Raw genomic sequence first — 41,600 nt, forward strand, 5'->3', positions numbered from 1 at the left:
CGAGAGTTGGGCATACAATCATGAGCCGGATAAAGAGATTCTTGCATTATATGACAACGGAAACGCTGTCTTTAAAGATGAAAAATGCAAATATATCAAAGATGATGAGTTTATAACATTGACCGGTAAAGACGGCAATGAACTCAAAATGCATTACGATACCAATGAAGAAGGTATTGTTCTGTATGAAAAAGAAAAATATACGGCTTGCGAGGGAACTGACGCTAACGGAAACAGCATTGATTTTTCAGCGGAGGACAAGCAAGGGGTTGTTGGATATTGGCTCCATGAGAATGGAAATTCATCTTTTGTTTTTTCAAACGATGGAAGATTTATGGAAGATAATAGTTTTGGCGGACAATACGCGGTCGATGAAGCTGCAGGACAGATAAAACTCATGTATGATGCGGATTTTCGTTTTGAGGATGCTTTTCTTTATTACACTGTAAACGGAGATAATCTCATTATCGAATATCCTTGGCCAATGGTCCATACAACGGAGAAGTGATGGGAATCAAAAGCAGAGATGCTTGCGATAGAACAGGTGACAATGTCACCAAAACAAACTTTATAATGGGAGGTATGATATGGAAATGAAGCGTTTAGTTTCAACCGTGTTGGCGGGTGTAATGGCTTTTTCACTTGTTGCATGTGGAGAATCCGCATCTACAGCACCGGCTACAGATTCAGGTGATGCAGCACCTGCCGCTGAGGCAGAAGCAGAAGCAGAAGCACCTGCTGAAGCAGAGGCAGAGGCACCTGCCGCTGAGAGTGCAGCATCAGGAGAGCCTATTACTCTTAAGATGTGGTGTATCGCTACAGAGAGTGATTCAAACCGTCATGCATATGAAGCAGCTATTGCTGATATGCAGGCTAAGTACCCTGAGATTACATTAGAATGGGAGGCATTTGAGAACCAGTCTTACAAGACAAAGATTAAGGCAGCTGTTTCAGCTAACGAAATGCCTGATATCTTCTTTACATGGTCATGTGCATTCCTTGGTGATTTCGTAGAAGCAGGAAAGGTATATTGCCTTGATGCAGCTTATGAAAATTACAAGAGCGAGCTTCCTGAGGTTATGCTCGGAAACACAACATATGATGGAAAGCACTATGGTGTTCCGTTAACAATGAACATCGTTGGTCTCTTCGCTAACATGGATCTCTTAAAAGAGGCTGGATATGAGGAAATCCCCGGAACATATGAAGAGTTCATTAAGTGCTGTGATGCACTTAAGGCTAAGGGAATCATTCCTTTCGGATGTGCAGGAAAAGAGACATGGTGCGTAACTGAGTATCTTGAGTCTGTTATCGAGAAGAGCGCAGGCGCAGATGCACTTAACGACATTTTCCTTGGAAGAGAAACATGGGACAATGCAGATGTTGGTGCTGCTGTTGATACATTCCAGAAGCTTGTTAAAGACGGATACTTTGATCCTTCAGGAATCGGCCTTACAAACGATGAAGTTAAGAACAACTTCATGGCTGGTAAATATGCATTCTACATGAACGGAACATGGAACTGTGCAGACTTCGCAAACAATGCAGAGTTCTTCCCTAAGGTAAAGGTTAGCGAGTTCCCTGTAATTAACGCTGATAAGGCTAAGCTTGGTCAGTTGATCGGTGGACCTTCAGATACACTTGCTGTTGCAGCATCTTCACCTAACGCTGAGAGAGCAGCTGATTATACTTTCGAGCTTGGTAAGCTTATTTGCCACTATGGATATCTTGATGGATGCGGACTTCCTGCATGGACACCTTATGGTGACACAAGCTCTGTAAATGAGCTCACACAGGCAGTTGCTGAGATCTGCTCAAATGCAGATACATACGTTCTCTTCGGAGATACAGCTATGGATGCTGATTCAGCTAATACATATCTTTCATATGTAGATCAGGTTTATGGATGCCAGGTTGATGGTGAGGCATTCATCAAAGGATTAGCAAAAGATATTCGATAACATAAAACAAAAGATTTAGCTTAGGCTACTTACGATCCTTCCTGTGCTTCCCATGGGGAAGACGGAAGGATCGTATTATTTTAGAAGGTTATAATAATGTCTGATAATAATTATATTGTAAGTAAAGAAATATTAAGGGAAAGAAGAAACAAGAACATAAAAAAGCATTTGACCATATTCGTATTCCTTCTTCCCGGATTAGCACTTTTTATAAGCATTCTTATTGCTCCTATAGCAGTATCACTCTATAGAAGTACATTTGATTGGAATGGTTTTTCTGAAGGAACATTTATTGGAATTGCCAATTACGTAGAGCTGTTTACCAATGGTTCGATCAAATTTATAACGTCATTGAAAAACGCAATGATCATAGCTATCTTCTCAGTGTTTATACAGTTGCCTATTTCGTTGGCGCTGGCACTTCTTTTGGGAAGAAAGCCAAAGGGCGAAAAGGTATTCTTATCAATATTCTTTATGCCTGTGTTGATCTCAACCGTTGTTATCGGTCAGCTCTGGTTGAAAATATATAATCCCGACTACGGTCTTTTAAACAGATTTCTTGATTTTGTTCATCTTAGTCAGTATAAGCATGTATGGGTGGGCGAAATCGGAACAGCGCTTGGAAGTATCGTTGTACCTACTATTTGGCAGTACATCGGCTACCATATGCTTTTAATGTACGCCGGAGTTAAAGGTGTATCAGTAGACTTAAGAGAAGCAGCTATGCTTGACGGCGCAACAAAGTGGCAGGTTGATAAGTACATTGTTATTCCGATCATTAAGCCGATTTTAAAAGTAAGCGTAATTTTCGCGGTAACAGGTTCACTTAAAACTTACGACCTTGTACGTATTTTGACTGAAGGCGGACCCTTCCAGTCAACAGAAGTACCCAGTACCTTGCTTGAGAACATGCTTTTCTTGAGAAACAGGTATGGTATGGGTAGTACAATCACGGTTATGTTGATAGCACTTTGCTTTGCGTTTGCATTATTGATAAGCGCTGCATTTAAGGAAAAGGATAAATAAAAATGAAGTTTAAAAAATCGTTAGCATATATTCTTCTTGGAATATGGGCACTTGTAAACTTATTCCCTATTTACTTCATGTTTACATTTTCTCTTAAATCCAATGATGAAATTTTCGGAAAAAACATTATAGGTATCCCTAAGGACTGGTTGTGGTCGAATTACGTTTCAGCCCTTAAGACGGGAAATATGGCACTGTATTTTGCAAACAGTTTACTGGTTACAACTTTGGCAATTGCCATTTCTTTAATGGCAGCATTGATGGCCACTTACGCGATTACTCGTATTCCTTCGAGGCTTAATAAGTATACCAACGCATTCTTTATGCTCGGACTTACTATTCCACTTCAGGCTTCAATCGTACCGGTATATGTTGTTTTATCTAAGCTTCATTGGCTCAACAAATATTCAACACTTATCGTGCCATATTCAGCTTTTGCATTGTCAATGGCAATTCTTATATGTACAGGATTTATGGTCGATATTCCTATTGACCTTGATGAAGCTGCAAGAATTGATGGATGTGGATTATTCGGAACGTTTTTTAAGATTATACTTCCGCTTACAAAACCCGCATTTTCAACTGTAGGTATCTATTCATACCTTCAGTGTTGGAATGAGTTCATGTTTGCCAATGTTTTCATTTCCGACTCTAAACACAGAACATTGCCTGTAGGTATTAAAGCCTTGTCAGGTGCATATACAACAGATTGGGGTCCGATTGGTGCGGCTCTTGTAATCGCAACATTCCCGACTTTGATAGTATATGTTTTCTTAAGCAGAAAAATTCAGGATAGCTTTATCGCTGGTGCGGTAAAAGGCTGATAATTTTATACAATTTAGAGCTTGGCGAAAGATAAAAGCCAAGCTCTTTTTCTTTTGCAACAAAAGGTGAAAAATGTTATCTTTAAGAGGTATTATGTGGAGGAAGTTTTGAGGGGCGATATATGAACATAAAGAAAAATCTCTTACAATTCTATGATAACAATAGCAAGAGAACATCCCTGTCATCCAGTCTTAAGCAGGTTATCTTTGGGATTATTTTTATTGCCATTGTTTCCTTTCTGATTTCCACATATTACATTACTGAAAAAGAGAGAAAAGAATATGGAATTCGCGAAGCAGAGAGCGTAATAAAAACACTCTCCAATAATATTTATTCCGAAACCAAGAATTATATAGACCTTTCAAGACTTATCATGACTGAAGGAAGACTAGTAACATTTCTTAGGGCAGACACAGACGATGTAGATATCGGAATGATCAATGACGCCAGATACGGAATTATGAGTATTCTTAATGTAAAAGAGGGCGTGGATTCGGTTATTGTCTTTCGCGAGGATATGAAAAGAGTAGTTACCGATAGATTTTCATATAAATATAACCATCCTCTGATCGAACAAGATATATGGAAAAAAGATATCTACAACGGAAGAGGACGAGCTGTGGTCTCGCTTAACAGTAATAAAATAGCTACAAGAGCGGATAACAAGCCTGTTGTGACTGTTGGAAGAGCTATATACGATATTGACTCTCAGCGTAGACGCGGACTTATGTTAATGAATATATCCGCTTCGGTATATCAAAAGATGCTAAATCAGCTACATTACAGCGATATATGTATAATGGGAATCGATGGTACATACTTGGCAGGAAATAAAGAGCTGGTTCCTTTTTTTGAAACTGGATTTGATTCCGCTCAGATAGTGCATAAGAATGATGTCCTTGATCATGAGCGGATCCTGATATCAGGATGTAATGTAAGCAATCTTCCGATTGTTATTCTCAAAGTTTCTTCGTACGGATCGGAAGGCATTCCATACAAGATTATATACGCATTACTTTTCTTGCTGGTGGTGTTTATATTGATGGCAATATATGTAGCCAGATTTATTCAGAAGAATATTACAGATCCAGTGTTTGAGCTTTCAAGTTCAATGGAAAGAAACAAACGCTCCGGACATCTTAAAAAAATCAACATAGATATGTCTAGTAACGAACTCGACATGTTGAAGACAGATTATAACAGCATGATCGACCATGTAAACGAACTGATTGCTACACTTATAGAAAAAGAGAAAACACTTCAAAAAGCAGAAATGCGAGTGCTCCAAGAGCAGATAAAGCCGCATTTTTTATATAATTCCATAGAAACCATAGGTTTTCTTGCGATGGATGCCGGCGCCGATAGGGTACACGATGCACTTGAAACACTTGGCAGCTTTTACAGAAACTTCCTAAGTAAAGGAGACAGGGAAATTCCCTTGTCCAGAGAAGTATGCATAGTTAAAGATTATATTTCGCTTCAGAAACTTAGATACGGAGATATTATAGAAGATATCTATGACATTTCTGAGGATACCGAGAATTTCATCGTTCCAAAACTGATCCTACAGCCACTTGTAGAAAACAGTATCTATCACGGTATACGCTTAAAAGGCGAACGAGGTATAATAAGAATATCCAGCCGAATTGAAGAAAACGAACTCCACCTGAGCGTTAAAGATACAGGCGTCGGCATGGATGCGGATCAAATAGAAAAGATTCTATCCAGAAAAAAGATAAATCAAAATGAACTCGACGCAGAAAGTTTTGGTTTATGGGGTACAATAGAAAGAATAAGAATCTATTATGATAAAGAAGACGTGGTAAAGATAAACAGCGAAATCGGCGAGTATACGGAAATTGAATTTATCATTCCGTACGCGAGCCATTATGGGGTAAAGTGACATGAACAGAACATACAGGGTGATGATAATTGACGACGAAGAGTCTGCACGTAAACTCATGAGAGCCGGCATCAAATGGGATACTCTTAATATGGAGGTTGTCGGAGAAGCTGCTAGTGGTATAGAAGCTATAAACATTATTGACGATGTAAAGCCGGATATTGCCTTTGTTGATATTTCCATGCCTTTTATGGACGGAATAGAGTTTACCAAAACCGCAACTGACAGATATCCAAATCTGATCATCATAATCATGACCGCTATCAATCAATTTGAATATGCTAGAAAATGCGTAAGCCTTCCTGTTTTTGATTATATGCTTAAACCCATGGTAAGAGCAGAGATTTCAGATGTACTTGAGCGGGCAAAAAAGAAGCTAGATGAATCAAAAGACTCTTGGGAAGATTCTAAGGCAGAAATAGAAACAGAGAGTTCAGACGAAAATAACTCAACCGAACTTATTAAAAAATACGTAGAAGATAACTTTACGGATTCAATGCTTAATCTGACTTTTCTTGCACAATATTTTGGCTTCAGCGCCAGTTATCTATCAAGAAAGTTTAAGCAAGACACCGGAAAAAACTTTGTAGAGTATCTAAACGACTTGCGCATGAAAAAAGCGGTAAAAATAGCAAAATCTAATATCAAAATGTATCAGATAGCCGCAGAAGTTGGGATTCCGGACCCCAATTATTTTAGTAAATGCTTTAAAAAGTATACCGGCATGAGCTATTCTGATTATATTTCAACCAAGTAATTGTTATAATAGATCAATAAAATCGAAAGGTTATTATATAATGAGTGCATTTGAATCAGGCATATACAGAAACATCTTTAAAGAGATTGGAAAGACAGAAGATGAGATTTCTTCACGTCTTAAAGAGATTGTACATACTTTTTTCTATGATGAAGAAGAACGAATATATCATGAAACCAGCGGTGATATGGGGTATCTGACGGATACCGGCAATAATGACGCCAGAACAGAGGGCATGTCTTACGGAATGATGATGTGCGTCCAACTTGATATGCAAGAAGAATTCGATCGGATTTGGAAATGGTCAAAAACCTACATGTTCATGACAGAAGGAGAAAATGAAGGCTATTTTGCTTGGTCCTGTCAAACAGATGGTAAGAAAAATGCCGACGGACCTGCTCCCGACGGAGAAGAATTTTATGCTATGGCACTCTTTTTTGCTTCACACAGATGGGGCGATCGGGACGGAATATTTGAATATAGCAAAGAAGCCAAAGATCTTCTTCATTCATGCATTCACAAAGGAGAAAACGGAAGAGTAGGCACTCCCATGTGGAATAAGGATAACTATCAGATTTTATTCGTTCCGGGAATTGGCTTTACTGATCCATCCTATCATCTTCCGCATTTTTATGATCTTTTTGCTCTTTGGGCATATGAAGAAGATAGAGAATTCTTCAGAAAAGCTGCTGAAGCAAGCAGAAACTTTCTTGTAACAGCGTGTCATCCTGTGACGGGATTAAGCGCCGAATATGCTAATTTTGATGGAAGTCCAATGAATAAGGAATTACCTTGGGGACAATTCGGTGACTTTTTCAGCGACGCCTATAGAACAGCTGCAAATATCGGTTTAGACGCCGAATGGTTTGGAATCGATAAAGGGCAATATTCGATTCCGTTAAAGATGATGAATTTCTTTCAAACCGATCTTGAAGCGGCAAGATGCGCATACAAAGTTGACGGAACGCCTCTAGAAAGACCCGTTCTCCATCCTGTTGGGCTAATAGCAACAATGGCTCAAAGTGCATTGACTATTCCATACAGCGACAATGAAAACAGTGATTTTTCTACTGCAAAAAAATGGGTTGAATGGTTCTGGAATCAGCCTCTTAGAAAAGGCGTTCGCAGATACTACGATAATTGCTTATACTTGTTTGCATTCCTTGCACTATCCGGTAATTATCGCATTTGGAAATAATGTGTTTTAACACATATTATATATAATGTATTTATGATATATAACTGAGTAGGGGTTTTATTATGGCTAATAATGTAAAAAGGATATGTATTAACTGTGGCAGAACATTTACAGCCCGCGAAGGGAGAAAGGTTTTTTGCTCATTTAACTGCAAAAGATTATACGGAAATCACATCAGTTTCAGATGCAGAGATTGCAGAAACGCGACTTGCAGCATAAGAAACAATAATCTGGTCAATGCACCTTATGGATGTGAGAATCTGCTCAATCCAAACAGATAATAGTCTATTCCGGCAAAATAGAAAGAGTAAATAAAATAAAGACATCATGGAATACATTTACGAAACACACTTACATACTATGGAAGGAAGCGCATGTTCAAACACTCCAGCCAAGGACTATATTGACTACATGATAGACCTTGGATACAGCGGTATTATTGTAACAGACCATTTTTTTAATGGAAATTGTGCCGTTCCTAAAGATCTTCCCTGGGAAAAAAGAGTTTCTCTTTATTGCGCTGGCTACAAAAAAGCTTTTGAAGCTGCCAAAGATAAGGACTTAGCGGTCTTTTTTGGCATAGAGTATAATTTTGACGGAGATGAATATCTAATATACGGTGTAGACGAAGACTGGCTTCTATCCAATCCCGATATTATGCAAAGAGACAGATTTGAAGTTTACCAAGCGGTTCACAGCGCCGGTGGAATAATGGTTCAAGCTCACCCATACAGAGAAAGAGGATATCTAAAGGCAATTCATCTTACTCCAGAAGTATGTGATGGAGCTGAAATTTTTAATGCAGGAAACCCTGACTGGCAAGACGCTCTAGGTTACCAATACGCGAATGACCGGAATTTTCTCTTTTCAGCAGGATCGGACATTCATAATTTTACACAAGATGACATGGGAGGTATGAGTTTCCCCTATCCTATACATTCTATAAAGGAGTACGTATCGGCTTTTCTTAAAGGTGACGGAACTCCTGTGTTTAAAAGAAATGTTCACGGTTGCAATTCTTCTTTTAACAGAGTCACTGATGATATTGCTCTTACGGTGCCTTCCAGAACCCCTTCTCTAGAAGTAATATGGCATGAGAAAGCTAACGTATCAGCACAATAATGGAGGCTAATTTCATGGATAACAAGAAATATATCGCACTTACTTTTGATGATGGTCCTTCCGATACAACAACATTACAAGTTCTTGATAAATTAAAGAAATATGGAGTTGTTGCCTCTTTTTTCCTAATAGGAGAAAACATGACTCCTGAGAGAGCGCATATTATCAAAGAAGAAATCGCACACGGATGCGATATTCAGAACCATTCGCTTACGCATTCCGATATGCGGGAATTCAACAAAGAAACAATTCTCGCCGAGATTAAGGAAACTTCTCGAAGAATTGTTGAATACACCGGGAAAGAGCCTACGTTCTTCAGGCCTCCCTATATCTATGTGAACGATCTTATGATGGATACAATTCCATTAATATTCATAAGCGGCTACAATGGTCTTGATTGGGATCCTGAAGTTCCTGCTTCCGAACGCGCACGGCTGATAATAGAAGGCGCCAGAGACGGAGCAGTTATTCTTCTTCATGATCTTGAAGGAAATGACGCCACTGTAGAAGCTCTTGATACAATTATTCCGACCCTGCTTAGGGAAGGATATGAATTTGTTACCATAACAGAACTGTTTGATAGAGCCGGAATCAATTATCAGAATGCAAAAAGAGAAGTCTATTCATATACAGATCAATAAGTCTCTGTTGCTTTTTGTATATGTATAATAGAAGCCGCACATATCATTTCGTAAAACAGAAATTTTGCGAAATGATATGTGCGGTTTGTTTTATTTTTCTACACTATCTATATTTATTGATCAGCTATGAAATTTTATGCTCATTCACAATCAAAAATTGTCTTTCCTTCAAGCATCTCTCCGAATCTAAACTTCCATTCGCTGTGTATGGTAGAATTGTCAAAATTCTCAAGCCCTTCCGGGGATAATTGCAATTCAATCATAACATGCGCTCTGTTTAATCTTTCTGAGCAGGACTGATAAATCCTAACATCCGAAACGCCTTCAATCTTTGTGGATCCTTCAAATAATTCCTTGATTTCCTCCATATGACTTTTCCAGTCAACGCCTTCTATGAATTTTGCGATAATATAATGTTTCATAAACATTGCTCCTTTTAAAATATGATATATCCAGCACATGCACAAACAAGCCGTGTATTCACACGGCTTGTTGAAATAATTAAATCATCATTTAAAAAGACTGGTCACAGTGTTCATTATAGTCTTATTTTCAAGAATAGACTCTAATATACCTCCGAGTTGACTTTTTTCTCCTTTAAGAAGAGCAACTGCAGCTTTTTTAGTATCCGCATCAGCGGCACGGTAAAGCTCAAGCAGCTTCTTCTCCGCCGTAGTAACTTTTACAGAAGATCCCGTAGCTTTCTTTGTAGCTGTTGTAGTCCCGGTCTTTTTTGTTTTATTTGCAGCAATACTCTTTGCTTTCGAAGCGGTTTTTTTCTTGGTTCCGGAAGTACTCTTTTTTGATGTTGTTGTCTTCTTTGTTGTTGCCATGATTACTCTCCTTCTCGTCTAATTAGCGAATATTGATTATCAGAATCTAAGACCAGCTGCATATCGGCAGGCTTAGTTCTGCTTAAACATAACCATACATTTGACATGTCACTAAATTCAACAAACTTCTTTACTTTCTCCATTGAAAATCCACTACTGGCACGTTTTCTGGCTATCAATCTATCATGAAGCTGCTCTCCATCTGCTATGATCGTCATCGTATAATCAGCATATGAAGAGAGGTCTCGCCATCCTTCTATGTCAAGTAACAGATAGTTTCCTTCCAATATAACTATATCAGCATCAACTTTTATCCTATCTTCTATAGGATTATGTGATACTCTGTCATAAACCGGCCATCCACAAATTTCTCCTCTTGCTACTTTCTCAATACTATACTTTAACTTTTTTAAATCAAAAGTAATAGGCGCACCCTTTATCTCAACAAGCGGGACCCTTTCTCCATCTATATATACAGCGTGCGACTGCAAATACTCCTGTCTTTTGTGAAAGCCATCCATTCCAAGTGCTTTAACCGTTTTGCCGGGAATAACGTCCTTTGCCAAAAATTCAAGAAAACTTGCCATTGTACTCTTTCCGGCTCCGGGCGGTGCCGCGATCATTGCGATAGCGCGATTTCCTTTTTTATCATGGATTTCTGCAAGCTTCTTTAAAAATGGAACAAAAATTTTCTCTACGCTCTCATCGCTATATGTTGCCAAAACTTCAAGACCATTTATGAATTCACAATACTCCATACGCAATCTTCCTTTCCGGCAACTGACCGCCTATATCTTAGTATATAGCATTTTTTACTTATTTACATCAATATGAATGTAATCAGATAAGCTGATTCTCTTTTACTCTTAAAACAAAAATAAACGCTTTTCTAAACGGAAAGATTTTTATATAATCATTTTTAACGCATATATATAAAAGGAGTCATACCATGTCACTAGAAAAATATATTAATCCAAATTTTACCCTATTCCAGAAATTATTGTTCCTAATCATGACTATAGTTGGAATAACACTCTGTGTACTACTTATATATGTTGGAACCAAGTTGACTTATGTTCCTAATGAATCCGGAAAAAAGCGAAAGCTATCTTCAGCTGAAAAAAAATTTCTTTTCTTCAAAAATTTCCATCTCAACATTCAACTTTTTATTGAAATGATGATTTCTGCCACGTCAGTAATGATGTTCGCTTGTTCATATATAATAGTTAACCACGTATATTCCATAGTAACCGGTCATAGCGGCAAATACTATGGATTTGATGAGTTCATAAAAACATGGGAAAGCAGCAAAGATTTTATATTACTTCTGCTTATCTGTCTATCCTGCGTTGCAAATACTATAATAGACAAGTTTGTCATTCCTCTTAAATTACCTTCTAAAGAACAAAAAGCTTCCATTAGAATGCTCGGTATGTTTTATGTTATTATCATCCTGCTTTTTATAAACTATACAAAAGGCGAGGCAAAGGTATATGGCCCGGTAATGATGTACTATTTAAGCCTTATGGTAGGTAGATTTGTTTACTTTGATGCATCGTTTATGGATTTTCTCCACGCTTTAAAAAGCGCAATTTATCATTCTCCGCTTCTTATTTTAGGACTTCTGACCTCAGGTTCACTAAGTTTACTAGGCTTTAATCTGGGGTATTTCCTAGAGCGGAATTACTATATATTAGGTTCTTTCTATACTCATCTTTTCATCCTAGTTGTCCTGTTTGTGCTGCACAACAGCAAACTACTATATCTGTTTGTCAGAAAACCAAAAGAAGACCCGGAACCATACTATGATGAATACGATGAGTATGACGAATACGACGAATATGATAAATAATAAAAACACCCATCTTCATTGCTTCCTTAGTTCGTGAAGATGGGTGTACTTTACATACATACTCAGTTATGCATTTCTAAGAATTCCTATAATTCCAATGATAATCAGCAGTGGAAATGCCACATAAATCAACCCGCCTACTACCAGCATTACTAATATAAATGGACATAAGATAAGATACATCACCGCTTTAAAAATACTCCAAGAAGCCTTCAACGCGAATCCGATCATTTTTCCAAATATAATAAAAAACATAACAAAAAATAAAATCGTAATCATAGTCTGAATTCTCCTTACAATTCATGTTGATCAATGCAATCCGGCTTATCATCCATTATTATCGCCGCCGCGATATACACCGGAATACCGATTCCACCACCAATGGATGCAAGAATCCATATCAAACGAACTATAGTTGGATCAACATCCATGTATTCTGCTATTCCGCCACATACACCACATATTTTTCGCTCATAGCTTTTATATAATTTTTTTCCCATATATTTATCCTCCATATAAGATACTGTTTTACTGTTGAAATGATTATATGCCCTGCAAATCCGCGAATACATACTGATATTCGCGGATTAAGCTCTGTATTTTTCTTTTTTGGAAAAATATATAAACAGACTAATGATTAGAAAATCCTTGCCGATATTAATGAAAGAACAAAACAAAAAGGGAATAGAAATATGATGGACTACAACTTCCTGTCTTCCGTAGACAGAATAACAAGTGCATATCTTAAAGACAATCTTTCATCTAATAACAATCTCCTGGATGATGAAACTAAAGCAAAGTTCGGTTCCGATTTTACTGAGGTTTACGATTCTCTCCAAACTATGAAAATGCTCAATTCAGCTATGCATCCGGGAAACTCTGTTTCCGGAAAAGATTCTCTTCGCGAACACGCATCCAGGCTTGGTTATTCTATCGATAACCGCGTTATTGACATGCTCAGAATTACTATTTCGGATGAAATGAATCTCAAAGTCAATAGTGCTGTGCATTCTGCCGCAAGCGAACTATTCTGATCTCCTTATCTACTAAAATTTTAATATCCTTATGAGATTTCCCCTTGACTTGACGAGGTGATGTTGTAATAATATCGTTAGGTTTATGCAAAAATACTTGTATACAATAACGAGGATGAATTATGAAAAAATACAGCGAAATGTCACCAGAGGAATTATTGAGAGAAAAAGAGCTTCTTTCTCAGCAGTATAAAGAATGGCAAGCCAAAGGTCTCAAGCTAGATATGAGCCGCGGAAAACCATCTGTTGAGCAGCTCAACCTTTCTATGCCTATTTTTGATATATTAGACGGCAAATCCCTTATGAAATGCATGAATGGCGTTGAAACGCGAAACTATGGTTGTCTGGAAGGAATTGTTGAAGCACAGCATCTTATGGCTGAAATAATGGACTGCCAGCCTGAGCAGGTAATAGTATGTGGCAACTCTTCTTTAAATATCATGTTCGATACAGTCGCTCGCGGATACATGTTTGGTTTTGGGGGATGCACCCCTTGGTGCAAGCTTGATAAAGTAAAATGGCTCTGCCCCGTCCCCGGTTACGACAGACACTTTGCCATTACCCAGCACTTCGGTTTTGAAATGATCAACATTCCCATGAACGAGGATGGCCCCGATATGGATATGATCGAAGACTTAGTATCAAAAGATGATTCTATTAAGGGAATCTGGTGCGTTCCAAAGTATTCAAACCCTCAGGGCATAGTATATTCAGACGAAGTTGTTCGCCGAATGGCCAACCTAAAGCCCGCCGCAAAGGATTTCAGAATATTCTGGGATAATGCATACGCTGTTCATCACCTATATAAAGAAAAGTGCAAGATTCTCAACATACTTCATGAGTGCGAGGAAGCTGATAATCCAAGTCTTGCCTTTGAATTTGCATCAACTTCAAAGATTACTTTTGCCGGTGCCGGAATCGCAGCTATAGCGTGCAATAACGCCAACAGACAAGAGCTTAAAAAGACTCTGACAGTACAAACAATCGGCTATGATAAAGTAAACATGCTTCGTCACGCCAGATTCTTTATGGATGTTGAATCTGTGGATGCACACATGAAAAAGCATGCCAAAATTCTTCGTCCTAAATTTGAACTTGTTATAAATACAATGGACCGTGATCTTTCCGAAATTGGATGTGGTTCATGGAGAAGCCCTAAAGGCGGATACTTCATTACTTATGATGCACCCAAAGGTACAGCTTCAAGAATTGTCGAGCTTGCAAAGCTAGCAGGTGTTATTTTAACTCCCGCTGGAGCTCCTTTCCCTTATCACATGGATCCCGATGATTCAGTTATTAGATTTGCACCTTCTCTTCCGCCTCTGGAAGAGCTTGAACAGGCTGCTAATATCTTTACTGTTTGTGCTAGACTTGCATTCTTGGAAAAATTACTTTTAGCTAAGGCATAAAAATGACGCCGTGAAGATTATATTCTTCACGGCGTTTAATTTACTTACTTGTTGTATCAGACTTGCTTTCTTTTAATCTTTTTATTCCTTCAATAGCGGTCTTGTATATCATTGCCATGTGTCTGGATGCCGGATCGTTCATATCACATTTCTTTTGCATAAGATTAAAATGCTGTATTGCCTCATCGATAACCGTTTTAGAAATTACATACCCATCGCAATAAAGCGTCCCGGTATCCGCATCATACCTCGACTCCTCAAATCTCGTTTTTGCATAATCCCCTGCGCCCATACTGGCTGCAAGCTGGTTTATTAGATCAGTTCTGGTATCTCCCATATAGAAATCTCCTTCCATAAATCCAGTAACTTATTATCGAATTATACAATAAGATTTTATCATAATTTGAACAACCTGTAATCTTTTGATATCATACCATTGACACTTATTATTTATGAAAAGAGGTATAACCATGAATACAAATATGATCATAGAAGCCATTGGATATCTTGGTTCTGCACTTGTTTTGGTCTCTTTTTTAATGGCCTCTGTAGTTAAGCTTAGAATCATTAACTCTATCGGAAGCATAATCTTTACAATATATGCCTTTATTATCCACTCCTATCCGACAGCACTTATGAATCTCTGTCTGGTTCTCATCAACATCTATTATCTTATAAAAATGAGCAATACCGCAGTCGAATATGATTTTATCAAGTTAAAAAAAGATGATTCCATTATTCGCCACTTTATAGAATGCCATAAAGATGATATTCAAAAATGTTTTCCGGGTAACTCTATTGACTTTTCAACAGCCGATACCGGATATGCTGTATGCCACAAAGGTAACCCTGCAGGAGTTCTTCTCGGAAAACTTGAGAATAACAACTTAGACATAATGCTTGATTATTCTACTCCGGAATACCGAGATTTCTCTATAGGTAAATTCCTGATATCAAAACTTCCGGATGAAGGAATACGGTCCATGACTTATCGCGGCTCGGATACTTATCATAAAGCCTATCTATCTAAAGTTGGTTTTAAACAAAAAGATGGTTTTTATGAAAAAGTTTTTTGATCTTAATGCTTTCCCATATCCATAAACATTTTCATGGTTTCGACATCATTCGCATTTATTTTAATGTTTGATTCAATTGTTTTTCCATCTGCTGTAGTGACTTTCATTGCAATAACAGCTCCTTCTTGCATTGCATTTTCACCAACAGCCTTGATAAACGGCATTACTTTGGGATGATCATTTTGAAAAATGCCCAGTCTTTGCTGAAGCTGCATTAACATCATTGGATTCATATTCATAACGTAGCCTTCCTCGTATGTTTTTTATTCTAATATATTAATGTAAAACTTGAGCGAAATCAAATTATTTTAATTGTTCTGGGACTAAAATATGTATGCGCTTACAAATTGACAAAAACCTGTAACATACAAGGAGGAAAATAAATGTACGGATTTGGAGATATGATACAAAAGCTCAAGGCTGATCCTAAAACCATTGTATTTCCTGAAGGCTCAGACCCTAGAATCCTTGAAGCGGCATCAAGATTGCTTGCCGGAAATTTTTTGAAACCAATTCTTTTAGGCAATGAAAACGAAATAATTAAGGCTGCTGAAGATGCAGGCTATAACATTAGGGGTGCTAAAATAATAGACCCTGAAACATATGATAAATTTGATGAAATGGTAGATGCATTCTGTGAACTTAGAAAAAGCAAAGGGATGACTCCCGAAAAAGCTATTCCTATTCTTAAACAGACGAACTATTTTGGTACTATGCTCGTAAAGATGGGTTATGGGGATTGCTTGCTTGGTGGTGCAACTTATTCTACTGCGGATACTGTTCGCCCAGCATTACAGATTATAAAAACAAAACCCGAAAACACCATAGTCTCTTCTTGCTTCATCTTGGTTCGCCCTTCTGCAACAGGAGAAAATGAAGTAATCGCTATGGCGGATTGTGGTATTAATATTAATCCCTCAGAAGATGAGCTTGTTGAAATCTGTGGTGAGACCGTTAATTGTGCACAGAGATTTGGAATTAATCCAAAAGTTGCATTCCTTTCTTTCTCTACTAAAGGATCAGCAAAAGATGATACAGTAACTAAAATGCAAAATGCAACTAAAAAAGCTCAGGAAAAATATCCTGACATCCCCATAGACGGCGAACTGCAGTTTGATGCTGCTGTGTCTCCAAGGGTTGCAAAACAGAAAACTCCCGGATCACCTGTTGCCGGACATGCAAATACTTTTATTTTCCCAGACATCAACGCCGGAAACCTTGGATACAAAATTGCTCAGCGTATGGGAAATTTTGAGGCATATGGACCTATTCTTTTAGGTCTTAATGCACCAATTAATGATCTTTCTCGTGGTTGTAATGCAATTGAAGTTTATTCAATGTCAATTATTACCGCATCTCTTGCCTAATATATAGTAATGTAAAAAGGTCAAAGCTTCTTTAATATGTAGAAGTTTTGACCTTTCATATTTTTGTTTTAATCCTTACTAATCTTATCGCTATGTCTACGCCCGTGCGCTTTATAGTATGAAGCTTTATCCTCATACATTCTTTCATCTGCCTGTTTGACGGCAAGATTTATTTCTTTTGAATCTTCTGTCCAGACAGCTCCTATAGCAACAGAAATATCTTCTGTTTTTGCTTTAAGTTTACTTACCAACGTATCAAACTTCTCATGAGCTATCTCCGGTATTATTGCCAGAAACTCATCTCCACCTATTCTGTAGCAATACTTCCGCTTAAAGACAGACGCAAAAATATCGGCCGTTTTCTTAATGCGTTCATCGCCCGCGTCATGGCCCTCTGTTTCATTCGTATTCTTCATTCCGTTTATATCAAGATAGGAAACACCCACCTTAGTTGATACCCCTGATAAAACAAGAAGTGTCTGATTCAAAGCATAACGATTTCCCAGTCCCGTAAGAGCATCATGACTTCCCAAATAAGTCATCTCTTTTGTTAATGCACGATTTCTCATCTCATAAGAAATAAAGATGGCAACCGACTCCATTACTTCTCCGACATTTAGTGGCAAATCTTCAGCATAATTATCCGCAACAAGATATCCGATTATTTCATCATTGTCTCTCATAACTGAAACACTGTATCTAGAAATACTTCCATCCAATATATTGTAATAAACATCTTCATCTATCTTGCTGATATCAGCACTTCCATTTACAAGCACTGTGTTTTTGTCTCCGAGCTGTTGATTCCATATAGATATAACATCAACCTCTTCAAAGGCTTTTCTGCCCGGTAAATTCAACGTTCTTGCGCCCGCATTATTAATCCATTCATGCGTGTCCGTAACTTTTTTATCTTTTACTTCCACAACACCGACTCTGTCCGCTTCAATTGTTTTACCAAGCAGCATAAGAACTTTTTTTATGCCTTTTCCAAATTCTGCAGATGAAAGTGCAGTGGCGCAATCTATTATCAATTTACTTGTATTAGAAGCAAGCTTAATATTATCTTCGCTTTTCTTTGCTCCGGTAACATCATGGAAAACAAATGCACAGAAACCCTTCTTGTATACCGGAACCGACCAAAACTCATGCCATTTATCAAATTGGGTATTATACGTTCTTACCTTGGAGGACTGCCTTAATATAGCTGCTTGATAGCTATACTTTATCCAATCTTCATCTCGGTTTGGTACAGTCTTATAATATGTATTTCCGATAAGATCCTCTACCGGAATTCCCACAAGTTGTGAATACTTTTCATTTGCAAAAAGAAACAACATATCCTTTACTGTGCCAAATGGATCTGTTAACACCTTAAAAATACAACATGCGTCCGGGAGATCCTTAAGCATATATATTACATCGTTTGGTTCAATGCTATCAAAAGAAGAATATGTGATTTTCCCTTCTTTACTGTATTCCGTCATTTCCATCTCCCATATACAGTCAAAATGTTAACCTTATAACATGAATTATACTATACTTATTAACGTTTTGCACCTATTCAGATTGATGGTTCACCGATATATTTTTTTAAACGCTCTCTATTAAGTGATTCGCCTATAACTATTAAAACTGCCCTATCTGTTTCCGTATCTCCGATAATGAATTTTGTTCTTGTAGCATTTATCTCTGTTTTCTTTTCCTCTCCTGTATCTATAAATCCCTTAATCCTAAATATTCTTCCACATTCGGGATCGTCAAACATTTCTTTGACCACTTTTTCAAATTCTGTTTTGGACATGGAAAAATCAAAGTAAAATAACGTTTGGTATGCCATGCTCTCACTAACCGTCTCTTTTACATACTCTGCCTTCTTATACCCAGCGGCTGTAATTAACGCATAATCTTCACAATTTAATTCTTTCCAATCCTTGGCAACAACATCTTCTTTGTCTATCTTCCTGTTGCACGAAAACTCTTTCATAGAATCATTAAGAATACTGATTACTAATTCTTTTCTATAAAAATTTTCATTATTTAATTTACTTAAAACAATTTTCCCGGCACATGCTGCTTCAGACATAAGTATGAACCTAGATTCTTTTGACAATTCATCATCAAGTTCGACGTCTAATATGCAAATGATATTATTCATCTCATACCAATTGTCCAGAGGTTCTTCATACAACGTATCAAACAATTCATCCGGATCAAATATTCCGGACGGTTCTATTATTACTCGGTCATAACCAGCCATTCCAATAGAAATTAGTTTTGTCTTAAGTCTACGTTTATGAGCCTGTGCTCCGTCGCCGCCTATTATCATTTCGATATTGCAATTTTCTCCGGCAATATCTTTTAAAAGTACCATATCAACATTGATTGCGCCAAAATCATTCTCTATGATACATATTTTTTCGCCTTTTTCTAAAAAATATTTTGTATAGGGTTTCAAAAAAGTAGTCTTTCCTGAACCAAGAAATCCTGTTATCAAATCTATTTTTGTCATGTATTTCCCTTTTCCACTCAAAAAGAGGCTATTTCACTGCCTCTTCTGTATGTTATATAACATATATCGGTTATTTATCTTCTATAGCAATATTCTTTAGGATTACTCCCTTTCCCTCTATAATATGTGCTTTTCTTCCGCCGCAATTTGGACACAAATACCCATTACTCCTATCTGGATAGTATTCATTTCCACATTCCTCGCATAATGCTTTTACTTCTACTTCTTCGCAAATAAGCTCCGATCCTTCCAAAATGGTTCCCTTTGAAGCTATCGGAAAGTATTTATGCATGTAATATGGCATTACTCCGCTTGTTTTGCCAATCTGAACCGTTATGCTTTTTATTCTCGATGCGTTGTTCTCGTTTGCAACACCAATAGCAAGAGCAACCATCTTGGATATATAACTCATCTCATGCATTTTTTCTTTTCTCTTGTTCTTATTTTTATTGTCATTTTATCATCATTTTATTGATTATATAATGATATCTGAGATAATAATACTATAGGAGAATGCATATGCCACATAATGTTGTAAAAATCTGTATGGGCTGCGGACGAACTTTCATTGCGCGAAACAGCGGAATGGCTTTCTGCTGCAAAGCATGCAAAAAACGTTATTCATATCACTATACCTTCAAATGTAGGGATTGCAGAAATGCCGCCTGTGAAGTTCGTAATGAACGACTGCAAGGATGTGCATTTGACTGTCCTAATTTAAAATGGAATCCTTAGGTCTCTTCACATTTCACATGAAGAGGCTTTTATTTTCCTAAAAGATGATTTATAAATTGCTGAGCTGTCCTGCCTGAAACTCCTCCGTGATTTAATTCCCACCTGTCTGCTTCAAGGCATAACTCTTCATTGGTAATATCTATTCCACTTCTATCCGCAAGCTCTTTTACTATTGTGTAATACTCTTGTCTTGATGGTTTGTAATATCCTATCGTGACACCAAATCTGTTCGCCAACGATAGTTTCTCTTCCATAGTATCGGATCTGTGAATATCACCGTCTTGTTCAACATCCCTTCTATCATTCCACGTTTCACGAATAAGATGCCTTCTGTTTGAAGTTGCATATATTAGGATATTATCCGGTTTTGTTTCAACTCCACCCTCAATTACAGCTTTTAGGAACTTATAATCCGATTCATCTTCTTCAAAAGAAAGATCATCCATATAGATAATGAATTTGTAATTTCTATTCTTTATCTGCGATATTAACTGGGATAATTGTCTGAATTGATACTTATAGATTTCTATCATCCTAAGACCGTCCCCATAAAATTCATTAACAATTGCTTTAATGCTTGTTGATTTACCTGTTCCGCTGTCACCGAACAATAGGACGTTGTTAGCTTTTTTCCCCTCAACAAAAGCTCTTGTATTGGCAATAAGTTTCTGCTTTTGTATCTCATATCCCACAAGATCATCAAGAACCACTCTATCCATGTTGTTAATGGGAACAAACTCTATCTTTCCATCGCTCTGCTCGCGCAGTCTAAATGCTTTATTCAATCCAAAGGCTCCAACACCTATTTTTTTGTAAAACTCGGTTACTCCCTTAAAAAAAGCTTCATCTGAATCTGCTTTTCTTAAATTGCCAGCAAGGAAGCCTACTTTCTCACTAACGTTTTTATTGTACATAAGTTCGGGTTTTTCAATCGCTTTGTAATTTGTAATACAGGAAAAACAATCAATTTCAAGTGTGTTTTCTATTTCGCTAAAATCATAATTGAATAGTTCCCTAAATGCATGAAAATCACTGGTGGCAAAATGATTAACACTTCCTTCTCTGCTTCCGACTTTCTCACAGGTAAGGCTAAACGGATTTTCATCCATAATTAAAAGATATGTTAGATAGCTTTGCCATAGATTATTATCAAACGCACATTCTGTAGCCAACTCCAAAAGTCTTTTTACCTGCTTAAAGCATCTTGAAATAAGATCTTCTTTACTGTAATTATTACTATGAAGATCTCTTGAAACGCGCGAAAGTTCCATAAGAATTGAATCTTCCGGCAAATCTCCATAAATCAGCAGCTTGGCAACTATTTTTTCCATTTGTCCTCCGTATATGTCATATATATGCTATATAACATTTAGTTGTCTAATAATTTTCGTTCCAACTCGTCAAAGTCATAATCATCCCTTTGCTCAAAGTTATTAAACGAATTCTTTGGTCTTACCTGTTTTTTAGGAACATTTGCATAGTACTCGTTTCTAATGCAATCAATCATAAACGCAACCGGAACCTCAACTGTTGTGTTGTAATTAAGCATATATTCATATGCCTTTTTTATTTTTTCAACATCATACTCTGCAGTTTCAGCTATCTCTCTGATTTCTCTAACTTTAAAATAATCCATCATAAGCTCTATGAGCTCATCCATGATTTCATCTTTATTAATCTCTTTATTTATGTTGATCTTTTCTTCATTACCTTTCTTATCAACATAAAATCTTATTCCAACTGTTTTCCTTCCACTTTTTATTGGCTCATAATCAATCATCAGGCTAGTCTTTTTATTTAATTCTTCTTTGGCCTTACATAGTACATTTCTATTAAAAATTTTGTATTCTTTATATTTGGTCTGTCCGGTTTTCTCAACAAGCTCCGCTACTCTGTCATAATCAGGATGCTCTTTTTCAAGTTCTGTCTTTATCTTGTTATCTCCGCCCGAGTTTATGATTCCCAGGTCTAATTTTAGCGCAGTAAGATCATACTCGAAAACCTGCTCGCCTGATCCTTTAGTTATTGCACTCTTATAATCCAATGCTGATTTAAGCATCTCATATAAGCGCAAAGAATAAACACTCTTCAAGCTTAGTGTTTCTGCCAAGCTCAAAACAGTATAGCCCTTTTTCAAATTAACTATCTTATCTGTCAAAGAATTATTATATCGAAGTGTCAGCGTACCGTTCTTAAATGATGCATCAGTAACAACCTGATGAGCCTCAATTTTTCCATTTTCTTTATCTTTGATCAAAAGATTCCAATCGAAAATTGTGGCGCCTTTTATCTGTCTGTCACATAATGCTTCTATATGTTCATATAACGACCCGGAACTTGATTTAAACATTTTTCTTAAATCCGTTCCATAAATAGTCGCTACAACATTATTCGTATCATCTACTTTTATATGTTGCATCCCTATAGCAAATAGCTTTTGGCTTAGCGCCGTTCCTTTACCCATGGCATTGATCAGCTCGTTTGACTTGTTATAAGTTTTACTCAAAATAAGCTGCTCTCTTTTTTCTTCACGCATACTTTCCCCTATCTTTATATTACAAGTTAATGCACGTTCCTTTTTTACTCACCTATTATAGTAAAGGCGTTCCCATTTGTGCTACTTTTAACTCTATTATATTCCTTTTTCGTTCACCTTCAAGCTTTTTTTACTATATTTTGGGGTATTGATCAATCTATACCGCTATAATTTGTTTTTTTGCATTGAGTCCTCTAGTCAATGTTTTTATTCCCTTTTTGGTCACTTTGGTCCCCCTTATTATGCGCTTTTCAAATTTTTGACCGTTTTGCTTTGACTTCTTCGGTCTTTATTTTCCCTTTTTAGTCACCGTTTATACCTATTTTCTCCCGCAAAAATAATTTTGAACATATTTACTTCATCTTTATTATTTAAATTCCGTCTCTTTCTTTATTTTATAATCCTCACAGATCACTATATCCTTGTTTTACACGCTTGTTTATTCCCTTTTTGGTCACTTTTATACTCATTTCAGGTCTCTACTACTTTTTTTCATCAAGCGGTAGCCCTTATTCAAATTGATTCCCTTTTTAGTCACCTTTATTCCCCTTTTGTACACTCATCTTTCTGAATAGGATTTTTGATTTCCAGTTTTGATTTGTTTTTATACTATTTAATCTGGTCCTCAGCCTTAAAATAGTTTCTTCCCTTTTTGGTCACCTTATGTTCCATTTATCTTATCTTCTCATACTCTTTATAGACACTTTTTCTTATTGTCTCTTCTTCCCTTTTTTATCACCTTAAATCCCCTTATTGTTACCCTCATATTCCTTTTTTAGTTGCTTTACCTTCCCTTTTGCATCCCCTTTATCTGCGGAGATACTGATTTTTACTGAATTTATCACTTATATTAATTAATAATCAATTGTAGTTATAAATAAAAACTAAAAAACAACAATCTAACGTGGTTAGCTTTATAATTAAAAATCCTCCCAAAGCATTCATTACTTTATAAAAACAAAACGACTTTTATAGATCTACCTAATATGATTCTAATAAAATAGAAATACTTACATATAATTATTCCTTATCAATTTTTTTGACAAAAAAAGAGCTGTTAACTATAGTAACGGCTCTTTGATATTTCGTCTTATTTTTACGTTATTATAAATAACAAAAAATATTATAATTAAATATAATAATATCGAATTTATCTTGATTTATTTATTCTATTTAATATAGGAGATTTAAAGAAACAGTTTTCTTTAATATTTTGGATAAAAAACTGAAGTAGTATTAATGACTCAATAAATAACACCTATTATATAACCTATGACTGTTTTGGTCATTAATTTATTGCTATAATGCTCTCTTTATTTAAATTATACATGTTATTATATCCTCCTTTAATAAGTTCTGTTTTCTTCTTTGCTACAGCCTTATTTACTATCATTCTTTTCTGGATTAATTTTGGCTTTCGCAAGAGGACTTGCAATACTTAGCTTTTTATTCTTCAACGTTTTACTATCAAACCCTTGAATCCTGCATAAACACTACAATTTAGAGGCCACACATTTATTGCATCAACATGATTTTGCTTTATTTGATTTTTATTATCAATTATATTCAATAATATGGGGGCAGATCCAATTATGTAATCTAAGAGGTGTTGGTTAAAATCGCTCTATAACTTGATTTATTTTGTTCTTGTTTTATTGATACTTTTTGAAAGTATATGTAAACGCCTCAGCTTTGTATCGTTGTTTTTGGGGACACTATAAGTTATTTTTTTATACATTATATTTTTTCTATTTATATCATTTATACTCTATCATATATTTAGAGTATTTACAATATCTACTATCTTTATAATATTTATATCATATTACATATCTTTGCTATTTAACACATCACATATATATTAACTATTCCGACTATATATACAATACAATATATATAACATCTTTATGATATATCATATTGATACGATATTTAATAGTTTTTGATAGCTTTTTGTCATTGCCTAATTTCGAAAGCTATATAACATATATTGTTTATTTAATACATGTATCATAACTGGGCCGTAAACATGATATCTTTTGGATATGATAGGTGCGTCCAGTGATCAAAGGGAGATGAGTTGGTATATACAATATATAACATGAATATTAAATATATATTAGAGGCATGTAATGAATATACAATGATTATATTGAGCATGTATAATACAAATAAAACAGATATGTTATATAGAATAGATAATAAAGATAAAATATATCAGCAATATCAATCATAGAACATATTGATAAATAATAATATATAAATTTTATTATATGAAAAGATATAATAATGTTATATAATACATATACATTATGAATTATATGTGCACGCAGATGGGTATATAATGTTGATGCGACATATATGATATATAACATTTAGAAGATATGTGTTTACAGGAGGAGATATGCGAATTATAGCGTTCAGTAATCAAAAAGGTGGTGTAGCTAAAACGACATCGAGTTATGCGATGGCAGTTGGCTTAGCTAAAAGAGGATACAAGGTATTGGTTGTTGATGCGGACCCGCAGGAGAATCTATCTATGACAGCCGGAATCGATCTTAATGAAATAGATCCAGATCCTGAAGAAATAGAAAGATTATCGGAGGAACAACAAGATTATTTCTATAGAAATGTTCCCGCAAAGCTTTTTGAAGTAATGGAATCTGAAGTAGACAAGAAATCTTCTAAAAAGGATATTAACAAAGCAATTATTCCAATAGCAGAAAATTTGGACTTAATCGTTGGAGGAATAGATCTTGCATCGGCGGATATGACATTTAATAATATAGGCCGTGAAAGGTTGATGGAAAAAGCTTTTGGGAAACTAAACAAGGAATATGATTTCTGTGTATTTGATTGTAGCCCGGCGCTGGGTGTAGTACTTATGAATATATTAACCTTGGCGGATGAGGTAATAATACCTCTTGAACCGGGTGCATATTCTTTGCAAGGTCTTTCAAGGCTTTATAAATTCATTGGACAAATACATGATTATACGAACGATAGACTAAAAGTGGACGGGATACTTGTTACTAAGGTAAGAAAAACAGCTAATTCAAAGATTTGGATCGGAGATATAGAAGAAAAGGCGAAACTACTTGGAACGAAGGTATATAAATCAAGGATAAGATTAAATGTATCGGTCGAGGAAGCACAAACAATGAGAATGGATCTGTTTGAGTATGCAAGCGGTTCTTCAGCGGCAAGAGACTATGATGATTTTATCGATGAATTTTTAGAGGAGGATAAGTGATGGCAAGTAAAGCGGATCTTTTAAAAAAGAGTGTGAATAAGACCGGTAAAGGATTATTTGCAGGAATGACTCCTATTAAAGAGGAAAATGAGAAAAAAACAAGCATAGAGAATAATGTGGAAGCAAGTGTAAATAGCAATAATAATGTAAAAGAAATAGAGGCTGAAATAGACAAAGAAGCTATTACATTATCTGAAAAGACGGAAGAACCTACAGTTCAGAAGGCAAATTTAGAAAAAATAAAAGAAGAGAAAAAGCCAGAACCCACGCCAACAGAAATGGTAGAGGAAATTTTAAGACAAAACTCAGCAACAAAAGAAAAAAGGACAGTAGCAGCCGATAAGCAAGAAAAAACAAGTCGATATGAAAAGGAGAAATTCCTTCTGCTTGATATCAGAGGATATAGGGATTATGTTGAGCATATGGCCAAGGCAGCCAATATGTCAGCTACTAAATACATTAGAAGCCTTATAGAGCAAGATATGAGCGAAAATATGGATATTTACGAAGCACACAAGGCACTTGAAGAGAGGCTAAAGAAGAGAAAGTAAGAATTATAGATAAATGAAAACAAAAAAAGAACTGTAAAAGGAATTACCTTTTACAGTTCTTTAATTATATACAAATAAGATTATTTCTTCTTGCCGTTAACAGCATCCTTAAGAGCCTTACCAGCTTTAAACTTAGGAACTGTAGCTGCAGGAATCTTGATAGCTGCACCAGTCTGAGGATTCTTACCTGTTCTAGCTGCTCTCTTAGCAGTCTCAAAAGTACCAAATCCAACAAGCTGAACTTTGCCCTTTTTCTTAAGCTCTTTTGAAACAGCGTCTGTGAAAGCCTTTACAGCCTTCTCTGAATCCTTCTTAGAAAGACCAGTCTCTTTTGCAATAGCATCAACAAGTTCTGTCTTATTCATGGTATAATACCTCCCTCAAATTGAGTATTTTTACTACTAAACAAGATTTTACAACGTTTTTATGCGCCTTACAAGGGTTTTAACTCGAAAAATCGCCAAAATTTATAGCGGTTTTTAGTGCACAATACTGAAAAACCGCATGAATTATATCTTTAAAGTGTTGCAATAGTGTTTTTGTAGAGTATTCTGAACAAAATGACAGAGATAGTAAGCGAAGCTACCTCAGCTATGGGAAAAGCAAACCATACGAGGTTGAGTATTCCCGTCTGAGCAAGTAACCACGCTACAGGAACAAGTACAAGAAGCTGTCTTCCGACTGAAACCGCCAGGGAATAGAATCCTTTAGAAAAAGCCTGAAAAACAGAACCTAAGGCAATACAAAGTCCTGCGACAGGGAAAGAAAGACTTATTATGCGAAGCGCAGGAATGCCAATTGCAGTCAAATCGGCCGATGAATCTGCTGATGAAGTGAAAAAACCTATAAGAGTGGCAGGAATAAGCTGAAATACTATGGTTCCGCTGACCATGATTGAAACAGCAAGAAAAACAGCAAAGCGGAGTGCCTGCTTTATACGATCTTTATAACGGGCACCATAGTTATAAGCAAGAACAGGTATAAGACCGTTATTAAGTCCAAATACAGGCATAAAGAAGAAACTCTGGAGTTTAAAATAAGCACCAAATACAGCTATTGCAGTATAAGAGAATATACCTAGAATAAGGTTGATCATGAAAGTCATAGCTGAACCGATTGACATCATCAAGATAGAAGGGAAACCAACAAACATTATCTCTTTGATAGTGTCAAAATCCGGTTTTATTATCTGTTTAAATGAAATAAGAATTTCTTTGTTATATTTCAGATTACAGAAAAGACCAATAGAGGCTGCAAGGAACTGACCTAAGATAGTAGCAATGGCAGCGCCTGCAATTCCAAGCATAGGGAATGGACCTATTCCAAAAATAAGCAAAGGATCAAAAATGATATTGATTATCGCACCGGTTGCCTGTGATATCATACTGTAAAAAGTTTTACCGGTAGATTGAAGAAGTCTTTCGAAAGTCATTTGAAAAAAAAGACCTAAGGAACAGCAGCTTATAATGCGCAAGTAAGTTGCGCCATAGGATGCAATTACAGCGGAATCGGTTTGGCGTTGAATAAACGAGGCTGAAAAGAGAAGACCTATAACTAAAAAGATCAGGTAATTTATAAATGTTATATGAATACCCATATTTGCAGCAGAATTAGATTTTTCGAATTTCTTTTCACCAAGAGATCTGGAAAGGAGTGCATTGATTCCTACTCCGGTACCGGACCCCAAAGCGATCATAAGATTTTGCATTGGAAAAGCTAAAGATACGGCCGTAAGAGCATATTCGCCTGCTTTAATGGAATCGCCAGCAATCCTGGAAACAAAAATGCTGTCTACGACATTATAAAGTGCCTGTACCAGCATAGATATCATCATCGGCAAAGACATTGTCAATATCAGTTTTTTAACGGGCATAACGCCCATCTTGTTTTCTTTATTCATAATAAATCCTCTAAATAAATTATATGACAGTGTAGTATAACATGAAAAAAAGAGATAATCTATATCCTAATTATAGAATGACATATACACAAATTATGTATATAATGCAGTAAGGATAGTAAGAAAAAGGAATATCAATAATGAGTATATATAAAATAAAACCAGCATGTAAGGATTATTTGTGGGGGGGACATCGACTCACAGATGAATATGGTGTTGAATATGAAGGAGATGTTTGCGCGGAAGCATGGGTCTTATCATGCCACAAAGATGGACAATCATTAATAACAGATGATATCAAAGAAGGGCAGACGTTGTCGCAGCTTGTAAAAGAAAAAAAGACTATATTGGGTGGCAATTGTGAGAGATTTGAAGATTTCCCAATACTTATAAAACTTATTGATGCTGAAAAGAAATTATCTATCCAGGTGCATCCCGACAATGATTATGCGATGGTACATGAGAATCAGTATGGGAAGACTGAGATGTGGTATATTCTCGAAGCAAAAGAAAATGCGTTTCTTTATCAGGGTTTTGAAAAAGAGATAGATAAAGAAGAATTTGAGAAGCGTATAAAAGACAACACATTGACTGAAGTTCTTTATAAAAGATATGTGAAAAGAGGCGATGTGATTTTTATTTCGCCGGGGACGCTTCATGCAATAGGCGAGGGTATCTTGCTTGCTGAGATCCAACAGAACTCTAATGTCACATATAGAATATATGACTATGGAAGAATAGGTGCAGACGGAAAGCCAAGGGAACTGCATATCTCAAAAGCGCTCGATGTTACAAAGCTAACAAGACCTGAAGAATATGTTCCCAAAGACGGACATGTTGCCATCTGTGATTATTTCTGTGTTGATAGAGTAGTAATAGAAGAGGGAAAAGGTTATAAACAAGAAGTAGGAGCAGATTCTTTTGTCAGCATACTTACAATAGACGGAGAGTGTGCTGTTTCATCAAGGGACAAAAAGATAAGGGTAAAAAAAGGAGAGTCTTTGTTTGTTGAAGCAAATACAGGGGTGGTATCTATAGAAGGAAAAGCCGAACTTCTTTTGACTACAGTTCCTTCTGAGACATAATGTATTTATTCGACGCATATAAATAAGTATTTAAAATAGGAATGCGTTTCTTCTTTGTTATATAAATTGATCAGACTTATAGAATATAGATCAGAGCAGGCTTTTAGCCTGTTCTTTTTTATATATGAAACCATCTTTTGATAGGTTCTTTCTATTATAGGTGAGTGATGGTCGTGGTAACAGCAAACTGCCTTGGAGCTTGGTAGAGGAAAAGAGTCAGTGTTGTCGGCAGGAAGGAAAGACAAGCTGATTATACTGTTATATACGTAATTCTTTTTTATCAGATCGTTGTAATTCATAGTAACGCCAGAAGGGAAGGTGGAGAGCGTATCATCGTCTTTTACTCTGGTCATATGGACGGAAATATCTCGTGCAATGTCTGCGGCGTGATAGGCATCTATTTTGTTTTCAATCTTGGTCGTAGTAACGCTTATGTCTGGAAAAATGTCCATATAAGGTTTGTCGGGCCCATGATCTTCATATTTATCCAAAATCCACATGCCAAGATGAAGAGCACTGATTTTTTTGTTTATGGAAAAAAGCTCTCTTTGCATTGCTGTTATTTTGGAGTTTACAAGATCAGTGATACTTTCTTTGGAAGAATTGTAGATGATGTTACGGATTTCTTTAATTGAACACCCGGTCTGCCTCATTGTTGAGATGAAAAAGAAAGAGCTAATCTGAGACGCAGAATAGTAGTGATAACCATTGTCGGGATCCACTCGTGGTTTGATAATGTTCTGTTCATAATAGTAGCGAAGAGTATCTCTTGTTGTACCACATAGTTTTGCAAACTGGCTCACAGTGAGTGTGTATTCTAAATCGTCATCTTGATTATTTTGAAAAGTTGTCATTAAAACCCTCGTAAAATTGATAAAATTTTTCCTTGACCTGGGGGTAAGCCCCAAGATTATTGTAACAAAGAATTTAGATTAAACAACCCATTATTTATGTCATGAGCGTAGATATTGGAAAAAAGAGATGAATTAAAAGGAGATAAACAAAATGAAGGACGTAAAAGGAACAATTATTCGTATAATCGCAGAGTATCTTGATAAGGAAGAATCAGAGATCAAGTCAAGTGACACATTCACAGATATTGGTCTTGATTCACTTGACATCATGGAGCTTGTAATGCAGATGCAGGAAGAACTTGATTGTAAGATAGAGCTTTCTCAGGAGATTACAACTATTGATAAGCTTGTTGAGTTGATCGAGAAGCAGTGATCTGTCTGGAGGGGATTGAAATGAATAAGAATCCTGTATGTGAATTACTAGGAATAGAATACCCTGTTATTCAGGGAGGAATGGCGTGGATTGCCGATGCGCAGCTTGCAGCGGCAGTTTCCAACGCCGGAGGACTGGGGCTTATAGCAGCCATGAATTCAAACGGAGAACAGCTGCGAGCTCAGATTAAAGAGGCCAAAAAGCTGACAAACAAACCTTTCGGCGTAAATCTGATGCTTATGAGCCCATTCATTGATGAGGCAGTAAAAGTAGTATGCGAGGAAGGAGTATCTGTCGTTACCACGGGCGCAGGAAACCCTGCAAAATACATGGATCAGCTTAAAGCAGCAAACATTAAGGTCATCTGCGTGGTTGCCAGCGTGGCTTTGGCTGTCATGGTCGAGAGAATGGGTGCAAGTGCAGTTATCGCTGAGGGGTGCGAGTCCGGGGGTCATGTCGGAGAGACTACAACCATGGCACTTGTTCCTCAGGTTGTGGATGCTGTAAACATTCCGGTTATTGCGGCAGGCGGAATTGCAGATGGAAGAGGAATGGCGGCTGCATATATGCTTGGCGCTAAGGCTGTTCAGATGGGAACAAGATTCCTTACGGCAAAAGAATGTAATGTTCATGCCAACTACAAGGAAAAGGTTCTTGCAGCCAAGGATCGAGACACGATCGTAACAGGAAAGACATTAGGACATCCGGTCAGAGCTCTTAAGAATCGTATGACCAGAGAGTTCCAGAAGAAAGAAACTGACCCTTCAACAACACAGGAAGAACTTGAAACAATGGGCGCCGGAGCACTCAGAAGAGCAGCAATAGAAGGCGATGTTAAATATGGTTCTTGTATGTGTGGGCAGATCGCAGGTCTTGTTAATAGCGAGAATACTTGTGAAGAGATTATAACTAGCATTTGTAATGAAGCAGCGGCACTGATGGGTGCATGATTTTGGAGATTATATGGGTAAAATAGCTTTTTTATTTGCCGGACAAGGCAGTCAATATGCAGGAATGGGAAAGGATCTGTATGAGAACATTCCGGAGGTGAAGAGTCTTTTTGACAGCGCCGAAGGGATTAGACCCGGAACACTAACGCAGATGTTTTCCGGAACAGAAGAGGAACTGAAAAAAACCGAGAACACACAGCCCTGCCTTTTCTTGGCGGATTATGCCGGCGCGATTGCGCTCGAAAAGAACGGCATAAAGGCAGATGCGGTTGCAGGATTCTCCTTAGGGGAAGTTGTTGCCATGGCTGCGTCAAAAACTCTTTCAACAGATGAAGCGTTTAAGCTTGTATGCAAAAGAGGAAAGCTTATGCAGACTGCCTCAGAGAAAGTTGACGGGGTCATGATCGCAGTCATGAGGATGGATAAGGAAGAACTTATACAGCTTTGCAAAGAATATGAAGTGTATCCTGTCAATTTTAATTGTCCGGGGCAGATTGTGGTTTCCGGAAAAGCCGAGAATATTGAGAGGCTAAAAGAGGTTCTTACGGAAAAGAAAGTTCGTTTCGTTCAGCTTGCTGTAGGAGGCGCATTCCATACGCCATATATGGCTGAAGCATCTAAAGGACTAAAAGAAGAGCTCGAGTCAGAAAAGTTATATAACATAAATAAGCCATATATATCTATTTATGCTAATAAAACAGCTAAGCCTTATCCCGATGGAAGGGAAAAAGTTGTAGAGACGCTTACTGAGCAGATTTCAAACAGTGTAAAGTGGGAAGAGACTTTAACAAACATGGCTCAAGACGGTGTAGATACATTTATAGAATGTGGCCCGGGTAAGACTTTATCAGGATTTGTTAAAAGAACCATTCCGGGAGCCAAGATCTATAACGTAAGTGATTTGGATTCACTGAAGCTTACAACGGAGGAATTAAAGAATAATGCTTAAAGGGAAAGTTGCGGTAATAACAGGTGGAACGAGAGGAATAGGAAACGCCATTGCTAATAAATTTGCGCAAAACGGTGCATCACTTGCGATTATTGCCACAAGAGATAGTGAAAGAGCGCAGAAAGCAATAGAAACAATGAAAGAGCTTGGAGCAGATGCAAGGCTCTATGTTTGTGATGTTCGTGATGCTGAGCAGGTTGCTTCCGTATCGGAAGAGATAATAGCCGATTTGGGCAAGGTTGACATACTTGTAAATAATGCAGGAATAACTAGGGACAACCTTCTACCGAGTCTTAGTGTTATGGATATTGATGATGTTGTTGACATCAATTTGAAAGGAACAATGTTTGTCACGCGAGCGTTTATAAGAAATTTTGTAAAGCAGCGCCATGGAAACATTATTAATATCAGTTCTGTCGTAGGCCTTATGGGAAATAAGGGACAGACGAATTATGCTGCATCAAAAGCCGGCATAGTAGGATTCACGAAGTCTGTTGCAAAAGAATACGGCAGACGAAATGTAAGGTGCAACGCTATTGCACCCGGATATATTACTACCGAAATGACAGAGGAACTAAGTGAAGCGCAGGTATCTGAACTCATGTCACAGCTTCCTCTTACAAGACTTGGAACCCCGGATGATGTAGCTGAGCTGGCGTTGTTTTTAGCTGGTGATAATTCATCGTATATAACCGGAGAAGTAATTAAAGTAGATGGAGGCATGTATGTGTAGAGTAGTAGTTACAGGAATGGGCGTTATATCCCCGGTGGGAAATGACATAGATAGTTTTTGGAACAGTCTTAAAGAGGGAAAATGCGGAATCGATAAGATCAAGAGATTCGATGCTTCAGGTCTCAAGGTTAGTCTTGATGCGGAAGTAAAAGATTTTGAACCGAAGAAGTATTATGATACGGTTCAGGAAATCAGAAAATCTGATCTTTTCATGCAGTACGCTATGGCTGCATCAAAGCAGGCCGTTGAACAGAGCGGATTGTTAGAAAGCGATCTTAATAAAGAGCGATTCGGTGTGTATATCGGATCCGGAATCGGCGGAATAAATACAACTATCAGAGAAACAAACAAGCTTAATGAAAAAGGACCGGAGATGGTATCACCATTCTTTGTTCCCATGATGATCGGAAATATGGCTGCAGGTGCGGTTTCGATAAAGTTTGGTGCAAAAGGCCCTACGCTTCCTATCGTGACAGCGTGTGCCACTTCCACACATACATTGGGGGAGGCGTATAGAGCAATAAAGCATGGATATGCTGATGCTATCATCGCAGGAGGAAGCGAAGCTTCAATAAATGAGCTTGCTATGGCTGGATTTATTAACTGCCAGGCGCTAAATCTTTCAGATGATCCCAATTGCGGAAGTCTTCCTTTTGATAAGAGAAGAGCCGGATTTGTAATGGGAGAAGGAGCAGGAATACTTGTTCTTGAGGAATATGAGCATGCCAAAAAGCGCGGAGCCAAGATGTACGCGGAAGTTGTGGGATACGGAAATACAGCGGATGCATATCACATTACAGCGCCTGATCCGGAAGGAGACGGAGCTGTCCGTGCGATTAGAGCTGCTGTTTCGGAAGCGCAGATTGGCGCAGATGAAGAGATTTACTTCAATGCACACGGAACAGGAACACACCTTAACGATGCAATGGAAACAAAAGCAATAAAAGATGTTTTTGGAAAAAGGGCATACGATATTCATGTGAGTTCAACAAAATCCATGACAGGACATATGATGGGAGCAACAGGAGCCGTAGAGGCTATCGCTTCTGTTCTTGCTCTTGAAGAGGGCATTATTCCTCCGACAATAAATTACAAGGAAAAAGACGAAGAGTTGGATCTTGACTATACTCCGAACAAAGCAGTTTCTGCCAATGTTACATGTGCTATCAGCACATCTCTTGGTTTTGGTGGACATAACGCTTGTATCGCGTTTAAGAAGGTTAAATAAGAGAGGGCCGATATGAATTCATTACAGGATTATAAAGAGCTTTTTTCACAATTAAATCTTACGGAATTGTCGGTTGAAGAGGGCGATTTTAAGCTCTTTTTAAAGAAAGAGGCACCGGCGGTTTCGATGAGTGTTCCGGTTGCGTCTACCAAGCAGGACGAGCCTGCTTTGACAGAGAAAAAAGAAAGCGGCGATGCGCAGGAAACAGTTGAAGGAACTCCGGTAAAAGCACCGCTTCTTGGAATCTTTTATGCTGCAGTCGGAGACAGACCTGCGCTTAAAGTTGGTGACAGTGTGAAAAGCGGAGATGTTCTTTGCACTATCGAAGCAATGAAGATGATGAACGAAGTAAAAGCACCTGCTGACGGAGTTATAAAAGCTGTTTGTGTTACAGAAGGGACACTTGTTGAATACAGCCAGACGCTTTTTGTTATTGGATAAAAGAGGTTTTTATGAACAGAGAAGAACTAAAGAATATACTTCCGCACAGAGAGCCAATGCTTCTTGTGGATGAGGCATATTTGAACGAAGATGGTACTGCCACGGGATATTATCAGGTTCGAGGAGATGAGTTTTTTTTACAGGGCCATTTTCCGGGAAATCCTATTGTTCCCGGAGTTATTCAGTGTGAAATGATGGCACAGTCTGCATGTATTATGTTCGAAGAAATGATGAACAAAAAAGGCTGTATCCCCGTTTACACGGGGCTTGACAAAGTGAGATTCCGTAATATGGTCAAGCCCGGAGACAGGGTAAGGATAGATACTAAGCTTATCAGGTCTTTTCATCCTATGTATGTGCTTCATGGTGAGCTTACGGTTGATGGTAAGAAGTGCATGAGCGGTGATTTCTCTTTTGCGATCACAGGCGAAGGTGACAGTAAGGAGGCATAATATGTTTTCTAAAATTCTTATTGCAAATCGTAGTGAAGTAGCGGTTCGAGTTATAAGAGCCTGCAAAGAAATGGGTATTGAGACAGTAGCGATATATTCCGATGCGGATGCAGATGCGCTCCACGTCGAGATGGCAGATGAAAGCTATTGCATAGGCGGTCCGCTTGTAAAAGACAGCTATCTTAATATGGATGTGATAATAACTCTGGCACAGGCGGTCGGTGCAGAAGCAATTCATCCGGGTTATGGAATGCTTTCAGAGAACCCGGAATTTGCAAGAAGGTGTGAGGAAAAAAATATTACTCTCATTAGCCCTGGTGCAGAAGTTATGGAGAAGATGGGACAAAAAGAGGTTGCAAGAGAAGTTGCAAAATATGCTGGGGTCCCGATTACGCCCGGAAGCGATATTTTGAAGAATGACAAAGACGCGATCAAATGGGCCAAGAAAATAGGTTATCCCGTTATCCTGAAGGCAAGAGCGGGCGGCGGCGGAAAAGGAATTCGCGTGGTAAGAGAAGAAAACGAGTTGGTTTCTGCGCTTGAGCAGGTTAAGAAAGAGGCCAAAAACTCTTTTGCTGACGATGCAGTTTTTATGGAAAAATATCTTGAAAACGTTAAGCATGTGGAAGTTCAGATTCTTGCCGATAAGAGTGGAAAAGTAGTTATTCTTGGCGACAGGGATTGCTCAGTGCAGAGAAAAAATCAGAAGCTTATAGAAGAGTGTCCGGCACCTGTTTTGTCGGAAGAACTTAGACAGTCAATGTATGAATCAGCGAAAGCGCTTGCTAAAGCTGTAGGATACGTTACGGTAGGAACAGTAGAGTTTCTCGTAAAAGATAACGCGTATTATTTTATGGAAATGAACACAAGGCTCCAAGTTGAGCATTCGGTCACTGAAATGGTATGCGGTATAGATATTGTGGAATGGCAGATCCGAACAGCAGCCGGAATAGAAATTCCTTTTGATCAAAAAGATATTGCTCACAAGAAGCATGCAATAGAGTGCAGAATATGCGCTGAAAACTCCAAGGATTTCACTCCGGCTACCGGAAAAGTTGAGCTTTTGCACATACCGGGCGGTGTAGATGTAAGATTTGATTCTGCTCTTTATCAGAATTATGAAGTGACACCATTTTATGATTCAATGCTTGGTAAGCTAATTGTATGCGCGGATACCAGAGACGGTGCAATCAGAAAGATGAAGAGCGCACTTTCTGAATTTGTTCTTGTAGGCGTCGAAAATAACCGCGAGATGCATATGAAATTTATGGAGAACGGCAAATTTGTTGTTGGAAATTATGACACGGGTATATGCCAAAAGGTTTTATAAATAATGGAACTAAGAAGTCTTTTTTTAAAAGCGAATAATGAGCTGGAATACAGTGGAAACAGGATTCGAAGTCGAAAAGTAACCTGTAAGAAATGCCAGAAAGATGTTTCTGTAGCAAAGATAAGAAAAAATAATTTTGTTTGTCCCAATTGCGGCCACTATTTTACGGTTAGGGCAAGACGAAGAATACTCATGCTTACGGATAAAAGAAGCTTTGTAGAGCTTAATAGGGAATATGAATCCAAAAATATCTTGGGTTTTCCGGAATATGACAGCAAACTTCAAGCAGCCAAGGAAAAGAGCAGGGAATTTGAAGGCGTAATTTGCGGAGAAGCGACGATTGGCGGGCACAGGAGCTGTATTTTCGCTATGGATGGAAATTTTATGATGGGTTCAATGGGCGCCGTTGTAGGGGAAAAGATAACAAGTCTTTTTGAGTATGCAACGGAAAAATCATTGCCGGTTGTGGGCATTACGGTTTCCGGAGGTGCCAGAATGCAGGAAGGCATGATTTCCCTTATGCAAATGTCCAAAGTATCGGCGGCTGTTAAGCGCCACAGCAATAAGGGGAATCTATACATAGCTCTTTTGACAAATCCTACTACCGGAGGGGTTGATGCGAGTTTTGCTATGCTTGGCGATATAACATTGGCTGAGCCCGACGCAAGAATAGGATTTGCCGGACCTCGCGTTATAGAAAAGACGCTTAATCGTGCTCTTCCAAAGGGATTTCAGAAGGCGGAGAGTGTGCTGGAATGCGGATTCTTAGATGCTATTGTTCCCAGAGATCAGCAAAAGAGCTATCTTGAAAAGCTTCTCAGAATGCACAACTGCTAATCATAAACCAAGAGGATTATTATGAAAGATTACGATATAGTGCTGGGAGCCAGAGGCGAAGACAGACTCACGGCAGTAGATTACATAAACGGTACAATAAAAGAATTTACGGAATTTCACGGCGACAGGTATTTCGGAGATGATGGCGCAGTAATAGCCGGAATCGGAATGCTTAAGGATATGCCTGTTACGGTTATAGGTATCGAAAAGGGTAAAAATACAGAGGACAGAATTGCTCATAATTTTGGAAGCGCTCACCCTGAAGGATATAGGAAAGCGTTAAGACTAATGAAGCAAGCCGAGAAATTTCACAGACCTGTAATATGCTTTGTAGACACAGCCGGCGCTTTTTGCGGAGTTGACGCCGAGGAGCGTGGACAAGGACGAGCCATTGCAGAAAATTTGTACGAAATGTCGGATTTAAAAACGCCTATTTTGTCTGTTGTAATAGGCGAAGGTGGAAGCGGCGGAGCGCTTGCGCTTAGTCATTCCGATAGAATATGGATGCTTGAAGATGCCTATTTTAGCGTGGTTTCTCCTGAGAGCTGCGCTAATATTTTGTGGAAAAGTACAGAAAAAGCAGACGTGGTTGCAGATGCACTTTTTCTTACATCTGAAAAGCTATACAAGCTAGGACTGATCGACAAAATATGCAAAAAAGATGATGTTGCAGGGCTTGCCGAAGATATTTATTCGGAATTAAAAAGGCTCTGTGAAGAAGATGAAGATACGCTTATTGATGAAAGATATCAGAAATTCAGAAATATCGGATACTAGGTGGAAAGATGGCTCGAATATACCAGGATTATTATAAAGAAATAAAAAGCGACAACGGAAGTATTGTTGATATAGCTATAAAATATGATGATACTTTTAATTTCGCATATGATGTAGTTGACAGATTTGCAAAAGAAGAACCGAATAAACTTGCACTTGTTCACAGAAGCGCTGAAGGAGAAGATAGACGTTTTACATTCGGAGAGATTAAGGAATTGTCTGATAAGGCGGCAAATATGCTTAAGGAGCTCGGAGTAAAACGCGGTGATTCGGTTATGCTTCTATTAAAAAGAAGATTTGAATACTGGATCAGTATAATTGCTATTCATAAACTTGGGGCAGTTGCGATACCGACCTCTCACATGGTCTCGGCAGAAGATATAAGGCAAAGAGTAACGCTTGCTGGTGCTAAAGTGGTTATTTGCGTGAATTCGGATCAGATCTGTTCTAAAGTTGATGAGGCGCTTGATGGAATCAACTCCATACAACTTGTGGTTGGCGATAAATATAAAGACAAGATGTCTTTTGACGAACTAATGGATGAAGCTTCGGATAAGTTTGAAAGAGTAGCAACTCATGTTGATGATGATATGCTTTATTATTTCACATCAGGCACAAGTGGTGAGCCCAAGGCGGTTATACATGATTTTTCATATCCTATTGCACATATTTTTACAGCAAAAAATTGGCATGGTGTTGAGGAAGACGGGCTTCATCTTACCGTAGCAGATTCGGGATGGGCCAAATCTGCTTGGGGGAAGTTGTACGGACAGTGGTTTATGGGCGCTGCGATAATGGTTTATGATTATGAGCAGTTCTATGCCGGAGATATGTTAAGGCTTCTGGAAAGAGAAAAAATACGAACTTTTTGCGCTCCTCCTACGATATATAAGTATTTTGTTTTGGAGGATTTTAGCAAATATAATTTAAATAACTTGCGTTATGTTACAACTGCAGGTGAGCCCATGCCCAAGGAAATAGCCAAAAAATTTACCGAACTCACAGGACTTACGATCAGAGAGGGATTTGGCCAGACTGAGACGGCTCTTCAGATATGTACACAAGTAGGATCCGAACAAATAATGGGTACCATCGGATGTGCATCACCTCTTTATGACATAAAATTGGTCGATGAAGATAATAATCCTGTTCCTGTCGGAGAAGAGGGAGAGATAGTTATCGTTCCCAAAGATGATAAAAGACCAATAGGTATTTTCAAAGGATACCTTGGTGACAAAGAGCTATACAAAGAAATCTGGAATGGTGGAATTTATCATACCAAGGATAAAGCAATAATTGACGACACCGGACATTTTTATTTTATCGGAAGAAATGACGATGTTATAAAATCCAGCGGATATAGAATCGGGCCTTCTGAGGTTGAGGATATATTGATGCGCCATCCGGCGGTGTTTGAATGTGCGGTTACAGCGTATCCTTCTAAGAACAGAGGAGCTGTCGTAAAGGCAAGTATCATATTAAATAAAGAATATTCTGATGATGGAAAGCTCAGCAAAGACATACAGGAATTTGTAAAAAACAGAGTGGCTATATACAAATATCCCAGAATTATCAAGTTTGTAGATGAGCTTCCAAGGACGTCTACAGGAAAGATCAGTAGAGCAAAGATCAGACAGGCAGATTATCAAAATAATAGATGATGCTGTAAAAAACGTTTACTTATGTGTTATTATTAAGTATATAGAACTTTATTGCGATAAGTGTTTGCATCATATAAGGAGACGTTATGCGAAAAAAAGTGCTGATTGCTGATGATACTACGTTGATGAGAGAAATGCTTAGGTCTGCGCTAGATCCCGAAGAATTTCAGATTGTGGGTGAGGCGGTTACGGGAGAGCAGGCGGTAGAGTTATATAAGGAAAAGAAACCGGATCTAATGATCTTGGATATAAATATGCCCAAGATGAATGGAATAGACGCGCTTACTGCCGTTATGAAAATTGATTCAAAGGCAAAAGTTCTTATGTGCTCTGATCAGAAGTATGAGAATATGATCGTAATGGCAATAAAAAAAGGTGCTAAAGATTTTATAGTAAAGCCTTTTACGAAATCAGACGTATTACAGGCAGTTAAGAAAGCTTTTGAAGAATGATGGTGTATTCATGGCGAGATAGCTTAGCTGTCTCGCTTTTTTGCTGGACATGAGTTTGTCATAATGTTAGAATACATGCATACGCCGAATGGCATAGTGAGGAGAATGAAAAATGCTAAAACAAATTTCAATATACGCGGAGAATAAAAAGGGATGCCTTCAGAATATTACAGGAATCCTGTGTGACAGTGGGGTGAATATTCTTGGCTCGGTTACCAATGATTCTGCAGAGTATGGAATTATAAGGATGGTCGTTTCAGATCCTGAAAAGAGCCTGGAGGTTCTCAGTGAAGCCGGATATATTTGTAAAACGACTCCCGTGCTTGCGGTTGAGTGTCCCGATGAAGTCGGATCTTTAGACAAGATTCTTAAAACCCTATATTCCAGCAATATAAACGTTAATTATACATATCTTTCATTTAACAGAGAATCCGGACTTCCCATTATGGTTATCCACACTGATGACACCAAGCAGGTTGAAAATATACTTATAAACAAGGGATATAATTGTATTTAATAACGACGGATATTTTAAACACAGGCAAATGCCTGTGTTTTTTTATGCGGTTTTTTCTATTAACGCCGCCTTGTCAGATTGACGTAAAAGAATGTGCATTATGTATAAAAGTATCAATAATCCCGAGCGCAATTCTAAAGCGTTAAAGTATTAACATACATTCTGCACAAAAAAATTAGCACAAAATTATCTTTTATCGTCAAGAAGTAAAAAAAGTACTTGATGAGGTAAAAGATTTACCTTCAATCATATTTTTTTATCATATATACTAGATTATGCCGTGAGGTTTAGAAAACAAAAAGAAGGCAGCAACATGAAAAATCTAAAGAAGTCATTGCTTGTTGGCATACTGGTTTTTGCTACGCTTACTCTTAACGGTTGTGGTAAAAAAGTCGAGAGTTGGGCATACAATCATGAGCCGGATAAAGAGATTCTTGCATTATATGACAACGGAAACGCTGTCTTTAAAG

At 37.7% G+C, this 41,600-nt stretch carries 44 protein-coding genes; 30 read left to right on the forward strand and 14 right to left on the reverse strand.

Features of this window, described 5'->3' with window-relative positions; genetic code table 11:
* The 9 genes from D6853_RS15350 to D6853_RS14530 all read left to right on the forward strand — a co-directional run.
* Positions 1 to 508: hypothetical protein (locus D6853_RS15350; protein ID WP_158588776.1), on the forward strand; the 508-nt coding region annotated here is incomplete at its 5' end.
* 79 nt (positions 509 to 587) lie between these two features.
* Positions 588 to 1,961, forward strand: coding sequence for an ABC transporter substrate-binding protein (locus D6853_RS14490; protein ID WP_120658722.1), 1,374 nt, complete (start codon positions 588 to 590; stop codon positions 1,959 to 1,961).
* A gap of 96 nt (positions 1,962 to 2,057) precedes the next feature.
* Positions 2,058 to 2,987: a carbohydrate ABC transporter permease gene (locus D6853_RS14495; RefSeq protein WP_199704185.1), complete on the forward strand. Its 930-nt coding sequence runs from the start codon at positions 2,058 to 2,060 to the stop codon at positions 2,985 to 2,987.
* 2 nt (positions 2,988 to 2,989) lie between these two features.
* On the forward strand, positions 2,990 to 3,811 hold the full coding sequence (locus D6853_RS14500) for a carbohydrate ABC transporter permease (protein WP_120658723.1): 822 nt from the start codon (positions 2,990 to 2,992) through the stop codon (positions 3,809 to 3,811).
* A gap of 122 nt (positions 3,812 to 3,933) precedes the next feature.
* The gene (locus D6853_RS14505; protein ID WP_120658724.1) at positions 3,934 to 5,715 is read left to right on the forward strand and encodes a sensor histidine kinase; all 1,782 of its coding nucleotides are present in this window, start codon (positions 3,934 to 3,936) and stop codon (positions 5,713 to 5,715) included.
* A gap of 1 nt (position 5,716) precedes the next feature.
* A complete protein-coding gene (locus tag D6853_RS14510) occupies positions 5,717 to 6,472 on the forward strand; it encodes a response regulator transcription factor (RefSeq protein ID WP_120658725.1) in 756 nt (251 codons plus the stop codon).
* Between the two features lie 40 nt (positions 6,473 to 6,512).
* Positions 6,513 to 7,670, forward strand: a complete 1,158-nt coding sequence (locus tag D6853_RS14515; RefSeq protein ID WP_120658726.1) for a glycosyl hydrolase family 8 — start codon at positions 6,513 to 6,515, stop codon at positions 7,668 to 7,670.
* Between the two features lie 327 nt (positions 7,671 to 7,997).
* Positions 7,998 to 8,792: a PHP domain-containing protein gene (locus D6853_RS14525; protein WP_147367782.1), complete on the forward strand. Its 795-nt coding sequence runs from the start codon at positions 7,998 to 8,000 to the stop codon at positions 8,790 to 8,792.
* 14 nt (positions 8,793 to 8,806) lie between these two features.
* Positions 8,807 to 9,433: a polysaccharide deacetylase family protein gene (locus tag D6853_RS14530; protein WP_120658728.1), complete on the forward strand. Its 627-nt coding sequence runs from the start codon at positions 8,807 to 8,809 to the stop codon at positions 9,431 to 9,433.
* A 140-nt stretch (positions 9,434 to 9,573) separates the two neighbouring features.
* Here D6853_RS14530 and D6853_RS14535 read toward each other — a convergent pair whose 3' ends face one another.
* The 3 genes from D6853_RS14535 to D6853_RS14545 all read right to left on the reverse strand — a co-directional run bounded on the left by D6853_RS14535 (position 9,574) and on the right by D6853_RS14545 (position 11,024).
* On the reverse strand, positions 9,574 to 9,855 hold the full coding sequence (locus tag D6853_RS14535) for a hypothetical protein (RefSeq protein WP_120658729.1): 282 nt from the start codon (positions 9,853 to 9,855) through the stop codon (positions 9,574 to 9,576).
* 87 nt (positions 9,856 to 9,942) lie between these two features.
* On the reverse strand, positions 9,943 to 10,266 hold the full coding sequence (locus tag D6853_RS14540) for a hypothetical protein (RefSeq protein ID WP_120658730.1): 324 nt from the start codon (positions 10,264 to 10,266) through the stop codon (positions 9,943 to 9,945).
* Between the two features lie 2 nt (positions 10,267 to 10,268).
* Positions 10,269 to 11,024 (reverse strand): nucleoside/nucleotide kinase family protein, encoded by a 756-nt coding sequence (locus tag D6853_RS14545; RefSeq protein WP_120658731.1) that lies wholly within the window; start codon positions 11,022 to 11,024, stop codon positions 10,269 to 10,271.
* A gap of 191 nt (positions 11,025 to 11,215) precedes the next feature.
* Here D6853_RS14545 and D6853_RS14550 point away from each other — a divergent pair, with 191 nt between their 5' ends.
* Positions 11,216 to 12,118: a hypothetical protein gene (locus D6853_RS14550; protein WP_120658732.1), complete on the forward strand. Its 903-nt coding sequence runs from the start codon at positions 11,216 to 11,218 to the stop codon at positions 12,116 to 12,118.
* Between the two features lie 293 nt (positions 12,119 to 12,411).
* Here the strand turns inward: D6853_RS14550 and D6853_RS14560 are convergent, their stop codons facing one another.
* Positions 12,412 to 12,618 carry a PspC domain-containing protein gene (locus tag D6853_RS14560; RefSeq protein ID WP_120658734.1) on the reverse strand — a complete coding sequence of 69 codons (207 nt, stop codon included), beginning with the start codon at positions 12,616 to 12,618 and terminating at the stop codon, positions 12,412 to 12,414.
* Between the two features lie 192 nt (positions 12,619 to 12,810).
* On the opposite strand from D6853_RS14560, the gene D6853_RS14565 reads away from it, so the two are divergent.
* Together D6853_RS14565 and D6853_RS14570 are read left to right on the forward strand one after the other, a co-directional pair.
* The gene (locus D6853_RS14565; RefSeq protein ID WP_120658735.1) at positions 12,811 to 13,152 is read left to right on the forward strand and encodes a hypothetical protein; all 342 of its coding nucleotides are present in this window, start codon (positions 12,811 to 12,813) and stop codon (positions 13,150 to 13,152) included.
* 122 nt (positions 13,153 to 13,274) lie between these two features.
* Positions 13,275 to 14,561 carry an aminotransferase gene (locus tag D6853_RS14570; RefSeq protein ID WP_120658736.1) on the forward strand — a complete coding sequence of 429 codons (1,287 nt, stop codon included), beginning with the start codon at positions 13,275 to 13,277 and terminating at the stop codon, positions 14,559 to 14,561.
* Positions 14,562 to 14,601: 40 nt separating this feature from the next.
* Here D6853_RS14570 and D6853_RS14575 read toward each other — a convergent pair whose 3' ends face one another.
* Positions 14,602 to 14,898, reverse strand: a complete 297-nt coding sequence (locus tag D6853_RS14575) for a hypothetical protein (RefSeq protein ID WP_120658737.1) — start codon at positions 14,896 to 14,898, stop codon at positions 14,602 to 14,604.
* A 133-nt stretch (positions 14,899 to 15,031) separates the two neighbouring features.
* Between D6853_RS14575 and D6853_RS14580 the strand changes: the two genes are divergently transcribed.
* Positions 15,032 to 15,637, forward strand: a complete 606-nt coding sequence (locus D6853_RS14580) for a YgjV family protein (RefSeq protein ID WP_120658738.1) — start codon at positions 15,032 to 15,034, stop codon at positions 15,635 to 15,637.
* Between the two features lie 2 nt (positions 15,638 to 15,639).
* On the opposite strand, the gene D6853_RS14585 is transcribed toward D6853_RS14580, so the two are convergent.
* A complete protein-coding gene (locus D6853_RS14585; RefSeq protein ID WP_120658739.1) occupies positions 15,640 to 15,876 on the reverse strand; it encodes a hypothetical protein in 237 nt (78 codons plus the stop codon).
* A 144-nt stretch (positions 15,877 to 16,020) separates the two neighbouring features.
* On the opposite strand from D6853_RS14585, the gene pta reads away from it, so the two are divergent.
* Positions 16,021 to 17,004, forward strand: a complete 984-nt coding sequence (gene pta, locus D6853_RS14590) for a phosphate acetyltransferase (protein ID WP_120658740.1) — start codon at positions 16,021 to 16,023, stop codon at positions 17,002 to 17,004.
* 68 nt (positions 17,005 to 17,072) lie between these two features.
* Here pta and D6853_RS14595 read toward each other — a convergent pair whose 3' ends face one another.
* From D6853_RS14595 to D6853_RS14620, 5 genes are all read right to left on the reverse strand, one after another.
* Positions 17,073 to 18,491: a sensor domain-containing diguanylate cyclase gene (locus D6853_RS14595; RefSeq protein ID WP_243108371.1), complete on the reverse strand. Its 1,419-nt coding sequence runs from the start codon at positions 18,489 to 18,491 to the stop codon at positions 17,073 to 17,075.
* A gap of 77 nt (positions 18,492 to 18,568) precedes the next feature.
* Entirely contained in the window at positions 18,569 to 19,516 is a 948-nt protein-coding gene (locus tag D6853_RS14600) for a GTP-binding protein (protein ID WP_120658742.1), read from the reverse strand.
* Between the two features lie 70 nt (positions 19,517 to 19,586).
* Complete coding sequence (gene hypA / locus D6853_RS14605; RefSeq protein ID WP_243108372.1) at positions 19,587 to 19,937, reverse strand: hydrogenase maturation nickel metallochaperone HypA; 351 nt, start codon at positions 19,935 to 19,937, stop codon at positions 19,587 to 19,589.
* A 343-nt stretch (positions 19,938 to 20,280) separates the two neighbouring features.
* The gene (locus D6853_RS14615; RefSeq protein ID WP_120658744.1) at positions 20,281 to 21,582 is read right to left on the reverse strand and encodes an ATP-binding protein; all 1,302 of its coding nucleotides are present in this window, start codon (positions 21,580 to 21,582) and stop codon (positions 20,281 to 20,283) included.
* Positions 21,583 to 21,620: 38 nt separating this feature from the next.
* On the reverse strand, positions 21,621 to 22,787 hold the full coding sequence (locus D6853_RS14620; RefSeq protein WP_120658745.1) for a replication initiation protein: 1,167 nt from the start codon (positions 22,785 to 22,787) through the stop codon (positions 21,621 to 21,623).
* Positions 22,788 to 25,191: 2,404 nt separating this feature from the next.
* Here D6853_RS14620 and D6853_RS14625 point away from each other — a divergent pair.
* Positions 25,192 to 26,040 (forward strand): ParA family protein, encoded by an 849-nt coding sequence (locus tag D6853_RS14625; RefSeq protein ID WP_120658746.1) that lies wholly within the window; start codon positions 25,192 to 25,194, stop codon positions 26,038 to 26,040.
* Positions 26,040 to 26,591, forward strand: a complete 552-nt coding sequence (locus D6853_RS14630; protein ID WP_120658747.1) for a hypothetical protein — start codon at positions 26,040 to 26,042, stop codon at positions 26,589 to 26,591. Before D6853_RS14625 ends, D6853_RS14630 begins: the two co-directional genes overlap by 1 nt.
* Positions 26,592 to 26,671: 80 nt before the next feature.
* On the opposite strand, the gene D6853_RS14635 is transcribed toward D6853_RS14630, so the two are convergent.
* Together D6853_RS14635 and D6853_RS14640 are read right to left on the reverse strand one after the other, a co-directional pair.
* Positions 26,672 to 26,956 (reverse strand): HU family DNA-binding protein, encoded by a 285-nt coding sequence (locus tag D6853_RS14635; protein ID WP_022766405.1) that lies wholly within the window; start codon positions 26,954 to 26,956, stop codon positions 26,672 to 26,674.
* Positions 26,957 to 27,108: 152 nt separating this feature from the next.
* Complete coding sequence (locus D6853_RS14640) at positions 27,109 to 28,491, reverse strand: MATE family efflux transporter (protein WP_243108373.1); 1,383 nt, start codon at positions 28,489 to 28,491, stop codon at positions 27,109 to 27,111.
* 140 nt (positions 28,492 to 28,631) lie between these two features.
* On the opposite strand from D6853_RS14640, the gene D6853_RS14645 reads away from it, so the two are divergent.
* Positions 28,632 to 29,576 (forward strand): type I phosphomannose isomerase catalytic subunit, encoded by a 945-nt coding sequence (locus D6853_RS14645; RefSeq protein WP_120658748.1) that lies wholly within the window; start codon positions 28,632 to 28,634, stop codon positions 29,574 to 29,576.
* Between the two features lie 5 nt (positions 29,577 to 29,581).
* Here D6853_RS14645 and D6853_RS14650 read toward each other — a convergent pair whose 3' ends face one another.
* Positions 29,582 to 30,430: a MerR family transcriptional regulator gene (locus D6853_RS14650; RefSeq protein WP_120658749.1), complete on the reverse strand. Its 849-nt coding sequence runs from the start codon at positions 30,428 to 30,430 to the stop codon at positions 29,582 to 29,584.
* Positions 30,431 to 30,581: 151 nt separating this feature from the next.
* On the opposite strand from D6853_RS14650, the gene D6853_RS14655 reads away from it, so the two are divergent.
* From D6853_RS14655 to D6853_RS14715, 13 genes are all read left to right on the forward strand, one after another.
* Positions 30,582 to 30,803, forward strand: coding sequence for an acyl carrier protein (locus tag D6853_RS14655; protein WP_120658750.1), 222 nt, complete (start codon positions 30,582 to 30,584; stop codon positions 30,801 to 30,803).
* Positions 30,804 to 30,823: 20 nt separating this feature from the next.
* Positions 30,824 to 31,753: an enoyl-[acyl-carrier-protein] reductase FabK gene (gene fabK / locus D6853_RS14660; protein ID WP_120658751.1), complete on the forward strand. Its 930-nt coding sequence runs from the start codon at positions 30,824 to 30,826 to the stop codon at positions 31,751 to 31,753.
* A gap of 13 nt (positions 31,754 to 31,766) precedes the next feature.
* Complete coding sequence (gene fabD, locus D6853_RS14665; protein WP_120658752.1) at positions 31,767 to 32,702, forward strand: ACP S-malonyltransferase; 936 nt, start codon at positions 31,767 to 31,769, stop codon at positions 32,700 to 32,702.
* Positions 32,695 to 33,435: a 3-oxoacyl-[acyl-carrier-protein] reductase gene (fabG, locus tag D6853_RS14670; protein WP_120658753.1), complete on the forward strand. Its 741-nt coding sequence runs from the start codon at positions 32,695 to 32,697 to the stop codon at positions 33,433 to 33,435. Before fabD ends, fabG begins: the two co-directional genes overlap by 8 nt.
* The gene (gene fabF, locus D6853_RS14675; RefSeq protein ID WP_120658754.1) at positions 33,428 to 34,663 is read left to right on the forward strand and encodes a beta-ketoacyl-ACP synthase II; all 1,236 of its coding nucleotides are present in this window, start codon (positions 33,428 to 33,430) and stop codon (positions 34,661 to 34,663) included. Before fabG ends, fabF begins: the two co-directional genes overlap by 8 nt.
* Before the next feature lie 12 nt (positions 34,664 to 34,675).
* On the forward strand, positions 34,676 to 35,104 hold the full coding sequence (locus D6853_RS14680; RefSeq protein WP_120658755.1) for an acetyl-CoA carboxylase biotin carboxyl carrier protein: 429 nt from the start codon (positions 34,676 to 34,678) through the stop codon (positions 35,102 to 35,104).
* 11 nt (positions 35,105 to 35,115) lie between these two features.
* On the forward strand, positions 35,116 to 35,556 hold the full coding sequence (fabZ, locus tag D6853_RS14685) for a 3-hydroxyacyl-ACP dehydratase FabZ (RefSeq protein WP_092248902.1): 441 nt from the start codon (positions 35,116 to 35,118) through the stop codon (positions 35,554 to 35,556).
* 1 nt (position 35,557) lies between these two features.
* Complete coding sequence (locus D6853_RS14690) at positions 35,558 to 36,886, forward strand: acetyl-CoA carboxylase biotin carboxylase subunit (protein ID WP_120658756.1); 1,329 nt, start codon at positions 35,558 to 35,560, stop codon at positions 36,884 to 36,886.
* Between the two features lie 3 nt (positions 36,887 to 36,889).
* On the forward strand, positions 36,890 to 37,723 hold the full coding sequence (locus D6853_RS14695) for an acetyl-CoA carboxylase carboxyltransferase subunit beta (RefSeq protein WP_120658757.1): 834 nt from the start codon (positions 36,890 to 36,892) through the stop codon (positions 37,721 to 37,723).
* 21 nt (positions 37,724 to 37,744) lie between these two features.
* On the forward strand, positions 37,745 to 38,500 hold the full coding sequence (accA, locus tag D6853_RS14700; protein ID WP_120658758.1) for a carboxyltransferase subunit alpha: 756 nt from the start codon (positions 37,745 to 37,747) through the stop codon (positions 38,498 to 38,500).
* A gap of 8 nt (positions 38,501 to 38,508) precedes the next feature.
* A complete protein-coding gene (locus tag D6853_RS14705; protein ID WP_120658759.1) occupies positions 38,509 to 40,161 on the forward strand; it encodes an AMP-binding protein in 1,653 nt (550 codons plus the stop codon).
* An 86-nt stretch (positions 40,162 to 40,247) separates the two neighbouring features.
* Positions 40,248 to 40,613: a response regulator gene (locus D6853_RS14710; protein WP_120658760.1), complete on the forward strand. Its 366-nt coding sequence runs from the start codon at positions 40,248 to 40,250 to the stop codon at positions 40,611 to 40,613.
* 112 nt (positions 40,614 to 40,725) lie between these two features.
* Complete coding sequence (locus D6853_RS14715; RefSeq protein WP_120658761.1) at positions 40,726 to 41,130, forward strand: amino acid-binding protein; 405 nt, start codon at positions 40,726 to 40,728, stop codon at positions 41,128 to 41,130.
* Positions 41,131 to 41,600 lie beyond the last annotated feature (470 nt).

Origin of the sequence: Butyrivibrio sp. X503, from assembly GCF_003625475.1 — a bacterium.
Lineage (GTDB): Bacteria > Bacillota > Clostridia > Lachnospirales > Lachnospiraceae > Butyrivibrio.

Excerpts from the sequence above, each read along its gene's own strand:
- D6853_RS14620 (WP_120658745.1), bottom strand. The coding sequence starts at position 22,787 with ATGCGTGAAGAAAAAAGAGAGCAGCTTATTTTGAGTAAAACTTATAAC.
- accA (WP_120658758.1), top strand. The coding sequence starts at position 37,745 with ATGAAAGATTACGATATAGTGCTGGGAGCCAGAGGCGAAGACAGACTC.
- pta (WP_120658740.1), top strand. The coding sequence starts at position 16,021 with ATGTACGGATTTGGAGATATGATACAAAAGCTCAAGGCTGATCCTAAA.
- D6853_RS14625 (WP_120658746.1), top strand. The coding sequence starts at position 25,192 with ATGCGAATTATAGCGTTCAGTAATCAAAAAGGTGGTGTAGCTAAAACG.
- D6853_RS14600 (WP_120658742.1), bottom strand. The coding sequence starts at position 19,516 with ATGACAAAAATAGATTTGATAACAGGATTTCTTGGTTCAGGAAAGACT.
- D6853_RS14525 (WP_147367782.1), top strand. The coding sequence starts at position 7,998 with ATGGAATACATTTACGAAACACACTTACATACTATGGAAGGAAGCGCA.
- D6853_RS14680 (WP_120658755.1), top strand. The coding sequence starts at position 34,676 with ATGAATTCATTACAGGATTATAAAGAGCTTTTTTCACAATTAAATCTT.
- fabZ (WP_092248902.1), top strand. The coding sequence starts at position 35,116 with ATGAACAGAGAAGAACTAAAGAATATACTTCCGCACAGAGAGCCAATG.
- fabD (WP_120658752.1), top strand. The coding sequence starts at position 31,767 with ATGGGTAAAATAGCTTTTTTATTTGCCGGACAAGGCAGTCAATATGCA.
- hypA (WP_243108372.1), bottom strand. The coding sequence starts at position 19,937 with ATGCATGAGATGAGTTATATATCCAAGATGGTTGCTCTTGCTATTGGT.
- D6853_RS14515 (WP_120658726.1), top strand. The coding sequence starts at position 6,513 with ATGAGTGCATTTGAATCAGGCATATACAGAAACATCTTTAAAGAGATT.
- D6853_RS14565 (WP_120658735.1), top strand. The coding sequence starts at position 12,811 with ATGATGGACTACAACTTCCTGTCTTCCGTAGACAGAATAACAAGTGCA.
- D6853_RS14705 (WP_120658759.1), top strand. The coding sequence starts at position 38,509 with ATGGCTCGAATATACCAGGATTATTATAAAGAAATAAAAAGCGACAAC.
- D6853_RS14490 (WP_120658722.1), top strand. The coding sequence starts at position 588 with ATGGAAATGAAGCGTTTAGTTTCAACCGTGTTGGCGGGTGTAATGGCT.
- D6853_RS14575 (WP_120658737.1), bottom strand. The coding sequence starts at position 14,898 with ATGGGAGATACCAGAACTGATCTAATAAACCAGCTTGCAGCCAGTATG.
- D6853_RS14650 (WP_120658749.1), bottom strand. The coding sequence starts at position 30,430 with ATGACAACTTTTCAAAATAATCAAGATGACGATTTAGAATACACACTC.
- D6853_RS14615 (WP_120658744.1), bottom strand. The coding sequence starts at position 21,582 with ATGGAAAAAATAGTTGCCAAGCTGCTGATTTATGGAGATTTGCCGGAA.
- D6853_RS14560 (WP_120658734.1), bottom strand. The coding sequence starts at position 12,618 with ATGGGAAAAAAATTATATAAAAGCTATGAGCGAAAAATATGTGGTGTA.
- D6853_RS14550 (WP_120658732.1), top strand. The coding sequence starts at position 11,216 with ATGTCACTAGAAAAATATATTAATCCAAATTTTACCCTATTCCAGAAA.
- D6853_RS14710 (WP_120658760.1), top strand. The coding sequence starts at position 40,248 with ATGCGAAAAAAAGTGCTGATTGCTGATGATACTACGTTGATGAGAGAA.
- D6853_RS14695 (WP_120658757.1), top strand. The coding sequence starts at position 36,890 with ATGGAACTAAGAAGTCTTTTTTTAAAAGCGAATAATGAGCTGGAATAC.
- D6853_RS14690 (WP_120658756.1), top strand. The coding sequence starts at position 35,558 with ATGTTTTCTAAAATTCTTATTGCAAATCGTAGTGAAGTAGCGGTTCGA.
- D6853_RS14500 (WP_120658723.1), top strand. The coding sequence starts at position 2,990 with ATGAAGTTTAAAAAATCGTTAGCATATATTCTTCTTGGAATATGGGCA.
- D6853_RS14570 (WP_120658736.1), top strand. The coding sequence starts at position 13,275 with ATGAAAAAATACAGCGAAATGTCACCAGAGGAATTATTGAGAGAAAAA.
- D6853_RS14540 (WP_120658730.1), bottom strand. The coding sequence starts at position 10,266 with ATGGCAACAACAAAGAAGACAACAACATCAAAAAAGAGTACTTCCGGA.
- D6853_RS14580 (WP_120658738.1), top strand. The coding sequence starts at position 15,032 with ATGAATACAAATATGATCATAGAAGCCATTGGATATCTTGGTTCTGCA.
- D6853_RS14495 (WP_199704185.1), top strand. The coding sequence starts at position 2,058 with ATGTCTGATAATAATTATATTGTAAGTAAAGAAATATTAAGGGAAAGA.
- D6853_RS14585 (WP_120658739.1), bottom strand. The coding sequence starts at position 15,876 with ATGAATATGAATCCAATGATGTTAATGCAGCTTCAGCAAAGACTGGGC.
- D6853_RS14510 (WP_120658725.1), top strand. The coding sequence starts at position 5,717 with ATGAACAGAACATACAGGGTGATGATAATTGACGACGAAGAGTCTGCA.
- D6853_RS14505 (WP_120658724.1), top strand. The coding sequence starts at position 3,934 with ATGAACATAAAGAAAAATCTCTTACAATTCTATGATAACAATAGCAAG.
- D6853_RS14655 (WP_120658750.1), top strand. The coding sequence starts at position 30,582 with ATGAAGGACGTAAAAGGAACAATTATTCGTATAATCGCAGAGTATCTT.
- D6853_RS14630 (WP_120658747.1), top strand. The coding sequence starts at position 26,040 with ATGGCAAGTAAAGCGGATCTTTTAAAAAAGAGTGTGAATAAGACCGGT.
- fabF (WP_120658754.1), top strand. The coding sequence starts at position 33,428 with ATGTGTAGAGTAGTAGTTACAGGAATGGGCGTTATATCCCCGGTGGGA.
- D6853_RS14545 (WP_120658731.1), bottom strand. The coding sequence starts at position 11,024 with ATGGAGTATTGTGAATTCATAAATGGTCTTGAAGTTTTGGCAACATAT.
- D6853_RS14715 (WP_120658761.1), top strand. The coding sequence starts at position 40,726 with ATGCTAAAACAAATTTCAATATACGCGGAGAATAAAAAGGGATGCCTT.
- D6853_RS14535 (WP_120658729.1), bottom strand. The coding sequence starts at position 9,855 with ATGAAACATTATATTATCGCAAAATTCATAGAAGGCGTTGACTGGAAA.
- D6853_RS14645 (WP_120658748.1), top strand. The coding sequence starts at position 28,632 with ATGAGTATATATAAAATAAAACCAGCATGTAAGGATTATTTGTGGGGG.
- D6853_RS14595 (WP_243108371.1), bottom strand. The coding sequence starts at position 18,491 with ATGACGGAATACAGTAAAGAAGGGAAAATCACATATTCTTCTTTTGAT.
- fabK (WP_120658751.1), top strand. The coding sequence starts at position 30,824 with ATGAATAAGAATCCTGTATGTGAATTACTAGGAATAGAATACCCTGTT.
- D6853_RS14635 (WP_022766405.1), bottom strand. The coding sequence starts at position 26,956 with ATGAATAAGACAGAACTTGTTGATGCTATTGCAAAAGAGACTGGTCTT.
- fabG (WP_120658753.1), top strand. The coding sequence starts at position 32,695 with ATGCTTAAAGGGAAAGTTGCGGTAATAACAGGTGGAACGAGAGGAATA.
- D6853_RS14530 (WP_120658728.1), top strand. The coding sequence starts at position 8,807 with ATGGATAACAAGAAATATATCGCACTTACTTTTGATGATGGTCCTTCC.
- D6853_RS14640 (WP_243108373.1), bottom strand. The coding sequence starts at position 28,491 with ATGAATAAAGAAAACAAGATGGGCGTTATGCCCGTTAAAAAACTGATA.